We start from the raw sequence: 56,964 nt of genomic DNA, 5'->3' as shown, positions 1-56,964 counted from the left end.
CGCTTCTTGTTCGTAGCTGAAGCTATCAACAAATCACAAGCAGAAACCGGTGAAATTAAAGGTCACTACCTAAACGTTACTGCTCCTACCTGTGAAGAAATGCTAAAGCGGGCTGAGTACGCAAAAGAACTCAAAATGCCCATCATCATGCATGACTACCTAACCGCAGGTTTCACCGCCAACACCACATTGGCTCGTTGGTGCCGTGATAACGGTATCCTGCTACACATTCACCGTGCTATGCACGCTGTAATTGACCGTCAAAAGAACCACGGTATCCACTTCCGTGTATTGGCTAAAGCCCTACGTTTGTCTGGTGGTGACCACATCCACACTGGCACCGTAGTTGGTAAGTTGGAAGGTGAGCGTGGCATCACAATGGGCTTCGTTGACCTGTTGCGTGAAAACTACATCGAGCAAGACAAGTCTCGTGGTATTTACTTTACCCAAGACTGGGCTTCTCTACCTGGTGTAATGGCAGTTGCTTCTGGTGGTATCCACGTATGGCACATGCCCGCGCTGGTAGAAATCTTTGGTGATGACTCCGTACTACAATTCGGTGGTGGTACTCTGGGACATCCTTGGGGTAACGCTCCTGGTGCAACCGCTAACCGCGTCGCCTTGGAAGCCGTTGTTCAAGCTCGTAACGAAGGCCGTAACTTGGCTCGTGAAGGTAACGATATCATCCGCGAAGCTGCCAAGTGGTCTCCTGAACTAGCTGTTGCTTGCGAACTGTGGAAAGAAATCAAGTTCGAGTTTGAAGCAATGGATACCGTCTGATCGAAAGTTAGGAGTTAGAAGTTAAGAGTTAAGAGTTACATTAATTCATAATTCATAACTCATAACTTATAACTCATAACTGTTAAAGGCTGGGGTCAAGCATGAATCTTAAGCAAATTGCGAAGGACACAGCCAAGACTCTCCAAAGTTACCTGACTTATCAGGCTTTAAGGACAGTACTGGCACAGCTAGGCGAAACAAATCCTCCACTAGCACTTTGGTTGCATAACTTTTCCACTGACAAAATTCAGGATGGTGAAGCATACATTGAGCAATTGTTCCGAGAAAAGCCAGATTTGGCATTGCGGATCATGACTGTCAGAGAACATATTGCGGAGGAAGTTGCTGATTTTTTACCAGAAATGGTTCGCACTGGCATTCAACAAGGCAACATGGAAAAGCGTCGCCAGCATCTAGAACGCATCACACGAATAGACACATCTAACCCCAGTCTGCAACCAGAACAGCAAGCAACTTCAGATCCGAATTTAGATAACTTATCTAATTAGTTCGATCAACCTAGTAGTCAAAAATCGCAACCCATTATCAAAATCTATGCAAACTTTACCAAAAGAGCGTCGTTACGAAACCCTTTCTTATCTACCACCTCTGTCTGACGCTCAAATTGCCAAGCAGATTCAGTACATTTTGAATCAAGGTTACATTCCAGCGATCGAATTTAACGAAACTTCTGAGCCAACAGAATTATATTGGACAATGTGGAAGTTGCCTTTGTTCGGTGCTAAATCTACTCAAGAAGTATTGAGCGAAGTTCAAGGATGCCGTTCTCAATTCAACACCAGCTATATCCGTGTTGTGGGTTTTGACAACATCAAGCAGTGCCAAGTTCTCAGCTTTCTTGTTCACAAACCTAACAAAGCTAATAGATACTAAAGCAAGCGTTGCTTTAAGTAATTAGTTTATCTTCATAGGAGAGGTAGAATTATCTGCCTCTCCTATTTATTAACTAAATAATTATAAAAATTCTGGCAAACCTCACTATTCAGTCCCAGGAATTTTATGGAACATGAGTGAATCAAAAGTAATTTTAAATACACCATCACCTCGTACTTGTCAAAGTTTGGCTAAGGACTTGTTGGACGCAGGTTTAACTCCAGGTATGAATGTGATAGTACACTCTTCTCTTAGTTCGCTGGGATGGGTTTGTGGTGGTTCAGTCGCAGTAGTTCAAGCACTGATGGATGTGATTACGCCAGCAGGAACTCTCGTAATGCCTACCTATTCTGGTGATTTGTCTGACCCTAATACGTGGCAAGCACCAGCTGTTCCCACTGACTGGTGGTCAATTATATATGAAACAATGCCAGCTTTTGATCCAAAAGTAACTCCTACGCGACGTATGGGCAAGATTGTTGAAACTTTCCGAACTTGGCAAGGCGTAGTGCGGAGTTCTCATCCGACGGTTTCCTTTGCTGCTTGGGGAAAGCACGCCGAAAAGATTATCTTTGATCATGCCTTAGAAAACTCTCTTGGAGAAAGTTCACCATTAGCTCGTCTTTATGAGTTGAACGGTTCGGTGCTATTATTAGGAGTTGGATACGATCGCTGCACGAGTTTTCATTTAGCAGAATACCGGGTTGATCGAACACTGCGAGTTAGCAGGGGTGCGCCAATTCTGGAAACGGGACAGCGAATCTGGAAAGTTTACACAGATATTGAATTTGACGATGACTGTTTTGTTGAGATCGGTGCAGCTTTTGAACAAACTGGTCATGTCAAAGTTTCAACAGTTGGTTCTGCACAAACCAAGCTATTGTCTATCAGAAACGGTGTTGATTTTGCCGTTAATTGGTTGACAACTCATCCCAGATAAACCTCTCAATTCACAGGCTATTTTATCAGATTAAAATCTGGATTTGAAAGCAAAAATTTAAGAATTAGACAGCACAGAAGTAATGAGTTCAGTACATATAGCAGAAGTAAGGATTTGTTTTGTTGGTGACTCTTTTGTTAATGGTACTGGCGATCAAGAATGTCTTGGTTGGACAGGGAGAGTATGTACAAATGCTAATAAAAGAGGTTATGACATTACTTACTATAATTTAGGAATTAGGCGTGATACGAGTACTGATATAGCAAGGCGTTGGTTACAAGAAGTATCACTGCGATTACCCAAAGAATATGATGGTAGAGTTGTGTTTTCTTTTGGATTGAATGACACAACATTAGAAAATGGTAAAACTCGCGTGGATTTGGTAGATTCTATCAAAAATGCCCGTGAAATTTTAAGTAAAGCTCAAAAGCTATATCCTGTTTTGATGGTTGGCCCTGCACCCTACGCAGAACAAAAAGATGGTCAAAGAACGAACAGAAATACTGATTTATCTAAACAGTTTGCTTTAATTTGCAATGAATTGAATATACCTTATTTAGACCTTTTTCCGATATTAGAAAAATCAAATATCTGGATTAATGAAGCAAGAGCTAATGATGGTGTTCATCCAAGAGCAGGCGGTTATGCAGAATTTGCCCAAATCGTGGAAAATTGGGATAGTTGGTTAAATTGGTTTCCTCTGAACTTAATTGAGCATTCAAAGTTAGGATAGTGGTAGCACCTGATTTTTATATCCAAAAGTGGTAATTATGCAACAAATTACTCTAGCTGAAGCATCTCAAAACTTACCTGACTTAATTGAAGCAGCACTCGGAGGTGAGGAAATTATTATTATCAAAGATAATCAACCTTTGGTGAAGTTAACTCCTATGTCGCCACTTAAACACCGCCGTCAACCTGGAAGTGCTAAGGGTTTAATTACAATATCTGATGACTTTGATGAACCACTGGAAGATTTTAAGGAATATATGGAATGATATTACTGTTGGATACACATACTTTTATTTGGTATGTGACTGACAATTCAAGGCTTAGTAATCAAGTACTAGAGTTCATCAATGATGAGAATAATGAGATTTTGCTAAGTATCGCTAGTCTATGGGAAATAGCTATTAATCAGAATTTAGGAAAACTTAGTTTCAATCAGCCATTTGAAATATTTATCACACAGCAACTCAACCTCAACGATTTTAGGTTACTCGATATCAAAATTAACCATATTGCTGTTGTTGCCACACTACCTTTACATCATCGCGATCCATTTGACCGAATTTTAATTGCACAAGCACTCGTAGAAAATATACCTATCCTGAGTGCTGATAAAATTTTCGATGCATATCCAACAAGACGTTTATGGTAGGTAAGGTTGCTTTTCTACCAAAAGATAAATAAACAGTCATCGCCAAAAAAACTTAACATTACTTTAGGCAGTGCTAGGCAAAGATAATTTTATGGGTTACTACATCGCTCCCCGCTTTCTAGACAAACTGGCTGTCCACATCACTAAAAACTTTCTAAAGCTTCCTGGCGTGAGAGTTCCCGTGATTTTAGGTATTCACGGACGCAAAGGAGAAGGCAAAACATTTCAATGTCAATTAGTCTTCGAGAAAATGGGTATCGAAGTAACTCACATATCTGGCGGCGAGTTGGAAAGTCCAGATGCAGGAGATCCAGCGCGGTTGATTCGGCTGCGCTATCGAGAAACAGCAGAACTAATCAAAGTACGCGGCAAAATGTGTGTACTGATGATTAACGATTTAGATGCGGGGGCTGGACGCTTTGATGAAGGGACTCAATATACTGTAAATACGCAGTTAGTGAATGCCACACTGATGAATATTGCTGATAATCCCACAGATGTGCAGTTGCCTGGAAGCTATGATTCCACGCCTTTACATCGTGTACCGATTATTGTCACAGGTAATGATTTTTCTACTCTCTATGCACCGTTAATTCGGGATGGACGGATGGAGAAATTTTACTGGGAACCAAACCGAGATGACAAGGTAGGAATTGTCAAGGGAATTTTTGAACCGGATGGATTGTCACAGAAGGAAGTTGAACAGCTAGTTGATACTTTTGTCAATCAGTCAATTGACTTTTTTAGCGCTTTGCGATCGCGCATTTATGATGAACAAATCCGCAACTACATCCATCAAGTAGGTTTTGAGCGGGTATCCTTGAATGTGGTTAATAGTACTGAAGGGCCACCAGAATTTAGAAAACCAGATTTCAGGCTGTCTCACTTAATCGAGTCTGGTAACTTCCTCGTTGGTGAACAAAAACGGGTGGAAAATTCCCATTTGGTTGATGATTACAACCGACTCAATCGAGGTAGAAATTCTCAATCTGCACCACCTGCTGCTGTAACACCAATTAATCAGCCATCAAGCAATGGTGCAACTCAAGAAGCAAAAACTAATGGATTCCAGAAGCAGGAAGCATCCAGTACCCATTTAACCCTAGATACACAAGCTCAAATTAGGCAATTATTATCTCAAGGTTACAAAATTAGTATTGAACACGTCGATGAGCGCCGTTTCCGCACAGGTGCTTGGCAAACTTGTGTTCATAGCCACATTGATGCAGAGTCTGATGCAATTTCAAATTTGGAATCAACTCTGACAGAATATAGCGGTGAGTACGTGCGCTTGGTTGGTATTGATCCAAAAGCCAAGCGCCGGGTGGTGGAGACAATTATTCAACGTCCGAATGGAAAGAATTAGTCATTAGTCATTAGACCTGCCTTGAAAATAGGGACTGGGGATTGGGGAATGGGGACTGCCTTGAAAATAGGGACTGGGGATTGGGGAATGGGGACTGGGGAAGAAATATTTTCATTCCTTCATTGTGAAACGTGTTTATCGCTAACGTAATTCGTAATTCCCGATAAAAGGCAGGCATTTACTGTAGACTATAGGACTAATGTTTGATTTCTGAAAAAGCTCGGTAGAACTTGAAAAACCTAATTCCCTACTCCCCACTCCCCGCCCACGTAGATAATTTCAAAAATCAAATACCATTCCTATATTAATTACGAATTATTTGGTTACAGCAATTTTTTGGCATTAGTCTATTTTTTTGGGAATGAGACTGGCGCTTTTTGTTACACTATCCCAGACAATCCAGCTAATAGAATTATCTAAATCATCGGGGCTATTTGAAACTTTAAAATATAACTTTTCTGTACCTTTTGTTTCAATAGCAAAGTCGGCATTTTGAGCATAAACGACTATAAAACCTTTGTCTCGTAAACAATACATTGCCCAGGCTTTCAATGATTGCTTGTATGGTTCGTGTGGAATTGGCGGTTTTGTGATTGTGTCTTCAATTAGTTTAAATATTTGCGTGATTTTCGCGGTCATAGTAGATACTTTTGTTATTACCCTTAAGTTAACTAGCTTCTGGATCGCAACGAATTTCAATCATAAAACCATCTGGATCGTAAAAATACACTCCTCTACCAGTAGGACGTGTGACTGGGCCATGTGCGATCGCTATTTTATTTTCTCTGATCACTGTCACCGCATGATCAAATAACTGCGGATCGATGTCAAAAGCTAGATGGTACGCTCTGGTGAAAGTCTTCTCTGGGTCTGGATTTGGTGGTGTTAAATCGGGTTCTCCAAATAAATCCAGAATTGTACCATCCGGGGTGATGAAGTTGGCTACTTTCCCAGATGCTACAAGTTCCACTAGGGTTGCGGGTACTTCGTCACCTGTAAGTTCATGCAAACCCAGGATTGTGCCATAAAAATAGCGCGAGGCTTGCATATCCTGGACGTTTAGGGCAATGTGATGCACTTTACGCAGATTTCCTGGCGCAAGGACACTATTCACGGATTGGGTGCTAGAGAGCATAGTAGAACAAAATCTCAATACTTAGATAGAAGTTGAACTTTCTTTGAAAGTTTATTATTCCTAATAAAAATCTATCATGGCTTTTGATTATTCTTTAGACTTTAAAAATATTGATTTTCGCCAACATCCTGAACTCTATCGTGTTGGTAAGGGTGAGCAGGGTGTACTTTTGGTTGAACCATACAAATCAGAAATTCTTCCTTACTGGCGGTTCAAAACCCCTGATATTGCTAGAGAGTCAAGTGAAAAAATATACGAGATGTTTCTTGATTATTTAGAGAAAGATGATTTTATTGGCGCGGATATGGCACGAAAGTTTATCCAAATGGGCTATACTCGCTCTCGCCGTTATGCTAATCATAAAAGTGGTAGGAAGTATAAACAAAATTCGGAAGATTCAGGTTCCAAAAAAGAGATTCTTCCCTATGAAGTAGACCCAGTTAAAGCGGAATCAGCAGCAATATTTAAAGCCAAGTGGGTAGAAGCAAAGACAAATGAGAAATATCAAAAGCTTTTAGCCAAACATAAGCAGATGTATGAGCTAGAGTAAAACACTATTAACTTTCAATTGAGCGGCTTTCGGAGAGTGTGTTACGTGAATGAACCTCTGAGCTTCGTCAATGAACCTTTGAGCTTTGCGAATGAACCTCTGAGCTTCGTCAATGAACCTTTGAGCTTTGCGAATGAACCTCTGAGCTTCGTCGATGAACCTCTGAGCTTTGCGAATGAACCTCTAAGCTTCGTCGATGAACCTCTGAGCTTTGCGAATGAACCTCTGAGCTTTGCGAATGAACCTCTAAGCTTCGTCGATGAACCTCTGAGCTTTGTCGATGAACCTTTGAGCTTTGTCGATGAACCTCTGAGCTTTGCGAATGAACCTTGGAGAGTAATTGCAGAATCTTGTCAATCACATTGCAATACTTGTCGGGTTTTGGGGAAAAGGGGAAAGGGAAAAGGGAAAGAAAAAACCTTTAACCCAAACCCAGTAACCTTTTCCCCAAACCTGATTCTGAGTTAAAAATCCTTTACCCGAGCAGTATTGACTCACATTGTGGCTTACGAAAACGCTTGTTCAGCTAGAATTTTATCGTGATTTACTGATGTATCTTTAAATCCACTTCCCTTGGATGCAGGAGTTAGGCGTAAACCTTGCTTTTGTGGAGGTAAATAACCACGTTAGCTGAGGAATTCTTCGAGGGCATTTTCTACAATAGCGTTAGCAGGTAAAGAAACAATTATCGGCGATATTCGTCGCCGCAATCGCCGATTAGCTGGTATAAATCGCGTGATTGGCGAGATACTGCATTGATGCGATCGCGATCGTCTTCATCTAAACTAAAACTAAATACTTTGGCATTATCTTCTATATGTTCAGATACACCAAGTCTTGCACCAACTATCACACCTCCCACAGTTGGTTGATCTAAAATGTAACGCACTGCTACGTTAGAAATGCTCACTCCATGCTTATTAGCAATTTCCTTCAGGATAGCCAGCAACTCTTGAAATAATCGCCAACCACCCCAAGCATCGATCATATTTTTATATTTTTTCAAACTAGCAGTGGATAAATCAAATCCTCGCGGTTCCGGTTTTCCCAAATAGTTTTCTGATAACAAACCGCCGCACAGTGTACCGTAAGTAAAAAGCTTTATGTCATGCTGTTGACAAAACTGCACCATATTAACTTCGGGACGGCGGTCAACAAGGGAAAATTGCACTTGGTTAGAAACAATTTTGATCCCTGCTTCGGTAATCAGCTTCAAGTTTTCTGTGTCAAAATTAGTTAAACCTAAATGCTTAATTTTACCCTCAGTCTGAAATTCTGCCATATATTTGAGGGCATCCAGGTAATTTTTATCCTGATATTCCCACCAATGGAATTGCATCAAATCTAACGATTCCACATTCATCCTTCTTAGGGAAATATCAATATTTTCCTCAACGAGTTTTTTCGTCATTTTGCCAGGACGAGGCACCCATTTTGTAAAAGCTTGCACCTGAGATAAAGCATCTTTACCACGAGTGTCAATTAGTTGACAGCGAAACTCACCAATAAAGTCTTCTGCGGGGCCATAGTGGTCTGCTAAATCCCAAGTAGTAAAGCCTGCATCTACATATTTGAACATAGTCTCAATAGCGACTTGGGGATTGATCCGTCCGTGTGCGCCGGAGACTTGCCACATCCCATTTAAGATCCGGCAAATGTTCAAATCAGGAGTGAATTGGAGACGGCTAGCTGCGGGTAAGTTCATTTTCAAGTTTAGGAGTGAGAAGAGACGCGATTAATCGCGTCTGTACAATAGTTAGCAGTGAGAAGAATGAAGAATTTGTGAGTTCGGAAGCATCTTATTACAACATTCTTAGACTTTATGCCTTCTTAAGAACCATTTATAACAGCGATAATCAATAACTCTTAAATCTTAACTCTTAACTCCTAACTTTGAACTCCTAACTTTTGTACAGACGCGATTAATCACGTCTCTCCTAAGGCCAGCCTTTTTCAGCTTGTTGGAGAACGTAAGCAGCAACGTCTTGAATTTGCTGTTCAGTAAGACGCTCTTTGTAGGCTGACATATTATTTTTACCATTGGTAACTATAGATGTAACTGCCTCTATTGAATCCATACCATACTTTTTCAGCGCTTGCTTTTTGAGATTTTTACCTCGCCTGATGATGTTGCTGCCGTTGATATGACAACCAGCACATTGAACACTAAATATTTGTTCACCGTTAACTGTGTCTGCTGCACTAGCAGGTAAAGTAAAAGTGCTTATCAACAACAAAAATGTTACTAATACTAATGTAAGTAGTCTTTTCAATTAACTTCTCCTGATTTGGACATATTGGTTGCAAAGATTAATGTCAGAGCCAATACTACAAGGATTCAAAGTCAGTTGTAAATCCAGCAAAATTTGCACAATCTTCTTGAAAGGCTTCGGCATCGCTAACATCCTCAATTTTATAAGACATGATGCGCGTCCCATCTGGCATTTTTTTAGAACCAATCAATTCACCTTGATATTTTTCTGCGATCGCTTTAAATTCAATACCATAGAGCTTCCAAGCATCGGCTGAACAAGTAATATTTACTCGCCACATATTTGCATCTCAATTACTACTAACAATTAATCATCTCACGAATGGGCAACATGCTACACATCACCTCTTTCGGGTTATTATTTTCTATCTAAAGGAAGTGCCTAGCCTTTTTAGGCTACGCCATAATGTGGGTATGGGAACATGTCTAGAAAATATTATCCAAAATAGTTAAACCCTAAGAGTTGAAAATGCCTAACAATATCAAACAACAAATTCAAGCAGACCTGCAACAAGCTAAAGAAACTGGACAATTAAGAACTGAGCGGATTCGGGAAATTGTGAAATCCGCAGTTTCTCAAGTAGGTTCTGAGTTTAAGCAAGGTTCTAGTGAACTTCGTAGTCTTGTTAAAGATGCCGTTTCTGCTGTAATTGAAAACTTCCAAGAAAAAGGTGGCGAACTTAAAGATGAAGTGACAGCTTCTATTGAAGGAGCGCTGGAAGGGATTAACAGCAAAAGACACGAAAGCATTGCTAAAACTCAGACAGATATAAAACGGCTACAGGCTCAACTAGATGGTGAAGAAGAAAAACTCCAGCAAGAGGTTGATGTAATTTTGGCAGAAATTGAAGAGACAGGTAAGGAAAAACCTGCTAGTACTAAAACTGCAATTGATTCAGCTATCAATGCTCTTAAAGATAGTGAAGAAGCCGGATTGTTAAAGAAACGTTACGCCCAACTGCAAGCGCAGCTAGCCATTGTCCGAGCTAACTTAGCTGCACGCTATGGCGGACGTAATATGGAAGTTCAGGATTATCTAGACGAAGCTAAACACTGGTACGATAAAGCTCGTCCTCAAGCAGAATCTATGGCTGTGCAGGTAGAACAGAAGCGATCGCAGCTTGAAGATAAACTGGGTGAAGCTGGTACATCTCTAGCAAGAAAAGAACATCAAATTAAACAGACGTTGAGAGAGTTACTCTTAACGGCAGCTGACTTATTCAAAGATAAGGAACCTGCGAATAAAGAGCGGGATACTATTCACAAATAGACTAGACTGCTTTTGACAAAACTCTGATACATATAGAATTTTTGTAGGGACATGGCATTGCCGTGCCCCTACAAAAGTATCTGTATAATTATTAAAGATTCACTTTTCGTAGGGTGCGTTAGCCAAACGCTAACGCATCGCTTGATAAGCTGAAAAATATCTAAATTACCATAATCGTAGGACTAGTGAGGTACTCTCCTAAAAGGAGAGAGGCTTTGAATTTTTTCTCCTTCCCGCTTCGGGAAGGGGGTTAGATTTTATAATCTCTAATTCTACTAGAAACTAAAATGGTGCGTTACAGCTTTAGCCATAACGCACCCTACTTAAGATTCCCTAAAATTCATCTTACGTATTAGTAAATATTTCCTTCCCTATTTAGTTGTTCATCACGCTTGGCAATGACCCAAATTGCATGAATACTACCGGGTAGCCAACCTAGAACTGTGAGCAAGATGTTAATAAATAGAGTTGGCCCAACTCCAACAGTCAGGAAAACGCCTAAAGGAGGCACTAACAAACCTAGAAGAAAACGAACTAATTTCATGATTTTTCCGTATTTTTGTGATTTTCTTTAATTACATTCTGCTGAAGATACCGAATTAGGAAATTCACCTTCGGATATTTTATTTGGAGTAGAAACGTAATAAAATGCGTATTTCTACTCCAAATAATACTTATCTAGAAGGTAATTCACCTTGACTTTTTACATCTCCACTGCCGGTTAACAGGTTTCTTTCAACAAAGTAGTTGTTAATGAAGGTGTTAGCAAAAGTTAGGATCACCGGCCCAAGAAGGAAACCAAGAATTCCGCGAACTGCAAACCCAGGAACTAGCACTGCTGCTAACCAGAAACATAAACCGTTGACGACGAGTGAAAATGCTCCAAATGATAGAAAGTTAAGTGGTAGAGAAAGAGTAGACAAAACTGGTTTAACTGAACCGTTAATTAGACCAATTACTAAAGCAGCAATTATAGCTGCGGGAAAGTTAGCAATATTAACGCCTGGAACAACTAAATCAACAATCAACAGGCTCAAAGCTGTAGCTAGGGCGGTTAATAATGGTGTTAACATTTTTCTTACCTAATCACTAAAGATTTTTTGTAACTTCTTATCTCATATTCAGCTATCTATTAGGTTTTAACCTCTCTTGCAAGATAGAATTTGGTTCTACCGTTAGGCCGATCATTGAGAAAAATATAGCGATTTCAATACTACCTAGATTTTGCTTAAAAAAGCACTCCGGGGTAGGTTGGGTTGAGGAAGGAAACCCAACATTTTCACCGCTTTGTCGGATTTCACTACCTTTAACCCAACCTAAAAATCTTCTCAACTGATTAATATGTCAATCACTTGGATTTTCCCGACTCAGGCTGATAGTAAAGCGCTGATTTATACAAGATTTGTTCTTGATGGGTTTCTAAAGTGCAATTAGATAAGGGGTAAGTTACACAAGTAACAACATAACCAGCCTGTACTTCACTTGGGCGCAGAAATTTTTGCTCACTTTGATCGACTTCACCGCTAATGAGTTTGGCGACACAAGCAGAACATTCGCCTTGTTTGCACCCAGATGGTAGGCGGATACCTGATTCTTCTGCGATATCCAGAATATATTGATCGTCTGGTACTGGAATGGTACGATCTAATCCAAGTGTAGGGTTGATGAATTGAACTTGATAAACTGCCATCTGCTGTTTGTAATTATTGTTTAACTGCTTTCATCGACAAACTAATCCGCTTAAGTTTCTCGTTGATTTCTAAGACCTGTACTTTGACTACTTGTCCGACTTTGACAACTTTTTTGGGATCGTCTACAAATCTATCAGCAAGTTGGGATATATGCACCAAGCCATCTTGATGTACGCCGATATCAACGAAAGCGCCGAAGTTGGCGACATTTGTGATCATTCCCTCTAGTTCCATTCCCACCTTTAAGTCCCTGATTTCCTTAATTCCTTCTTTGAAGGTGGCATACTTAAATTCTGCACGGGGATCTCTACCTGGTTTTTCTAGTTCGCTGAGGATGTCGCGCAGTGTGGGTTCGCCAACGCTATCGGTAACATATTTTTTCAGGTTGGTCTTTTTAAGTTTTTCAGCAATTTGTGTCACCTGATTTAATGGCACATTTAGATCAGATGCGATCGCTTCTACTACAGAATAACTTTCTGGATGCACTGCTGTATTATCCAATGGGTTATCACCGCCGCGAATCCGCAGAAAACCCGCCGCTTGTTCAAAGGCCTTTGGCCCCAGCTTTGGAATTTTCAAAAGTTGTCGGCGATTTTTAAAGGCTCCATTCTGGTTACGATAGGCGACAATGTTATTGGCAACTGTTGCCGTAATTCCAGAGACGGAAGTCAGAAGTTCTTTGGAGGCCATGTTCAAGTCTACGCCGACATAGTTAACGCAGCTTTCTACAGTCTCATCCAATTTCTTTTTCAGCAACTTCTGATCGACATCGTGCTGATATTGTCCCACACCAATAGATTTGGGATCGATTTTCACAAGTTCCGCTAGAGGATCTTGCAAACGGCGGCCGATACTAATTGCACCGCGCACGGTAATATCTAAATCGGGAAACTCTTCTAACGCCACAATACTAGCAGAATATATAGATGCACCAGATTCATTTACCATCACCTTAACTGGTTTGCGTTCTATGGTTTGCAATACTTGTGTGACAAACTCCTCTGTCTCGCGGGAGGCTGTACCGTTACCGATGGCGATTAACTCAATCTTGTACTTTTCAATCAGATTTTTGACAGTTTGTGCAGCTTTAGCGCGTTGTTCAGCCGCTTGGTGAGGAAAAACCGCTTGGTATTCCATAAATTTCCCCGTTTGGTCGAGCACAGCAACTTTACACCCAGTTCTAAATCCAGGGTCTATCGCCAAGGTGGGTTTCATTCCGGCTGGTGGAGACAGCAGCAACTCTCGCAGATTAGTTTCAAATGTCTTGATTGATTCCATGTCTGCATAGACTTTCTTCTCAGAAATTACCTCTCCCATTAGAGAGACTTTCATCAAACGATTGAATGCATCCTTCAACATCGCTTGATAAAAATCCCGAATTGTCCGAACTTTGGTTTTAATTTCTTTCGACTCAAGATAGTAAAGTACCGTATCCTCATCAAAAGCAATTTCAAAGCTTAATACTTTCTCCGTTTCACCCCGACACAACGCCAGCATATTGTGTGGTGCAATATTTTTTACCTTAATTTGATAATTACGGTACATCTCAAATTTGGTTGTACCTTCGGGATAATCATCTTTGATGCGGGAGACAAATACCCCTTCTTCGAGAAGATAATCGCGGATATATGCCCGTAATTCAGCCTTTTCAGCCACTTCTTCCGCTAAAATATCAGCAGCGCCTTTGAGCGCTTCTTCTGCTGTTTTTACTCCCTTGGCTTCAGAAATATACTTAGCGGCTTCTTCTTCTAGTGAAGCCGTTGCAGCATTTTTTACATTTAGCAACTTGATGAATTCCGCTAGTGGTTCGAGTCCTTTTTCTCTGGCGATAGTGGCGCGGGTGCGTCGTTTTGGGCGATAGGGTAGATATAAATCCTCAAGTTCGGTTTTTTGTAAGCAGGATGAGATTTTGGCTTTGAGTTCATCTGTGAGTTTACCAAGTTCTGCGATCGCACTTAAAATCACAGATTTTCGTTCTTCCAGTTCTGTTAAATAAGTATATCGATCAGCCAGTTCACGGAGTTGCACTTCATTCATCTCATCGGTGCGCTCTTTACGATAACGTGCAATAAAAGGAATTGTTGCACCCTCCGCCAAAAGTTCCAGCGCGTTTTGCACCTGATGAGGTTTGAGGTTTATTTCAGTTGCCAGTAATTGAGGAATGTTCAGCATTGAGTGTCTAAAATGAAAAAATGAAAATGCTACTTCTAAAGTTAATATGCTAGATCCTTATCCTGGCGCAAGGCCAAAGTTTTAAGCTAACTTACTAGATGATTGCTCACAAAAGTGCAATTGGCTAAATAGACAAAACCCGCCTTTGCAAGTTTAAAAGCTTTCCAATCTGCGTGGTTAAACAAGAGTTTGTATAGCATAGCGCAGCTATACTGAATCGGGAGTGTGTCACCAGAAAGTATTTTGCACTCCTCACCAAGCTACGCCTAGCGTCTGGTAAACTACTGTTTGGCTTACCATCGACCACAGAAGAAGTATTAGCCAAGGTTTTGGGCGCTACTTGTGTCGCAAGAATTATTCCAATTTGTGTAAGATAGGACGTTGCGTAATCTTGATTTTCTATAATATTTATTTCAATGGGCTGTTGTGGCTAAAACCTGATTGGATGTAAAATTAACCACAATTCCAAAAAACAATTTCGGTTTGTTTTATAAGCACAACACAACAACTTATAGTTCAGAAGTTAGTAAAATGGCTTTGTTCTTTTTGATACCACTGTGTACGGCTTTAGCTACTGGCTACTTCTTTAACAAGAGTAGTGATGAACTTGCATATATTGCAGGTGTATTTGCAGCTATTAGCTTAATTTTCAGTTTAGTATTAGCACCCTGGCAGATTCAGTTTGGATTATTAATCATTGTCTTAATTATTACCAACAGACTTTTGCAGGAAAATGAGTCCAAACAAACTCAAAACAAAGGAGAACAATTTAGGGCAACTAAATAATACCAACTACCACTAAGTATCAAATATAAAGTTTGATAGGAATGTGAATTAAATAACATCTAAATGTGGTTTTTAACCTTACCCGCCTTTGACGAGATCAAAGTCTCCTCTCTCATTAGAAACTTCCAACAAATAAATTACTATTTGTGGAATGCTCGTGTCGCCCACGCCACAATAAATAGTTGGATATTTTTTTATTTGTCAGTTTCTTAGTAAGGAGCTACGGTGTGTACACAAGTCCTACTTTTCTCTCCATTTGATTCCTGATTCGACTTGGGTATAAACGATAGTAGTAAGGAGAGGGGTTGGGGGCGAGATTTTGTACTTTATTAAATTCGCCTTTTTGAGAGAGTTCAGAAATACAGACTTACGCCTTATTTGGCGTCTAAGTTAACCTTAAAATAAGTTTTGTTTAAGATATCTGAATTTAAAGATTTTCATAAATAAAAAACGATTCAAACTATTGGTTAGAATCTATACTCTGAGAGTTAAGTATATTTTTATACCAAAAAACTACTTGCACTAGTGTTCAAGTTTCAATTCTCCTTACTCAAACTCTTAGCTTTACACTTTTAGAGTCTGATACTAAATCGCTATTTCTGCAACTTTATTAGGCAGAAAGTGATACCTAAATGTACAAATTATTAAAAATAAAGATTCATCAACAGGAAAATGTAGATTTTATAAAGTTTTTGTTTAAGTATATTTTCCTAAAATGAATTTTTGATGAAGTGTGGCGATAAATTTGCAACATTGTTTTCTCATGGTATTCTAGTAAGTAATTATATGTAAAAATAAACTTTGAGATAAAGCTCTAGTTAAAATTACATATAGTTAAAAACAATTAGACAACACTGAGTACTAAGATAATGTAAAAACATCTCAAATCCATTTAACTCAACATAAGTAAGCTGCGAATTGCTCGGCAAACGCTAGTTTACATTACGCCTTAGTATCGTCAAAAGCTCCACTTATTTTGACAGGCAATAAAATTCCCCAAAAACCTGTAAGGCGTATTACTCTATAGTTATCTATAGATATTTCTCGCTCTCACGCAGATTTTTCTTAACTGTTGTGTTCCTATGTCCAAAAAGAGTACCTATACACACTATTTTTGAGTACAAATTTTTATGGATCGCCTTAGTTTCCAGTATAGGTTGCAGATATGCCTGTAAGCCTGGATAAATTTTATGGCATGTCAGAGAACTAATAAACACTTCCTGGAGAAAATTAAGAACATTTATCAATCCAGCTTAGTTTTGATGCATAAGTTAATGGCTTTAGAAGTTGAGTAGTGTCTTCAACAAGGTTTCTATAGCAGGATACAACTGATGAAAGTTAATGAATGGATTAATAAAAAATTCCAAGAATCCATTTTTATTCGCTTAACTCCATCTGTTGAACATGCGGGCCGAATCCGAGTTCAGCATAAGCGATGTCTCACTGCTAAACTTTGTCCACACAATTTTGGCAGAGTACTCAATGTTCTTTATATATGCATTCACTATGACATAAATATTGCGATCGCCTATGGCGGGCGGATACGCCATCGCACTCAAACTAGTCTGGAAACATTACTGGCTGATACGGAAGACATCTGCAATTCACAATTTGGCAAAGCCTAAATTGATTGCGCCAATTTCCAAGCAATTAAACTGTTATGTCTGCGAGTGTAACTCAGTAAGCCAATTTAGCATACTCTACTACGATAATATCGGGTCTTGCCAAAATACAGCAACCTTGCTCCAATCGGCATAGTATCTAGTTGCTAACTCTTGGATATGAGCTTCTATGATGATTTTGATATCAATCCCTTCAACATAAGCTTCCTAATTTTGTTGTCTATTTACTGAAGTGGAAATTGAATTACACAGAAGGTATGACCAAAATCTAAAACTGTTTAAAACGATAGATTGTTTACTGTCCGGTTCATACCTAATATCTCGATTGAGGCAAATGTACTATGAAATCTATCTCGCAAAGTTCAAACGTTAAAATAGTTCCTTATATTATATTGTTTGTCAGTATTTTATTTAGTATTTCTGGTCAATTGCTGATGAAGTATACCATGAGCCATACAAATGAGGGACTATTTAATTGGGTATTTATTCAAAAATTAGTATTAGCTATTAGTATTTATTGCTTGGGGGTAGTAAATTGGATATTAGCTCTGCGCTCTGTCAAATTAAGTATTGCTTATCCACTAACTAGTTTAAATTATGTCGGTATATTTTTCGGTTCATACTACTTTTTTAATGAACAGATTACACTAACTAGAATAGCAGGAGTAATCACTATTTTTATAGGTGTTCTTTTAGTAGTTATTCCCTGGAAAAAATCTACATCATCAATGTATAGCAAATATCATCAAAAAGATTAAAAAATGAACATCATTACTTGGCTTGTCTTAATGCTTGTGGTTTTATTCGGAACAACAGCTAACCTATCACTAAAGTATGGACTTCACATTTCTAGCCATACTAAGGGAGCAAGCGCATCTATCCAAAATCTGTTATTGTCTCGTTATTTTTGGATTTGGTTTGTTTGCTATACATTTATGACTATATTGTGGCTTTATGTATTGCGGACAATTCCTCTAAGCCAAGCATTTCCAGTTTTAGGATTAATGTATGCATTTGTGCCAATTGCTTCTCACTATCTTTTAAAAGAGCAGGTTGTATTTAGCCAGTGGTTAGGAATTTCCATTATTATAACTGGTGTAATTCTGGTTGTAAATTAATAGCCAAAGGTGTAGACAGCAAGACTATTAATATTAAAATTTTTTGAAGATAAATCTCAAAATCATCCTTACCAACACTTAAACTAAATTTATGAATATAGGCATCATTGGCGGAGGTATAACTGGACTAGTATTAGCCCAACGTCTTTCAAATCAAGGACATAAAGTAACTGTATTCGATAGTAATAAGCAGCTTGGTGGACTTACCACTTATCATGATTATGGGTTGTTTACCTGGGATCGGTTTTATCACGTTATCCTCCCTTCTGATACTCATTTAATAAATTTTCTCAGAGATATTGATCTTGGAGATAAGCTGCGTTGGCATCGAAGTTTAACAGGCTTCTACGACAATAAAAAATTTTATTCTATCAGTAACTCTATAGAATTTCTCCGCTTTCCTTTGTTCGGACTTATAGGTAAAATCAGATTAGCTTTCACTCTACTGTATGGTTCACGCCTGAATAACTGGCGGCGCTTAGAGAAGATATTAGTTGAAGATTGGCTATTGAAACTTGGTGGCAAAAGTACATACGAAAAACTATGGAAACCTTTGCTTCTATCCAAATTAGGAGAGAACTATAAGCGAATATCAGCAGTTTTTATTTGGGCTTATATCAAAAGGTTATTTTCAGCGCGGGATTCTTCATTAAACAAAGAACAACTTGGTTATGTCTCAGGCGGTTACAAAACTGTTTTTGACCATATAGAAAAATTAATTTACGCGGCTGGGGGTCATATTCACACAGGTGTTGCGGTGGAATATATTGCACCTCATCCAGAGGGTGGAATGTGGGTAGAATATCAGAGCAAAAAGGAACATTTTGATAAAGTCATCTTTACTGGCCCAGTTAATATTCTGCAACAGGTTGCTGCTAAAGAATTAGTCAAAGTTTCAGACACAGGTGAAACAGTAGAATATCTGGGCGTAATCTGCATGGTACTTATTACTCGCAAGGCTTTAATTCCTTATTACGTAGTAAATATTGCCGATAGAAATGTACCCTTTACTGGAGTTATTGGGATGAGTAACCTAGTTTCTTTGCAAGAGACAGCAGGATACCATATCACATTCCTACCAAAATATATCCTTTCCACTGACCCGTTATTAAAAAAGCCAGATGATGAATTGCGCCAAGTATTTTTCCAGGGTATACGTTTGATGTTCCCAGAACTTAAAGCAGATGATATTGTCGCGGCACATATTAATCGAGCTATTAAAGTACAGCCACTACAAGTTTTAAATTATTCAAGCCTTGTTCCAAAAGTGAGTACTGAAAACGATGATTTTTTCGTTGTCAATACCTCACAGTTGGTCAATGATAGCGTCAATAACAACGCAGTCGTCCGACAGGTTGATGAATTTCTCAAGAAATCAACATTACTAAATTCTTGAGCTTAGAGAATAATATTTTGAAAATCACACGAGGTACTTATGAGTCTTTTTGTTCTTTTACCCGCATACAATGAGCAAGAATCAATTCGCCCCTTGTTCAAAAAGTTTCAAGTATTGCAGCAAATATCTAATATGGATATCCGGCTGATTCTTGTTGATGATGGTAGCAAGGATGCAACTGCTCAGACTGCAATAGAAGAATCTCAATCGCTGGGGATATCGCTGAAATTAGTCCAACATCCTAAAAATGCTGGTTTAGGTCAAGCAATTAAAACAGGTTTCACAACTTTCTTAGAAATTTCTAAAGAAGGTGATTTTTTAGCCGCAATGGATTGCGATAACACTCAACCACCAGAACTATTAATCAAGATGTATGAGACGATGATAGCTGGTAGCTATGATATTGCGATCGCATCTAGATATCGAAAAGGCTCCAAAGTCATAGGCTTATCAAAATTTAGAGAGATAATGAGCTACGGAGCAAGCTGGCTTTTTAGAATTGCCGCCCGTGTACCAGGTGTAAGAGACTACACCTGCGGCTACAGGCTGTATAACCGTACTTTCGTCAGTAAACTAGATATGTATTATGGCGAGAGTTTATTCACTGAAAGTGGATTTGCTTGCATGATAGATTTACTGCTGAAAGCCAAACCGCTCAAACCAAGAATTGTAGAAATTCCAATGGTTTTGAGATATGACGAAAAGCCAAGTGCTAGCAAAATGAAAATTATTAAAACTATTACTCGAACCCTAAAGCTCTTGTTTAAGAATCTAACATCGGCAGCGCCAACTGCTGCTAATTTAGGTCAGACTTTCAATCAGCAAGAAACATTAAGAATTCCCTTGAAAATGACAAATCGTAAATAAACCTGAGAAAGAATAGGCTCTTACCAAGAATTAACGAGATGGAAAATGGTAATTTATCAACGGTATCATTCTAGGGATGAGAAAGGCAGAAATCAAAAATAAGTTTGATTAAGTTGTTGTTTTTACCAATATATGTGGATATTCTTTCCTAAGAGTTTAAATAATTGGAAGACAGTCTAAGACTGTCTTCCAATTATTTATGTATAAATATTTTCACTTTTTGGTTTGCTCATTCTTTGTGAAAGTGTATTATATCTCAACTTTACATGATCGCTCTCCAAAGAGCGTTACTTACAATTCACTCACGCTTAACCAGAGGGAAATAAATTTCCCAGGTGAGGAAACCCCTACTACTTAATTGCCGACTCTGACTTTCACTGATTTGTTAGACTAAACACACCAGGATTTTTCAGTCAAATCTCTGAACTACGCCAGCAGACGAGGCTACCCATGCTTACAAGTACGCTACTTCTCTCGAATCAACTTCCCACCCTGCAATATTCCTCCACACCAGAGCGTTTCGATGAAACCTGGGAAGCCCCCCTGGCTACCCTCCTGGGATTAGGACGCGCCGCAGGCGCTGACTTCATCGAATTATTTTTAGAACGTCGCAACTATATTAGTTGTCTTGCAGAAGACGACTCCATCACTAGTATTTCACCCAGTCTGTCTACAGGCGCGGGAGTCAGAGTATTTCGCGGCAAAGCTGATTGCTACGTTAGCACCAATGACCTTTCGTTTTCCGGTTTGAAAGCAGCTTTAGAAAAAGGTCTTTCTATCCTGGGATTGCAACTACCCACTGCTAAAGCTTTTATCCCAGAAATCAACCTAGAATTATTGAGAGATTACGCCACCAAAAGAGGCAAAGATGCCTGGCTACCAGTGTGTAGCTCCATCCGAGAAATGGGAGAAGTCCTCCTTGATGGTACTGCCCACCTGAAGCAAAAAGCTAGCCACGTCCAATCGCGCCGTGCTACCTATTTCCGGGATTGGCAAGAAGTTTTAATCGCCGCTAGTGACGGCACTTTTGCCCGTGACATTCGCCTCACTCAGTCAGTAGGATTTAACCTGTTGTGTGCTGATGGTGCTAATCGTGCTTCCATCGGTGAACGCGCTGGTAATACTAGCGATGCTAACTTCTTGAGGACTTGGGATTCTCAACAAGCTGCCGAAAAAATAGCAGAATCTGCTGGCAAAATGCTCTACGCCGATTACGTAGAATCAGGTACTTACCCGATTATTATGGCGAATCACTTTGGCGGCGTAATCTTCCACGAAGCTTGCGGACACCTGTTAGAAACCACCCAAATTGAACGTAATACTACACCCTTTGCTGATAAGAAAGGCGAAAAAATTGCCCACGAAAGTTTGACAGCCTGGGATGAAGGGCGTTCTGAAAATGCCTTCGGGACAATCGACATGGATGACGAAGGTATGCCTGCTCAAAGAACCCTATTAATTGAAAAAGGCGTTCTCAAAAACTTCTTAGCAGATAGAACAGGTTCTGCACGTACTGGACACCCCAGAACTGGAAGTGGACGCCGCCAAAATTATACCTTTGCTGCTGCTAGCCGGATGCGTAATACTTATATTGATTCTGGCGAATATAGCATTGATGATTTATTTACCTCTGTCGATAAAGGTATTTACTGTAAAAAGATGGGTGGCGGAAGCGTTGGTGCTACAGGCCAATTTAACTTTAGCGTTGATGAAGCTTATTTGATTGAAAATGGCAAAATCACCAAACCGCTAAAGGGAGCAATTCTAATTGGTGAAGCTAAGGAAATTATGAATAAAATTTCTATGTGTTCCCAAGATTTGGAAATTGCACCAGGTTTTTGTGGCTCTGTCAGTGGCAGTATTTACACCACAGTAGGACAACCCCACATCAAGGTTGATTCTATTACTGTCGGTGGAAGATAATAATTTTGGATTTGAAATTTTGGATTTTGGATTGTGAATGATCAGGATATTGTGTCAATAAAAGGCTACGAGACAAATATAAGTCATAAGCTAAACCACATTTAGCATAATACTCAGTTGTAGGGTGGGCGTCTCGCCCGCCCAAGAAATACAAGCAAATTTTCTGTGGAAAAGCTTAACATCCAAAATCCAAAATCTAATATCCAATAGGACTTACGCAAAAAGCGCTAAAAAGCTTAATTTCTCGAACCGCCAAGACGCCAAGAACGCCAAGAATCGTAGAGTTTGCGTAAGTCCTATCCAAAATAAAATTGCTTCTAATCCAAAATCTAAAATTCAAAATTCAAAATTGACTATGCCAAATATCAATGAGATTGCAAATTCTGCCAAGGACAATGCTGGTAAGCTTGGCATTAAGAAATTCGACATTTATGGCTCAACAGTAGATGATACTAGCGTGCAAGTAGACCAAGGTGAACCAAAACAAGTCAAAGCCTCAAATCGCTCTGGTGTTACTGTTCGTGTCTGGAATGAAGATAATACAATGGGTGTCACCAGCACCACAGATGTAGACCCAAAAGGACTGGAATTAGCTTTGAAAACTGCCTACGAAGCCAGTTTCTTTGGTGTTAAAGAAAATGTTCCTGATTTTAGTCCAGAAGCTACTGTTCCGATTGCAAACAAACCTCAAGATAAGACACCCCAAGCACCTGTTGCTGAACTCATAGAAAGATTGTTGGTAGCTGAAAAAGAATTACTAGCAGCTCATCCAGCAATTAAAGGTGTGCCTTATAATGGTTTATCGCAAAGAGATATTGATAGATTTTATCTCAATAGCGACGGTGCAGTGAGAACTGAATCTCACTCCTTAGCATCAGTTTATCTTTACAGCAAAACTGAGGAAGAAGGAAAAAAACCTCGTAGTGCAGGTGCTTTTAGAATCAACCATAGTTTAGATAATCTAGATATCAATGGTTGCATCAAAGAAACCGCAGATAAAACTATCAGTCATTTGAATTATGAAAAAATCAAAACTGGTAAATATCGGGTTGTTTTTTCACCAGAAGCTTTCTTAAGTCTGTTGGGTGGTTTTTCTAACTTATTCAACGCTCAAAGTATTTTAGACAATCAAAGCTTATCTACTGCTGATGATTTAGGTAAGCAAATTGCTTCTCCTCTGCTTTCAGTTTTTGATGATGCACTTCACCCAGCTAACGTAGGTGCAGAAAGTTTTGATGGTGAAGGAACTCCTACTCGTCAGGTTTCGCTGATTGAAAATGGTGTTTTAAAAAGCTTTCTCCACAGTGCAGGTACTGCTAAAAGGTTCAATACCCAGCCAACAGGTAATGCCAGTATTGGTGCAAAAGTTAGCGTTAGTCCCAATTTTTATCACGTTTTTTCTACAGTAACTCCTGAAGAAGAGTTAAGTTTAGAAACTGCTGAAAATGTGATTTTTATCGATGATTTACAAGCTCTCCATGCTGGAGTTAAAGCCTTGCAAGGCTCGTTTTCTTTGCCGTTTGATGGTTGGCTAGTTAATAAAGGTGTTAGGACGAGTATTGAGTCAGCAACTGTTGCTGGTGATTTCTTGGAAGTCCTGAAATCAATTATTTATGTAGAAAAAGAGCCAGAGTTAACGCCAGGGGGAGTTTGTCCGAAAATCTGGGTTAATGAACTGTCGATTACTGGTGAGTAAAAATTAAAAAGTAGAGAGAGAGTTAGGAGTTGAATATAACTCTTAACTCATCACTTTGAAATTATTACTCACCATTAGTATTCACCACCAATGCTAATGGCAGTATTAAATACATCAGCACCGCTTAAATCAATATTAGCCATAATAGCGCCATCTACGTCTGTATTATATAAATGAGCATTACTCAAATCAACATTGGTGAGATTAGCATTATTTAGGCTAGTACCATTGACAAAAGCATCTGTGAGATTAGCAGACTTCAAATTTGCACCAGTTAAATCAGCACCTTCTAGGTTAGCACTTTCAAGATTAGCTCCTTTTAAATTTGCATTTCTGAGGTCAACACCTATCAGGTGAGCGCCTTTGAGGTTCGCTCCTGCTAAATTACATCCAAAACATTCCCTAGTTTCCAGCAAGCGCCGGACAGAAGCGGAGTTTTCTGCTTTGACAGGAAGGGGAGCAGCTAGAGATAGCGTGCTGAGTAAGGCTGCTGCCGTCAAAAAAATTCGTTTCATATTTACCTCCGACACTTCTAGAAGTCATTAAATTCTTTACTTCTACGATACTAGTGTGCCAAGATTACAGACTTATGTACTCATGCGATCGGAGTAATAGATAATTTCTATAAGAATAGGTATTCTTTTGTAAGCTAGTCCGATCGGACTAATAGTAATATTATTGGACTCAACTGCAAACCGCTATATATAGCAAAATTCAGAAGCAAAACACGCTTTATACCTGGGTAACAGACTTAGCTTGTGTACCTCATCAACTTGAAATCTGCTGTATTTTTAGTCGTTAATTGTTCCATCAGGCATGACTGCACCACGCAAATCAGCACCCTGTAAAGTTGCACCATGTAAATTAGCATCATGCAAGTTGGCATCGATTAAACTTGCCTGATTTAGGTTCGCACCATTTAGCTTTGTACAAACTAGATTGGCCTTATTTAGGATTCCCCGATTTAGATAGCTAAAAATTAGGATTGCATTAGATAAATCTGCCTTATTCAAAGTTATATCAATCAAGTCTGCACCAAACAAATTTACGCCGTTTAAGTTTGCCTCCAAAAACTTTGTTTCTCCATTTTCATATCGTTTAAGAAGTTCATTGGCATCCATATTTCTTTTCTCCTATCAATTACTACACTCGTTTTAAATTTACCAGTATCAACAATAGTCAAAAGTTACCATTATTCTTTGGTAGGGGGTGCTAGAAATTGAGAGGTATTATTGTCATCCTTGAATGCCATTTTATGATAAGGATTAACTAGTGTTTTCGTTTCTAGAGATGAATCGCTGTTAAACGGTTGATATCCGTTGGCACTGGATAATATATTGCCATATAGACCTCGCATAGATTGGATAATTGCACTAGCTGCTTGAATATTTTCATCTGGTTTGCCTTATTTATTTACCGCCGAGACACAGTAGAAAGTTTGAAGGCAGCAAACCTCCGTTGGCGCAGTCCGCCGTAGACATCAGGCTTTCTAAGACAGAGAATACGGAGAATAGAAATTTATATTATGTCCGCTTGATTACTTATTAAACTCGAAAAACCCCACCCTGCCAAAACTACGCTTTATCTCTCCTACCCGCAAGTGGGGAGGGAATTAAAGACTGAGGTGCAAAGGCTCTCGGAATCACAACTAATTATGCGGCCATGATATTAGAGAGGAATTCACTTGCAAGAATTTCTACTTACTTTAAAAGGGCTGGTCTTATGTTATACCTTTTTTATCTAGCTTGTGTAGTCATGTCTTTGCCTACAGTTGCCTCAACAGCTGAATACTGATGGTCATTGCCTGTGAGAGTTAAATTACTTAGACCTTACTGCTTCCTATCAAATACAACAGCGCCATACGAACGGCGACACCACTGGTAACTTGTGATTGTATGAGACTAAATTCTGGGTCATCCATCAATTCAGAACTGATTTCGACACCACGGTTAACTGGGCCTGGATGCAAAACTTTGACGTTAGGTTTACAAAGTTGCAGTTTTGTGCTTGTAATACCAAATAGCTGATGATATTCTCGCAAACTTGGCAGTAAATGAGCGGTCATGCGTTCCTTTTGCAGGCGCAAAGTCATGACAAAATCGGCATTTTGTAAAGCTGGTTCTAGTTGCCAATGTAGAAATAGTTGGGGAGTGGGGAGTGGGGAGTGGGGAGTGGGGGATGAGGAGATAATAAAGTTCTGATTTTTGACTCCTGCCTCTTCCAAAATATACTCAGCAAATAATTTGGGTAAGAGGGTGGGTGGGGCTGCTAGATGCACTTCGGCACCACTAGCGATTAAACTCCAGATATTCGATCGCGCTACACGAGAATGGAGAATATCCCCAACAATGGCAATCTTTTTACCTTTTAAAAGTTCTAGTCGGGGACTAGCTGGGTCAATTAGAGTACAAATGGTAAATAAATCTAGCAGTGCTTGGGAAGGATGCTCATGTTGACCATCACCAGCATTGAGGACGCTAACTTTTACACCTAAACGATCCATTTCAGCCGCGATCGCATTCGGTACTCCTGCCTCTCGATGGCGGACTACCATAATATCAGTTCCCATCGCCAAATAGGTTTTCGCCGTGTCGAGAATTGTTTCTCCCTTAGTCATAGAAGATGTGGCTGCGGCGAAATTCAGCGTATCTGCACTTAAGCGTTTCGCCGCGAGTTCAAAACTGCTGCGAGTGCGAGTAGACGATTCAAAAAATAAATTCGCCACCACCTGTCCCTGCAAGGTTGGTACTTTCTTCGTCCGCCGTGATAGCACCTCTTGAAAACTGGCAGCAGTTTGCAAAACAGTATTATATTCAGCCGCCGTAAAGTCAGCTAGGGAAAGAACGTGATGACGATTCCAGGTGGTAGTAGGCATATTTGGGGAGTGGAAAGTAGGGAGTGGGGAGATGAGGGAGATGAGGGAGATGAGGGAGATGAAGGGACAATTGATGCCCCATGCCCCATGCCCTATGCCCAATCCTTTTAGGTTGGTAAATGGAAAACGTTTAAAGCTAGAGAAATTAAGCTGAGGAACGTTAAAAACCCAATTGTATCTAGCATTGTAGTGACTAACGGGCCACTAACTAAAGCAGGGTCAAGCTTCAGCCGTGTCAAACCCATTGGCAGTAGAGTGCCAAGTGTAACAGCCACAATTGTATTAGTTGCCATTACCATTCCGGCAATTAAAGCCACCCATCGTTCTTGGGGTCGCGCCCAAATTAAGGAAAGCAGGAACATCGTTGTGGCTAAAGCTACGGCTGTACCTAAACCAGCTAAAAGTTCCTTGCGGAGAATTTTTAAGGTATCTTTGGATGTTACTTCGCCCACTCCCAAGCCACGAATTGTCACCGTTAATGATTGAATCCCAACAGTACCACCTGTGTTAGAAAAAATCGGCATGATTACTGCTAAGACTGGTACTGCGGCAATTACAGATTGAAAAGGCGCGATCGCACTGGCAGCACCAATATACAGTGCCATAATCCCCAACAGCCAAGGTAAGCGGTTGCGGATGGTGAGTAAGGGAGAGGATAAAGCTGCTTCATCACCACTGACACCCGCCAGTTTTTGGATATCTTCTGTGGCTTCCTCTTCCAAAATATCCATAACATCATCAATGGTGACGATGCCAACCAATCGGTCTTCTCGGTCAACTACGGGTATCGCGATTAAGTCGTAGCGCTGCATGATTCGCGCCACTTCTTCTTGGGGAGTTTCAGTTCTAACTTTGATGACGCGATCGCTAGCAATATCTTTGATGAAAACATCGGGAAAGGTAAACAACAACTGGCGCAGTGAAACTACTCTCACCAATGTCCGGTTGTCATCTGTGACGTAGGCGTAGTAAATAGACTCCTTGTCTTCGTCCTGACGGCGGATTTTGCTCAGGGCTTCACCTACAGTCAATCCTTGGCGCAACCGGACATATTCAGTTGTCATTACCCGCCCGGCAGTACCTTCTGGATAGCCGAGAATCGTTGCTGTTGCTTGCCTTTGTTCTGGACTCAGTTCTTGTAATAGCCGTTTGATTACCCCAGCAGGTAGTTCATCAAACAATTCTGCCCGTTCATCGGGACTCATCGCTTCTACAAGTTGCACTACCTGGACATCATGCAGAGAATTAATTAGTTCTTCCTGCACCTCTGTGGGCAGATATTCAAATACATCAATTGCCTGAGCTTTATTGAGTAAACGGAATGCGATCGCGCGTTGTTGTTCAGGCAATTGTGTAATGTAGTCTCCCACATCCACAGGTTGCAAGCGATTTAAATCCCATTTTAACTGGTTTAAATCGGTAGTATCAGTCAGCAAATCACGAATATCTTGTGTGAGCATGTAGATATATCTCCTAAGTCTCCCCCGCGCTGGGAGACTTCCTCGCCAGCTCAGAGGAGGTTGATACTGCCATCTGGTGGACTATGGCCCATAAAATTTCAACAATTCAATATCGATATCTAAATTAAGGCATCGCTAGTCATCATCCTAACCCGGAATAGCGCTCTCCGGTAAATACTGAATATCAGCATTCAGTATTTGTCATATTTACCACTAATAGCTGAGTTAATTACCCCGAATTTTAGGTAATTTTCGTCTAGCTTAAAGTAGATTTTACTATTGCTATAAGCTATGTGTCTTCCCAATGAACGAATTTTTTCGCAAACTTTATACAGTTAAAATATTCACAACATCAATCAGCAATACTTGGTATCAAGCAACTTCATGCATAGTCAGATGGATGACGGAGAATCAGAAATGGGTTACCAGGTTTCACTTCAACGTATAATTGCTAATGTTATGAATGCTGCGACCTTCTCCCTGTCCAAGTCAATTTTGTAATATTTAATACATTAAATCATCAACCATCAGCCATCCTATACCTACCCATCAGCACAATTAATCACGGGATCGCTTGCTGTATTCTTCACAGTTTGTTACAAAAGTACAAAGAACTTCTAGACACCCAAAACCACATGTTCGGCGGACTTACTGGTTTAAAAGATCCTAAAGGCACAGATTGGGGAGAGCGGATGCTCAACACGGTTGCCAGCCAAACGATTCGCCACCTGTTTAGCATGAGCGAGTCAGTAGAAGTCTTTGTGCGCTGCTACCCCTCCAGCAAACTGTTGCAAGGCAGCATTGATAGCTTTAAGATGAGTGGTCGTGGCTTGGTGATTCGGAAAGATTTTGCGGTAGAGGAGATGTCTTTTGAAACCGATGCCGTTGCCATTGACTTTGGCTCGGTTTTAAGTGGCAAACTCAGTCTTAAGCAGCCTACTCAAGCGATCGCCCAAGTGATTTTATCAGAAGCAGGCATAAACCAAGCCTTTAATGCGGAACTGGTGAAAAAGCGCCTGCTTAACCTCACCGTACCATCATTGACAGAATTATCTGGCGGTGAACCAGTTTCCTTTACGGAAGTACAGGTACAGCTATTGCCAGGAAATCGCTTACAGCTTGTAGCAAAAGCAGATTTAAATAATGGCGAACTCGTTCCCCTGAACATGAGCCTAACTTTAGGCATTGAAAGGCGGCGGCGAGTTTCCTTCAAAGATCCAAAAATCGAACTTGACCAAGTACCAGAAGCACAACGGGAAATCTCGCAAACCTTGAGTGTGGCGCTGGTAGAAATTTTAGATAATATGGTTGACCTTGATCGTTTTGACCTCGATGGAGTAAAAATGCGGCTCAACCGATTAGACACTGAAGGTGAAAAACTTATTTTCAGTGGTTATGCTGAAATTGAACGTATTCCACATAGCGCTTGATATGGTACTTTCACGCAAGCAAGGTAAGTAAAATTTTTAGCGTGAGTTCGATGAACCTCTCTCTGCCTTGAACTTTAGTTCAAGTTTTCCCCGCCCTTCGGAGAGAGAGGGTTTTACGTAGTAAAATCTCTTAGCGGTTTTTTGATTGGTCTAATTAAACGTACAGTGTATGAACAGTCAAACTCATGTTTTTTAGGGTCTTTGCATGAAGCTCTGAAAAAAAATTAAATACCGCCTAAAGCAATTTAGGCGGTATTATAAATCTTTAGGTTTTTAAGAGGTTAGGAGTTATGGATTATAAGTTGTAAGCAATTCTTATCCATCATTAATCACTTCTAACTCTTAAAGCTCTATCGCCCCACACCTACATATTGGAATCCAGCCCGGATCATTACTTCAGGGTCGAGGAAGTTACGACCGTCAATGATAACGGGGTGGGTCATCAATTTTGCCATCTTCACATAGTCAAGAGTGCTGAACTGCTGCCATTCGGTGACAAGTACCAATGCATCGCAGCCGTCAGCTAGTCTTTCGGCATCGGTTTCTACTAGTACACCAGAAAGCCCATGACGTAAACCTGTTTGGGAAACAATCGGGTCAAAGGCTTTAACTTTGGCCCCCAATCGGTTGAGCTGTTCAATTAGGTTGAGGGCTGGGGCGTCGCGCAAGTCGTCGGTATCGGGCTTGAAGGTCAATCCGAGTAGTCCAACTGTTTTGCCTTTGAGAATTTTCAGAACTTTTTGGAGTTTTTCTAAAGCAATCAATCGCTGGCGTTCGTTGACACTGACAGCAGCTTTGAGTAATTGGGCTTCATAGCCATAATCATCAGCAGTGTGAATCAGAGCGGAAACATCTTTGGGAAAACAAGAACCACCCCAACCAATACCAGCTTGTAAAAATTTGTTACCAATGCGGGAGTCTAGACCGATACCTCTAGCTACTTGGCTGACATCAGCACCGACGCGATCGCAAATATTAGCAACTTCGTTAATAAAACTAATCTTAGTGGCTAAAAAGGCATTAGCGGCGTATTTAATCATCTCCGCCGAACTCAAGTCTGTTGCCAGAATTGGCACAGGGGGTAAAGATTGATCCTCAGCGTACTTACGTTCCACAATTGGGGCATAGAGTTTTCGCATTAAGGCTACTGCTCTTTGACTATTGCCTCCTAGTACAATGCGATCAGGGTTGAAGGTGTCGTAAACTGCCGAACCTTCGCGCAAAAACTCTGGATTGCTGATTACATCAAACTCGGCTGCAAACTCAGGTAATTTTTCATTACTTGGAACCCCACCTGCGGGTACTAATGTTTTCTGCCGTTCAGCCACACCATCTAGAACAAGCATCCGTACCCAGTCACCTGAGCCAATGGGTACTGTAGATTTATTGACTATGACTTTATAACCACCGTTGAGATTTTCCCCAATTCCCCGGGCTACAGCTTCAACATAACGAGTATCACTTTCACCAGTGGGTAAAGGTGGCGTTCCCACAGCAATAAACAGAACTTCTCCGTGGGCAACTCCAGCAGCGAGATCGCTAGTAAAATGAATTTTCTCTGCTTGAATGGCAGACTGCATTATTTCTGAGAGTCCTGGCTCAAAAATTGGGGATTGCCCAGACTTCATTAACTTAACTTTTTCTTCGTTGTTGTCTACGCAAATGACATCATGCCCAATATGAGCCAAGCAAGCACCTGTAACTAAACCAACGTAACCAGTACCAATCACGCAAACACGCATTTTTTAACTCCTCACTTTTTTTTGGGGTTAGTCTTCTAAAAGAAGTATCAATATGACACTTAAACACAGGCAGTCAACTCAGCCACTAAACATACTAGCTACCGATAGGGTAGAGCCTGCATGAAATTTAGAGCAACGCTCTAGCTATTCAGGTGGTTGAATTATTTACATCGCTTTGAATGCGAGCGCGAAAATCTTCTATTGTTAGTTTTAACCCCTCTTGCAGAGGAATAGTCGGTTCCCAATTTAACCAAGTTTTTGCCTTTGTGATATCAGGTTGGCGACGCCGGGGATCGTCCGAAGGTAGTGGCTCGAATTTAATCTGCGCGTCTGGATTAATCATATTTTGCACAGCTTGTGCCAATTGCAAAATCGTATATTCACCAGGATTACCCAGGTTTACTGGGCCTATGTAGTCGCTATTCATTAGGCGGATGAATCCTTCGACTAAATCGGAAACATAGCAGAAACTACGAGTTTGCGAACCATCACCGTAAACGGTTAAAGGATTACCCCGCAAGGCTTGAACTATAAAGTTGCTCACCACCCGGCCATCATTTTCTAACATTCTCGGCCCATAAGTGTTAAATATCCGAACAACTCGAATATCAACTTTATTTTGCCTATAGTAATCAAATGCTAGAGTTTCAGCAATTCTTTTACCTTCGTCGTAGCATGAACGTATGCCAATGGGATTGACGCTACCCCGATACTCTTCAGGTTGGGGATGAACTTCTGGATCGCCGTATACTTCACTGGTTGAAGCTAAGAAAAATCTAGCTTTCACACGTTTAGCCAGCCCTAACATATTGAGTGTTCCCATCACGTTAGTTTTAACGGTTTTAACTGGGTTGTACTGGTAATGTACTGGTGAAGCAGGACAAGCTAAATGATAAATTTGATCCACTTCTAAGCGAATTGGTTCGGTAATATCGTGGCGGATCAGTTCAAAGTACGGGTTATCTAACCATTTAAGGATGTTCCGTTTGTGACCAGTGTAAAAATTATCTAAGCATATTACTTCATGCCCATCGGTCATTAGTCGGTCGATGAGATGGGAACCAATAAACCCAGCACCACCCGTCACCAAAATTCTCATAGTTTCCCAGTTATTTACAAATATTTTCAGTAGCTATTGCACTCAGTTTTAGATTACCCAGATTAGGGACAAAAATACAAAACGAAAAAAAGAACAAAGTTCAATCAAAAAGTCCTGTTGAATTTACGTATTTTTCTCCGGTTATATTTCTGTTATTTTTTACTTCCTTCCTTAATAATTTAACTAGTAAAATAACAAAAATTGCCAGTCTTCCATCTAAAGTTCATCAAATCTTTAACAATACAAAGTGTTTTTATGAATACTACTGTTTTAAGTTGGATGCAGGAATTGGTTGACACTTTCCACAGTTCAAGGTCTTACAATTACCTATATTTGTGCAATAGTCAAGTTATCGTATTTACCAATATTCTGCCCTGTATTTAAGTGCAGAGACTTATATCATTTCAGGATATTCTTGCTATAAATACATACATTTGTAGGTGTATACAGATGTACCCCCTAGAAATGATTCATTTGTTGTAAAGTTTGTTGTCAATGCGATGCCTCCGGCGGACTACACCAACGCAGCCTAAGTCCACGTGAGTAGACTGAACTCTGCCTCATATCATACAGCAGAGGTAATGCTAGTAACCGTCTTAGACATAACTAAATTTGTGGTTTGAGTACGTTGCGGCTCTCCAAGCATGATAATGGAGCAGGTGAGTTGTCTGGCTAACTGAGTTGTGACATCGCTAATGGCTAATCCTCCAGGGCTGGTACGATTACGTATAAAAGGTAAAACTACTAAATCATATAATCGCGCTGCCTGCAAAATTGCTTGAGCAACATTCTCATGAGCGATAATTTGAATTTCTGGGGCATTGGTTAAAGCTAATTGAGATACCAATAGGGAGAGATGCGATCGCCTCCAAGCAATTTTACTAGAACTAGTGCGGCGATCGCACACATTCAGTACAGTAATGTGGCTCTGATTTGCCTCTGCCAGCATCTGGGCAAATTGTACAGGCTGTAATGTCGGCGCTGTTAAGTTTTCTACTGGTACTAAGATGCGCTGAATTTTTTTCGGTGATTCTACTAAACGTGTTACCGCTACTGGACAATGGGATGCCCAAAGTACACCATCAATCACATTCCCAAATAAACGCGCTCGTAATCCAGTCCGTTTACCCCAACCCATAACGATTAAATTAGCCTTTTGTTCACGAGCTGCTCTGCTAATTCCTTGAGCAAAAGCATCATCAATCCGCAGCATTGGTTCTGCGGCTACACCCAATCCTCGACTGTGTACCGTGGCTTTGGTTAATAATTGCTCACTGCGTTGTAGAGATGCTTCTAACTGCGGTGCATCCATTTGACCAGTGGCATTAGCGATCGCAAGTGGTATAATTTTGCCTTTACACTGACGCGCTAATAACGCCGCCATTTCAATCAAATACTGCTCAGTATGAGGATTGTAGACAGGTACAACTATAGTAAAAGCACTGTCTGTTTTTGGTGCATTTTGGTCAGGTTGGGGTGATGCTGGATCTTCGGCGGGTGAAGAATTCAAACCAACAGCTATTTTATTAGTGATCAACGGCCCCAAAGTTGATGTGACAACCATTAAGACAATCACGCTGTGTAATACTTCTAGTGGCAGCAACCCAGCCCGGTATCCCACTAACGTTGCTGCTAACGTTGTCGCCACCTGGGGAAGTGATAGCGACCAGATGGTTAGCATTTCTTGCCAGTTGTAGCGGTAAATCAGTTTTGTGAAAAAAGCTGCTATCAATTTACTGACAATCAAACCAACTATCATCAACAGCGTTAACTTGAGCGTGTCTAGGTTATTCACAAAGGCGGGTAGATTGATCGTTAAGCCAAGGTCAACAAAGAAAATGGGAATAAATAGCACACTGCCAATAAATACCATTTTTTGTTTGACTGGGCCTTCCCCTACAGCTTCATTTACTGCCAAACCCGCTAAAAACGCACCAACAATTTTCTCTATCCCAATCAATTGAGCGCCCACAGCCGCCAGAAACACAGAAAGCAATACAAACAAAAACTTGTTTCCTTCGTCGTCTCCAGACCGTTTGAAAAATTCTTTGCCTGCCCAATCAAAGCCTGTCACAACGGCAACAGAGTAAATAATTAACCAACCAGACAAGCTGAGTAGTTTTGCAAAGCTGAATGCTCCAGCATGAGCGACGCTTACACAAACGGCTAAGATTAGTACTGCGCCAATATCTGTAAAAATCTTAGCTCCAATAGTGACCGTAACAGCTTCGTTATTGCTGACTCCCAAACGGCTGATTATGGGATATGCCAAAAGAGTATAGGAAGCGAATAAAGAGCCAATTAATATTGAAGTATTCCAGCCATAGCTTAAAATCAGCCCTACTAAGGTTCCCATCACCAGGGGTACACTGAAAGTTAAACTAGCAAATCCGAAGGCACGACTTTTTTGCCGACGAAACTGTTCTAGATCAACTTCTAGCCCTGCGACAAACAGCAAGTAAATTAACCCAATGTCTGATAGCAGGTTAATCATCGACGAGTCCGACTGAAATAGATTCCAGCCTGAGGGGCCCAGTATTAGCCCTGAGAAAACCAAACCCACTAATCCTGGTAATCTTAGCCGCTCAAACATGATCGGTATAACTAAGATGACCACTAGCAAAATAGCAAAGGGAACAATTGGTTCCTTGCCAAGAACTTGGGAAGTTGGCTCCAGAGCAAGAACTTGTAATATGAGTTCCATCATGTAGGAATGAAGGCGCTATGGTAAAACTGCGATTCCTTTGGGGCGATCGCTTAATCGATATAAATAAATAGAGAAGCCACCTGAGGAAAAATCAAATATATTAATTTACACTAACTAGGCAATTGTCTCAGAACTAACTACCTATGGATGGATTTGACTCAAAATGAACCGTAAGCGATCGTAGTCGTCTTTAAGTAGGACACTTAAGCTACGTCCAGCTTTAATTAGCCATTCTCGATCAGCTTTGCGTAACTGGTATATATCTCGAATGGCAGCTGCGGCCAAAGACTCTACTGGCGCACCGTTAATACAAAGGAGTGTCCGCAAAAAATCTAGTTCTTCAGTAAATTTAATAATTGCTTCTGGTTCGCATCGATAAACAGCTTGATGAATTTGCGGGGGACGCGGTGGTAGATATTGATATATTCTTTGGTTATAACCTCGATTCTGGGAAGATTGCTCAAATCCTACGATCGCAGCCCTAAATTCTGTTCTAAGCATGGCAAATATCTGGGGTTGTTCTTCACGTAAGTCTTGCAATGACAACCCCAAAGCTCTAGCCCGGTGTACGGAATCTATGGGCATAGTTGTGGCATAATATACTACCGCATAAACTTGATTGCCCGATTCTTCATCTACAGAGCAGACCCAACTACCAAAGGGTGGCATGGAGGGAAAGCTCAAATCGTCTGGTTCCAAACACTGAGCTAAAAATTCAGTACTAGTAGTTTCAATCACCTCCGCAATGTGGTTGGGATGGCGATCGCCAGTAGCAAACTGTGGTAAAGGGAGGCGCATAGTAATTTAGTCATTAGTCATTGGTCATTAGTCATTTGGTAAAAACAAATGGCTAATGACTAATCTTATTTGGCTTTTTTACGTCCGGCTGTGGTTTCTACGAGTTCCAATTCGCTCAGGCGAAAGGTAATTAATTTATCCCAGTTACCACCTTCAAATAATACGGCTACTTTGCCATCGGTCAGTCGTTGCACGAGTCCTTCGTAGCGATAATAGGTATCTGCGGGATTTTTGACGCGAACAGTTGCTCCAGGCAGAATCATGTTTTTAGCCTCGCTTGTTTCCTTTTAATAGCTTAATACTTCTTATTAGTCATTTGTCATTTGTCATTGGTCATTAGCAAAGGACAAAGGACTAATGACTAATGACGAATCAATAATACTTCTGCCTTTGGCGAAAATTTGCTACTGATTCTACTATTCCCAAGGAAATGAAGTTGGTCAGCATAGCAGAACGCCCATAACTCATCCAAGGTAGGGGAATGCCTGCCACAGGCGCTAAACCAACTGTCATGCCAACGTTGACAATTAGCTGAAACACAATCATAGACAAAACGCCAATAGCCAACAAGGAACCAAAGTTATCTTTGGCGGTTTGGGCAACATGCAGTAGACGAAAGCAAATTAAGCAGAAGGCAAATAGCACTACCAAACAACCAACAAAACCGAATTCTTCCCCTACTGCGGAGAAAATAAAGTCTGTATGCTGTTCAGGTACGAAATTCAGTTGCGTCATTGGCCCCTTGAACAGACCCCATCCCCAAATTTCACCAGCACCAATAGCAATGCGAGATTGGATTAAGTGATATCCAGCACCGAGTGGATCGTGATCGGGGTTCATGAATACAGTTAGTCGATCTTTTTGATACTCTTTCAAAACATGGTTCCAAGCGAAGACTCCTAATTCGCCACCCAGTATATTGAGAGTCCACGCACCAATAGCACCTAAACCAAATCGACGCCAGGGAAGAGTTTGCCAGCCCACAATAGCCATCGCAAATGACCAAACTATTCCTAATGGGCCAAAAGATAGTTCTTTGAATAAAACTATCGGCTCTGATAAAGGCCAAGATATACTAAACAAAATTGCGGCAACCACAGGAGAAATCATCAGAATTAACCAGCCTGGGTTAGCATTTGCCCAGTAAAGCATTCCTAAAACGATCGCACCAAATACCAGTGATGTTGCTAAATCTGGCTGCAAAAATATTAATCCCCAAGGTATAGCGGTGATTGCCAGAACGCGAAAAACACTTTCGAGGGTAGAAGCAGTACGCCTATGTAGTAAAGCTGCTAAGGTGATGATCATGCCGATTTTGGCAAATTCAGAGGGTTGGACATTGAAACCAGCAATAGGAATCCACCTCTGTGCCCCTTTAGCACTTGTACCAGCAATCATCACAGCGATTAAGCTGAAGTTCGTTAGTGCATAAGTTACCCAGTGCAACTGCATCAAGATTTCATAACGGGTGCGAGCTAAAAACAGCGCTATAAGCACACCGATACCCGCTACGATCCAGTGCCACCACCAGTCAGTTACTGGCTGCTTCAGTTCCGTACTGAGAATCATGACACCACCAAAGATACTGACAGCAATCGGCAAACAAAATAGTAGCCAATCTACATTCTGCCAAGGCTTAACCCAAGACTTCCAGCGAATTTTGGGGAGCGATCGTTTTAATAACATTGTGTAAGTTTAGACTTTAGCTTTAATTGTTGGGAATTGGGCATTGGGCATGGGGCATGGGGGCATTGGTTATTTCCCCTCTACTCCCCCTGCTCCCTCATCTCCCCACTCCCCACTCCCCATTCCCCAGTATTCCCAAGACATAGCCCAGGAAGCAGATAGAAATTAAAATTAATTATGTCAAAGCAGCAACTGATACTTTACCAGCAATGGTAAGAGCGATCGCTGTTAATGCTTTTGCTGAGGCTGAATCTGGATCACCAACAACTATTGGCACACCACTATCACCGCCAACTCGTGTAGAAATTTCTAGCGGTACGCACCCCAAAAGTGGCACTCCCAATTCGGCGGCTGTTTTAGAGCCACCACCGGAACCAAAGATGTCATACTGCTTATCCGGTTGATCGGGGGGGATAAAATAGCTCATATTTTCCACGATCCCCAATACCGGGACATTCATCTGCTGGAACATTCGCAATCCCTTGCGAGAATCTAACAGGGCTACATTTTGCGGCGTGGTGACAATTACTGCCCCTGCCATCGGCACTGCTTGGGTCAAAGTTAACTGAGCATCTCCGGTTCCCGGTGGCATATCTACAATCAAATAGTCCAGTTCTCCCCATTGCACTTGATAGAGAAACTGGCGAATTACACCATTGAGCATAGGCCCCCGCCAAATTACTGGCTGATCCCGGTCAATCAAAAAGCCCATTGAAACTAATTTGACGCCGTGATTAAAAGCAGGTTCTAGGATGTCACCTGTTTCACTAGAACGCACAGTGATTTGGGCATCAGCTAGCCCCAGCATGGTGGGGTCATTAGGCCCGTAAATATCAGCATCTAGCAAACCGACTTTTGCGCCAGTTTGAGCTAGAGCCACTGCTACATTCACCGCCACCGTACTTTTACCAACGCCACCTTTGCCACTGGAAACAGCAATGATATTTTTCACCCCAGAAATGCCAGTGCGTTGGCGCAGCTCGCCGGAGGCATCGGGTAAACTTTTTTGTTGCGGTGTTTCTGCCGTTACTTCTATACTGACATCTGTAACACCTGGGAGTTTTTTGACAGCTTTCTTACAGTCTTCAACGATAAATTCACGTAAAGGACAGGCAGGAGTGGTTAACACCAAAGTGAAACTAACTTTGCCACCGTCAATTTTCACGTTGCGAATCATATTCAGTTCTACCAGACTTTTGCGGAGTTCTGGGTCTTCTACTGGTCGCAACACTTCTAAGACAGAACGAGAATCGAGGACATCGTACATAAAAATTTAAAATTCAAAATGAATAAATACACTTGTGGCGAACATCTTAGCTATTAACTGGATGCTTTCTTAAGTAAGGTCAGCTTAGTATTTTCACTGTCAATGCCGTAATAAAACTTAGCAAATTGCATTATCACCTAATAGAATCTTAACTTTCTTTAGTCATTAGTCATTAGTCATTGGTCATTAGTCATTTTCTAATGCCCCATGCCCCATGCCCCATGCCCAATGCCCCATGCCCAATCCCCAGTCCCCTATCCCCAATACTTAAAAATCCAAACAACTGTCATTAAGGGATTTTTTCTTACCAGATACCGTTGGCAATGCCGTCTTTTCTACTGCTTCTACTAAAGACCGGGCTACGCGGTCTGCATAAGGACGGGATAAAGACCAAATTAGGGGCGATAACCAACCCCGTAGTGTTACAGAATAAGACAAACAAGTACCACAAACTGTTGACTCTACTTGATAAGTCACCCGTTCCTCTATCCCAGGAATCGCTAGCACTCGGATACTCAGCATCTCCCTATGATTGACACGTTCCACAAAAATTCGGATGGGAATTGGCCAAAAGCGTGTTACAGCATGAAAAATTAATCCTGGCTTGGGTACTAATCCGTAGGGCACGTTAGTACTCTTAAGTAGTGGATGCCAGGAAACATCAGTTAAATCAGCAACTTTTTGCCATAGTTCATCTACAGAAGCAGAACTTATCTCTCGATACGTCCGCACCAGAGAAGCGCAAAACCGACGACGTTTGCGGTGGATGAATTTGGATAACCAACCTTGCATTTTCCTAATCCTCCTCGCTAGACACTTTCTGGTAACTCTGGTATTGTGGGCAATTACCCTTAAACCCTAATAAAACTGTATGTACTCAGGGGCAACTCATGTAGACGCAAAGCGGTGAAGCAGCGCGGTCTTGGGGGTTTCCCCCATGAGCGACTGCTGAACCCGGAGGGCTTCTTGCAGGGTATTGCCCTAAGAAAAACATTCTTTTCAATTATTGTTTGCGTAACTCCTGCCTAAATTAAAACTTTCTCAGAAATGCCCTAAACATAGCAAGCCTGTATTCGGTACAGACGCTAACAGATAATATAGGCAATATGGCAAAGAAGTTTTGATCAGGCTACTTAAACCTTTGATAATTTAAGGTTACGACTAAAGTCTAGTGTTTATACCAGAATGTTCCAATTAAGAATTTCAAAAAAAACTCAGTCAATATACAAGCCTATACGCATTTGAGGGAAAATAAACTCTAGTGATGCCCATCAATCGTATAAATGCTTAACCAGTAAGAAAAAGCGGGTTGGGCAAATAGAGCTTGATTGTTGGCGCGTGTTTCCCCCAAATTTTAAGATAAGAAATTTGTGGCTTTCTGGAAATTGTAATTTTTTAGGTTCGGGAATCTATGTTGACCAACTCGCAAACACCAACTGTATCAGCAGAATCATCCAAGTCTTTGCCAGCACCTGACGCTCAGACTAGAGTCAGTCAGTTTATGAAACAACTGCAAGACGAAATTACCGAATCATTGGCAAAACTAGATGGTGTGGCTAATTTTCATGAAGATAGTTGGGAACGCCCAGAAGGGGGCGGAGGGCGATCGCGCGTGCTGCGAGAAGGTGCAATATTTGAACAAGCTGGTGTAAATTTTTCTGAAGTTTGGGGTTCCCATTTGCCAGCCTCGATTTTAGCCCAACGCCCTGAAGCCGCAGGGCATGGCTTTTATGCCACGGGCACTTCAATGGTATTACATCCTCACAATCCTTACGTGCCGACAGTTCATCTCAATTATCGCTACTTTGAAGCGGGGCCAGTGTGGTGGTTTGGTGGTGGTCTTGACTTGACACCTTATTACCCCTTTGCTGAAGATGCGGCACATTTACATAAAACGTTAAAACAGGCTTGTGACAAACACCACCCAGATTATTACCCTGTGTTTAAGCGGTGGTGCGATGAATATTTCTACCTCAAGCATCGTGATGAGACACGGGGCGTAGGTGGTTTGTTTTTTGATTACCAAGATGGCGAGGGTGCTTTATATCGCGGGCCAAATCCCAATGGAGAAGCAGCTATTTATAGCAACCAGGTGGGAACACCAGCAACCCGTAATTGGGAAGATTTGTTTGCTTTTGTGCAAGACTGTGGTAGAGCATTTTTACCAGCTTACGTACCAATTGTAGAACGGCGCAATGGGATGGAGTATGGCGATCGCCAACGGAATTTTCAACTCTACCGTCGAGGACGGTATGTAGAATTTAACTTGGTTTATGACCGAGGCACCATTTTTGGTTTACAAACCAACGGACGCACCGAATCAATTCTCATGTCCCTACCGCCCTTAGTGCGCTGGGAATACGGCTATCAACCGGAACCCAATTCCCCAGAAGCCGAGTTGTATGAAACTTTCCTTAAGCCTCAAGATTGGATCAACTGGACATCACCAACATCATCTCATTAGTGACTTGAAAATCGGGCATGGGGCATGGGGCATGGGGCATTGGTTATTAATATTCTCCTCTGCTCCCCCTGCCTCCCCTGCTCCCTCTTCCCTCCCCACAATTTTGCTGAGTTCAATTACAAAAGTTAAGCACTTAGCAAAAAAAGGTGACAATTTTAGCTATAGCTTGTTAATCTCAAGTGGCAGTATTAGAAAATTCTGTAACTAGTTAATCTTCAGAGAAATGTCACGGGGAGGGCTTTAGTGATTCATATAGACCAAAAAACTTATACAACCCAAGACGGAAACACCGTTATTGTCCTGACACCAGCAGGTCGCCTAGACATTACTACTGCTTGGCAATTCCGGCTGAAGTTACAGGAGTGTATTTCCAAACTCAGCCGCCATGTAGTTGTAAATCTGGCTCAGGTAAATTTTATTGATAGTTCTGGTCTTACATCTTTGGTTGCTGGGATGCGTGATGCTGATAAAGTCAAGGGCAGTTTCCGTATCTGTAATGTACATCCAGAAGCCAAACTCGTGTTTGAAGTGACGATGATGGATACTGTCTTTGAAATATTTGAAACAGAAGAGGAAGCTTTAGAAGGTGTACCTCGTAGCATCGCTAGCTAATAAAGAGTTAGGAGACGCGATTAATCGCGTCTGTACAAGAGCGATTAATCGCGTCTGTACAGGAGTTAATTCAAAATTCATAACTCATAACTCATGACTTATAACTTTATCTTATTGAATACTGGTTTCGCTTGGTGTAGCGATAAGACCCCATAATCGCTCCCCAAGTTGCTTTTCCAGTTGCTGGCTCGATTCCTTTGTCGTAGCTGTGAAATTCTGTCGCCGTAGCTTCAAAACCCAAGGAAACATTGATGCTATTGCCAAGATAAGTAAAACTGCAACGAGTTTCTGGTGGTGCGGTAGCGGTAAACTTATAGCGATCGCCAGCTAGGGTTTCTTGAGTAACTGTTAGGATACAACCTGGTAGTAAATCTAATTTTTCGGATGTCAGTGTGTTAAGTAGAGCAGGGTTATTGCCTGCGCCTATTAATGCACCTGGATCTTGAGGCATGTAGTATTGTACTTCCAAAGATGTGTTATTACTGCCCTGGCGCAATCGCATAATTCGCTGGCGGTAAGGTTTATCTAGGTTAACAACGTTAGCTTGTTCGGCAAACAGGGTAATGCTATCTTCTGTGAACAGATTAATTGGTCTTTGCCACAGCCGGAGATGGACATACCAAATTGGTTCTCCTATGGCTTGTTCCTGATTATCAAATTCCCCAGCTAGATACTCACCCAAAGCAATTAACTGTGGCGAGAAGTTCATAAATGCGATAAAAAAATCATTAAGGATAAATATTTTTGGCTAGTTTTTTAGCGGAAAGAGTCTTAATCCCCTATGGCTACTAGCTTATAAAATACTTTTGATTTCTCTACATTGTAAATGAAACCGTCACCAGTCAAAAGCTAAACTTGGCAAAGTAGCCTTTAAGCGAGAAAATAAAGATACGTCGCCCTTAACATTTTCTTTGTGAACAACGTCCGTACTGTCTCTGATACAAAACGAACTTTTTACAATCTTCATACCCGTCCGATCAACACTATTTATCGTCGGGTAGTAGAAGAATTGATGGTAGAAATGCATCTGCTGTCTGTAAATATCGATTTTAGCTACAATTCAATTTATGCCTTGGGCGTCGTCACTACTTTTGACCGCTTCATGCAAGGCTATGAACCAGAACGGGATCAAGAATCAATTTTTAACGCCCTATGTCGGGCTATGGAACAAGATCCGCAACGTTATCGACAGGATGCTGAAAGATTACAAGCTGTAGCTAAAGGTTTGCCTGTTAAAGATTTAATTGGGTGGCTAGGCCAAACTACTTTTTTAGATCGAGATGGTGACTTGCAAGCACAACTACAAGCGATCGCCAACAATCCTAACTTTAAATACAACCGTTTGTTCGCAATTGGTGTATTTTCGTTATTAGAACAGTCAGATCCTGAATTAGTTAAAGATGAAAAGCAACTCACGGAGGCGCTAAAAGCGATCGCTGCTGGCTTGCACCTTTCTGATGACAAACTCAACAAGGATTTGGAGCTATATCGTTCTAACCTAGAGAAGATGGCGCAAGCGCTAATAGTGATGGCAGATATGCTCTCAGCCGATCGCAAAAAACGCGAACAACGTAAACAACAATCAACTACCCCCGTTGCTCCCCCAAGTTCCAACGAATAGTTAGGAGATGGAAGTAAGGAGTAATGAGTTATGAGTTAAGGGTTGTTAATAACTCCTGTACAGACGCGATTAATCGCGTCTGTACTCCTAACTCTTAATTTTAGACGCCCAATAATTTGTAGATTAAGCTGTTAATTATAGTCAGCGCAAATGCTCCAATAACGGCGCTCCAAATACCGTAACGTAAGCGAAAGCCCTCAACTAACCAAGCAGCAATACTAAAACAAACCACGGCAATCATAAATGTGAAAATGCTGGATAGCAAGTCCAATGTGAGTAAATTTGGTACTGCAAAAATGAGGCTTAAAATCGGTCTGACTATTGCCGTCACGATACCAAGCACTGCGGCAGAAAGGAAGGCTTTACCAGGAGTCTCAATTTCAACTCCTAAAGGTAATTTACTAATTATTAACAGGCTAATAGCTGTTACTAACCAAACAATTAAAAGCGTCACAATATTCATGCCACAACCCCTGAAACGTGAATGGCAATTGGTGATAAATTACTTCACTTTATCAGTGGAAAAATCTTTAAAGCTCAACCAATTATTTATAAATTAGCAGTAAATTTTTCTCTAACGGAATTTTATTTCAGATATCTTTAGGATTGGGGAGTGGGGAGTGGGGAGTAGGGAGTAGGGGGAGCAGGGGAAGAAGAACTATTGATTATTGACCAATGCCCCATGCCCAATGCCCAATGCCCCATGCCCCATGCCCCTATCTCATCTTTTAAGACTAGGTTGAGTTTGTTTAGGTGCTACAGGCGCTTGGGATGCTGGTGGGTTGGAAATACCAGGATTGATAGGGCTGATGCCTTGTCCAGTTGGAGGCTGAGTTATGCCAGGAAGAGGTACAGGATTGGGTGCTAAGGGAAATTTTGGAGTAAGATTCCCTTCGGGATTGATTGGTGCGGTTGTGGGTATTGGTGTTGCACCAGGATCGATTGGGAAAGAAGGGATATTAGGCTGGTTGAGTAAGTTTGTGGGTGATTGAGATGGGCCAGGAATAATTCCTAAAGAAACGCGATCGCCTCCTACTTGCCGTAGCAAATCTAATGTTTCAATCACATCATTATAAGTTGCTGTCCGCGAAGCATTCAGTACCACAACGGCACTAGGGTTTGCTTGGAGATACTGTTTTAACCTCGCTCCCAAATCATCCCGTTGTACAGGCTGTTTTTCTATGTAAGTATTGCCAACGGCATCGATAGTTACAATCAGACTTCCACTCTGTGATGTTATTCCAGATACTGAACTGGCGCTGGCTTTGGGCAAATCAACATTTATTGCCTGTTGGCGCGTAAATTGTAATGCCGCTAATAAAAAAAACGTCAGAATACAAAAAACAACATCTATTAAAGGGATGATTTGAATTTGGACTTCTTCAATTGGGGTATGTAGATTAACTTTCATTTTCTCAATTTAAACGCCTATTTCGGGGATTGAATTTTTAACTAATTAGGTGCATTCGGGGGTTCAGGAGGTTCAGGTAACCTAGTCTTTCCTGGCTTGCGGGGTGGAGTGAAATTTTCCCGGACAATTGCTGATGTACTATTACTAAAATCAGGGGGGGACTGACGGTAGAGCAATTCCATCTCATTCCCAGCCTTCCGAAAAACTTTGACTTGGTTGACTACAAAACTTTGAAATAGGCGATAGAATACCAAACTAATAATGGCAACTATTAGCCCGCTTGCGGTACTAATTAACGATTCACCAATACCAGTAGTTACTCCGGCGGTAGATTCAGTTCCCAAATCACCAATCCGAATTGAGCGTAGAGACTGGATTAGACCTAAAACCGTACCTAACAATCCCAGTAGGGGCGCAAGGGCAATTACGGCTTCTAGAAGTTTTTCGCCCCGCCGCATTCCAGCTAACTCATCTTCGGCTGTAGCCTCAAGTGCTAGTCGAAAGGTTTCCGCATCAGTTTTTGGAAAACGTAAGGGAGCATAGAGAAAACGCCCGACAGGCTGATGGCTTGCTCGTTTTGCAATATCAGCAGCTTCTTGCCAATTATTCTGGGCAGCATCCAGGATGCGATCAACTATTTGCTTTTCCTGAGTCAAAATTCGTAACCAAAACCACAAGCGCTCAAAAATCACACTCAAGGACAGAATCGAGAGAACAAGCAAAGGCCACATCGCTGGCCCACCCTTATAAAATAAATCTAAAATATCCACTGTTTTAGTTTCCTCCCTCCATGACTAAAGCAAATGTGCTAAGGCATTTTAATTCTAGAGATTAATGCAAAATGAGGGACTTCCAAAATATAAATTTACCGAAAACCTAAAAAGATAGTGTATGCATGGAGTATTGGACTTAGACTGGTGGACAAACTTGCTGCTGGGTTGTCATAATCCCGAATTAATACAATCACTGTCTAATTTGTCAAACCCTTGTAGTATTAAACTCTTATGAAGAATTACAAAATAGATTTTTGATAAGAGATTACGAGTAGCGTCTTCCAGACTAATTAGGGCGGTTATTCGCACCGGAAGTTTTTAGGATAATTTGTCAAAATTAAAGATAACTGGAGGTACAAAATATGAAATTTTCAATCGAATCACTTTACACCTGGTATCGCAATGTGCTTCGTAACCCGAAGTACCGTTGGTGGGTAATTTTAGGAACGCTAGCCTATTTGGTTAGCCCATTTGATATTCTTCCAGATTTTATACCCGTTGCGGGACAGATTGATGATGTTTTCCTTTTGACTCTGCTAGTTTCGGAGGTGTCTGGGCTAGTAATTGAGGGCTGGAAGGCTCGTAAGGGTGAAGTGGGTACTGAAGCATCTAATACTACTGAGGGTTCTACCTCTACTGCAAGCTCTAACGCAAGCACTATTGATGTTGATGCTGTTTCTGTTAAGTAGTTTTAATAAAACCCCTGCTTTTGGAATCTGAGGTGGGGGATATTTTTTTTTAACGCAAAGGGGCGCAAAGGGAAGCGCAGAGGTTCGCAGAGGGGGAGTTAGAGGTTGTTGGCTACGCGTTTGATGCCTTCTTTGAGGTGGAGGACGTTGAAGTTGAGGAGAAGACCTAGTTTGCAGTTTGCTAGTTTGAGATAGGTTAGGAGTTGGACGGAGTGAATCGGGTGGAAGGATTCTACAGATTTAATCTCTACAATTATTTGGTTTTCGACAATCAAATCTAATCGATAAACGCATTCCAATTTCACTTCTTGGGGTAAAAGTAGCGAAGAGAGAATTTGCCGCCACGCAATGGCTGAAAAGCATATCTAGAAGGCATTTCAGAAAAAAAAGCTAATTTACTTACCAAAACTGTTATTGGAGATATCAGTAAATTATTTGAATTCTTGTAACCTTTGATTAACTTCATTAATGTCGAAGGTATCTGGACTAAAGCCTTCACCTACCCACTCCATCCTCTCTTCGTATTCTGGATGTGACGGTGAAGTAATTATTGAGAGTAACTCTGCATAGCCCCAAGAACCACCACAATCTTCAGGAGGACAAGCACGCTTCCCAGTGATACATATGGGGTAGTTTGTATCAGGAGTTGAGTTCAATTTTAGTGTATCAAATAACTTATACTTTAGCTGATACGATAATTAGATAAACTTTTGTATCCTATGGCTAGGGTGAGGAACGGTAAGGAGTGAAACGTCAATGGGATGCAGAAGAACTGGTAGAAAATTTTACGCTCCTGCCAACAGAAATGGCACTGCTGTCAAATAAAAATGAGGAAAATCGCTTGGGCTTTGCTGTGCTACTGAAATTCTTCCAGATGGAAGCAAAATTTCCCCGCACCAAACAGGAAGTTCCCAAACAGATTGTTTCTTACATTGCGAGACTTCTCTCCGTCTCGCCAAAACAATATGGTGAATACTCGTTTAATGGACGCACTATTGAACGTCATCGCGCTGAAATCCGTGAATTCTTTGGTTTTCGAGAATTCAATCCACAAGACAAAACAGAACTGATTGCTTGGTTGTGCGAATTTGTTTTGGCATACGACCGTCAAGCCTCCTCATTAGAAGCAGCAGTGTATCAACGTTTACGGCAGTTAAAGTTAGAACCACCAATACCTGAAGCGGTAGAACGGCTGATTCGGTCTGCGGTCGTCACTACTGAAAAACAATTCTGTGCTGGCATCTTCAAGCAAATTGAATCGGGAACGCTGACCAAAATGGATGCCCTTCTCAATACTCAAGATGCTCTAGATGATGACCAGAGCCAATTTAAACAGTCAGTCTTCAATTTTCTCAAAACAGACCCCGGTCGTACCAGTCTCAAGAGTATCTTCAAAGAAGTCTCCAAACTTGAATGTATCCGGGATTTGGGACTACCGACCAAACTGTTTGCTAACGTTCCCCCCAAAATTATTACTCACTACCGTCGGCGGGCAAGTGCAGAAACACCCCGCGAACTGCGTCGTCATCCTGCGAAAATTCGTTACACATTGGTTGCCGCTTTCTGTTGGCAACGCAACCAGGAGATTACCGACAGTTTGGTGGAGTTGCTCATTCAAATTATCCACCGCATTTATGTTAATGCCGAACGACGGGTGGATAAACAACTGTGGGATCAAAATTTGATGACAGAATGGCACATCCGTTATGGAGGTCGGGGAGTGATGATCTATTGGCACGTTGAGAAAAAATCTGCCTGCATCTACTCTCAACTTAAGACCTGTTCTTCTTCGGAGGTGGCAGCAATGATTGAGGGTCTCTTACGTCATTGCACTGATATGAAGGTAAAGAAAAACTATGTAGACACCCACGGTCAAAATGAAATTGCCTTTGGCTTCTGCCGTTTACTGGGCTTTGAGTTGATGCCTCGGATCAAGCGCATCGGCTCCCAAAAGTTATATCTACCCAGTGCTGGACAAAAACAAGATTTTCCTAATTTACAACTTGTACTGACTAAAGCGATTGATTGGGAACTGATTCGCCAACAGTATGACCAGATGATTAAATATACTACTGCTTTACGTTTAGGAACGGCGGAAGCAGACACGATTTTGAAACGTTTTAGCCGTTCTTCTCCTCAACATCCGACACAAAAAGCACTTTCTGAGCTAGGTAGAGCGGTTAAAACTATCTTTCTCTGTCACTACCTCAACTCTGAAGCATTACGGCGTGAGATTAATGAAGGGCTGAATGTGGTGGAAAACTGGAATAGTGCTAATGGTTTTATTTTTTACGGCAAAAACAGTGAAATTGCTACTAACCGCCTGGATGAACAAGAATTATCGGTTTTGTGCCTGCACCTGCTGCAAATCAGCCTTGTTTACATCAATACCCTAATGATTCAAAGGGTTTTGGCAGAAGCCACTTGGATGAAGCAGATGAGAAAAGAAGATTTCCGCGCATTATCACCGTTGATTTGGTTACATGTTAACCCTTACGGCACTTTTCGACTGGATATGAACGAGCGATTACAAATTGATGCTGCTAATGCTTGATTTTTTCTGAAACCTAATCTGGGTAAGATTTTCAGCCGTCATGTGGCGGCAAATTAGCTCTTCGCTACTTTTACCCCGATTTAAAAAAAGATGCGGCAGCATGTGTTGATAACTCAGTTTGGTATTGTTCTCTTGATTATCAAACCTTAGACAGTTGGAGCCGTAGTCGTCGTGTTGTCGTCAAGGTAGATTATAGCCATGAAGAAGTCGATACTCGTTTTGTAGTGACTTCGCTCCCTGTTAATAAAATTCCTCCAGGGCAACTTTATACTCAAAAATATTGCCCGCGAGGCAATATGGAAAATCGTCTCAAAGAACAAAAATTAGATTTACAAAGTGATAGAACAAGTACTCATACATTTGAGGGTAACCAATTACGCTTGTGGTTCGCAGCTATTGCTTACATTTTAATGAATACCATGCGAGAGAAATGTTTAGTCCATACGGAATTCCAAAATGTAACGATTGGTACTATACGCACAAAATTATTAAAGCTAGGGGCTGTTATTACTATTCTTCAGCGACGAATTCTAATTGCAATAAGTAGCGCTTGCCCTTACAAGGACATTTTTGCAACAATTTATGAGTGTTTATCTCGACTGCCTTACCCCGGTTAATGACATGTTGAATTCATAAGTAATAGCTAATTCTGATTTTAAATGACTACTATTTGGGTTATTTACCTAATTTAGCCCAACAAATTGGCATATCAATTTTTCTTACTAATTCTTTCGTGTTTCAGTATTTTTGAATTTTAAATGTATTTTATCTATCTTTAATAGGCTCGGTTTTTACTTTGAACTTCTCATAATCTGTGGAAGTTTGATAATGTATTAATTAAGTTATCCTAAATCTGGCTAACCCAAGTGTTTTTTTCTTGCTCGTGAGAAATCCGGGGTAAGTAGTCTATTAACATTGAAACTATTGAATCTATCTCTGGCACTGTTGCCACTTCTACTAAAGGTTCTTTGGCTAGCTTTATCGCTTGCTTATGAGCTAGATACATTTGGGCAAACTTCCAGCTATCAAGACTAATACGGCGATACTTCCACTTCTGTCCGTCTGCTTTTTTGGTTTCTAGCTCCAGCCCGATTTGATGTACAAGTTCACCAAAAATCTGACCATTGGTAATGTTCTCAACCTTTAAACCTAACGTGTCCCGTACACGGTGATTATACTTTTTGGCTGTATTACCCATCTGTTCAAAGTCTTTAGGTTCCCACCATTTATCAGGGTTTAAAAACTCTGGTAGTCCTAAGAATTCCCATGCTTTACGCTTGCTGGCATTCCATCGAATATCACCAGCGAATCTTTCACCAGATACTTTTAATTGCCTTGCTTCGGCTGCATAGTCACGGGCGATCGCTTCTCCAATATCTTGATTTAGCAAGTAAAAATTCTCTAGGTGGCGACCATAGCGACCACCTTTATTTTTAAGTGCCATTGCTGCAAAACCTGATAGCTCAGTACCCGAATTGTGTGTAAATGTCGTAGCGTCGATTAACTCTTGTCCAAAGATTTGGAGCATTCGAGTTTTTAGATATGCTGGCTTTAATTCTGGGGGCATATCTTCACCGCTATGCTGTATCGCCTCCATCTCAGCATCACTCAAAATTCTAGCGGCTGCTATAGCTTCTGCCTCTTTTAAATCGATACTTCCCCAGATATTTTTTAATTTATCTGCTATTTCTTTTGTGCCTTTAGATGGGGTAAACTGCTGTTCAATAATTCCATAGCCTATTTCTTTTAAATGCTCGACAGTGAAGTGGCGTAAATACTTCATCGTCATGAGTTTGTAAGAAAGATTTTTCACGAACAGTTCAAAGTGTGGTGATGTCCACTCGTGTGTCATTGGGTCATAATCATGTTTGAATGAGAGAATATGTTTGCTGTTAGCTCCATAATTTCGCTGATAATAATCATGAATTTCTTGCGGCGTAACCAAGTCTGGGTTAACTCCTCTTGGTGGGTATCCTTCCTCAGCAATCCACATATAAATGTCTTCCGCGCCTCTAACTCTATTGAGAAACTGCTTAATCTCTCTATCGCCTAGAATGCCGTTACAGAAGGCAAAAACACCATTTACAAAACGCTGATTTTTCAGGCTAAGACCTGAAATAATCGAAGGACTGGTAACAACAAATCGATATTGCTCAGATTTTTTATCAGCCGATTGTACGAACTCCTGTACATTAGGATCGTCCATTGAGTCAGAGTGAATCTCAAGGGTTAAGTCAGGAATATCTTTTAATTCTTGACGCACATATTCAGCGATAGACTTACAACCTTTAACCCCATCTTTCATGTCATCCAGAACAAAACAGTTAATACCTGCTTTCAATTTTTCAACCAGTAAATCTAATAACCCTTCTGGGGAAGGAGAAGTATCTAGATTAATATCCGGTCTTTTTGGCTGATATTTGTTGATGATTAATCTTACTGGTGTACCTTCTGGGGTAACTGCTTTGATGTAATCAATTTCTTTTTGGGTAGTGTCAGCACTCATGCAAAGCACAATACCATTGCCAGCGATCGCCGATTGAAAATGTGCTTCAAGTATTGCCAGGATTAACGGGCGGATACCATCTTTATTACAGAGTGAACCAAAAATAAAATCAAAAACTTGGTCACATTCATCAAACAGGAGAGTACCACCATTTGACAAATTCTTAGGTTCAAACTGGTAAGCACTAGGGGCACAAAAAGCAGCTTTTTTCTTTTGCCCATTACCGCTAATATCGTCTTTGTAATTCAGTCCTAGCTCACTGCTCATCTTGCGGCCAAGTGAACGCCGATTATGCCAGCTATAGAATGCTTCACTCTTTTCAGCGAACGGTTTTACACTTTCAGTTTTACCCGTGCCTGTGTCAGAGATAATTATGTTAACTGTCCCCGGTTCAATCAAATCTTTTAGAACTTCTCCCATGTGTGGCACGTTCACCACACGGTAAGGTATCTCTGTAATATGAGTTAGTTGCCGGCGGATACTTGCAAGCTGTTCTATTTCATCGCGCTTCTCTTTAGCTTTATCTGCTGTCTGTTTTTGCTGCTCAATTATTTTTAGTTCTTTGTCAGCGATCGCAAAGAATTCTTTGGCAGAAATGTACTGTATTTTTGAGTATTCAGTGGGGGCAAGCTCATCGATATCGCTATCATTTTTTGTGAATTGACCCCACCATCCAAACTGAAAATCCCATCCAAAATTACTCAATAATTCAGTAACAGCTTTCCATCGGCTGACTACTTGCCGATTTTGTACGTCTCCAGCATCGGCAAATATATCAAGTTTTTTCTCTCCTCCAGTTTCAGCTAATGCCCTATCAAGGCAATCTTTCAAAAGATTGGGGCTGACAGCAAACTGACCACCAGCCGCGCCGATGGTCAATAGATTAAATCGGCTGCTAGTTAAGAATGGTTTCGCGCCTGTACCCTCTACAAGGGCAATTCCTTCTGGCTTGGCAGGATGAAATACAGCCAAAGGATTCTCTAAGCTGTCTCCGATTAAAAGAGGTAGTGTTTGCTCTGGACTGCTTACCCATCTGTAGCGCCCACCATCGCCAGGATTGTACAGCCGCAGCTGTAACGCTACGATACGCCCTTCAAAATCTCTAATTGGGCACAAGTAACCATCACCGCTAACAATTAGCTTGTTGCCGGACTCTGTAACCCCTGGTAGACGTTTATCAAACTGCCTTGGTAGCTCTTGATATTTGGTGACGGATTTAAATCCACAATTGGCAATTTCTTCTGGGGTGAAACCTCTTTGCTGTAACTCAGCAATTAATTTTTCATCCTGTGGCAGACCGTCTAAAATTTCCGAGTAAAGCTTATGTCGATCGCAATTGCTTAATGCTCTTTCTCGCTTCTGCTGATGTTGCTCTTGGGCCTGCTGGTGTAGATAAGCTTTGCGCTGCTCCCACTCGCGCCGCCGTTCTTCTGTCCATTCCTGAGAATTATCAGGTTTGAATGTGGCTGTATGTCCATTGCTAGGTTTTACACATACATAGCCATTAGCTTTTTCGCCTTTTCGGGTATCTGCTAGCCCATGACAGAAAACTGTATTATCTGCAAAAACTCGACAAGCTCCTGTTATGTTTTCGCAAATGGGACAAGAATTATTTTTGTTGGTGGGGATTGGGCGACTACTAAGCATTTGCCACCCCCATCGATGCCTTAACCTTGGCTTCGATTCGCAAAAGAACAGTGGCAACTCGACCGCTAAACCAATCAAGCTTGGCTATTCGCTGTAAGTAATCGCGCTCATCTTGAGTGAGCTTGGCCGATCGCAATAACTCAGCCGGTTCAGGGCAAGGACGCAACGCGCCATCACAGCAACCAGCCCTTAGATATTTGGTTCTCGTTCGCCGACAAGCGACAACGTTTAATCGAAATTCGCCGTTGCAAAATTGACAATTTTCTCTCACGCTTCCACCTCCAAACTTTGGAGATTAGCCAAGACGAAAATCGCTAAATCGCCTGTGTAACCTGAGTTTTCGAGAATGCTTAGAGAGTCTGTGAGACTATTGCATCGGCTTTGCTTTACTAATTGTGTTGTAGTAGAACTTTGCTGTAGAATGAGTCTTACGAACCTCTGTTTTCTTTCAAAATTGTTGAGGGGTTTTTTCATGGGTTTTTATCGTTTCTGAAAAACCCACCACCGAAGAAAATTTTTAATCGACTTCCTGAAAAATTTTTCAGGAACCCCAGATATCCCAGATATCATGGAATTAAGTTTTTTTCGTTCTGCTGCTTCGGCGGTGGAACTTTTTTTTGACTTTTTTATACAAAAAGCTGCCTTGATTGTAATCTAAACCGATCGCAAAGTCTTACGGTGTAGGGTTTTTTGTCTATGCGATGTGTTTGTGTAAGATTTTTACATATACGATTTTTTACCTAATAGGCGCTATGCGGTCATTTAGTGTCTGGAAGAATCTACCAAGAAAATTCTGTTAATTTTTGCGATCGCCTTCACTTGACCCCATGAAAAATTTTTCATAAGCTACTCCCCCCATTGCGATCGCGCAGTATCCGCAAAATTTCACCGACATCTGATTTAAGTTGGGAGAGATCAGCAGTGTGGTTATTGAGTATTTGAGTGTGGCTATTGAGTATTTCTGTATGTTGAGACTGGACAGTAAGAAGTTGAGCGATCGCCAATATCACGAAATCTTTTTTACCGATTTAATACCCTGGCTACATCTTTGGACTAGCAACCATGTTTTAGCTTCAGGTTCCAGCGCAGGCATGATGCGGAAGTTTAAAACATCCGCCCAAGTTTCCACGCCATGATTATCAGCGAACTCTCTTTCAAGTACCTTGAATTGTGCCCAGTTACGATCGCTGATGGCTCCAAAGACTGGGATAAATGCATTTAGTGGTATTAGTGTTGCTGTCTCACTCATCTTTGTAATCCTCAAAAATACAAACTATTGGCAAAATGTCGTCTTCTATATCGATGATTTCGATTAGTCGTTTACCTGTATTTCTAGCAATTCGCTTGCAATGATCCTCAGTTGCAGCCATAGACCAATCTCTAGTTTCTGTAACTGGGTCAAATTTACCTTTAGAGCGTTTTATATTGTCATTCTCGGTCATGCAGCCCCTTTGTCTCTATCTGATTTGCTTTCAGATTCCTTGATCCAGTTTTCTACCAATTCAACCAAAACCTCATTCATACTGAGCTGCTTGAGAGCGCAGAGAGATTTAAATTTCGCTCTCAAAGATTCAGACATAAACATTCTGTAAGCAACTTGCTTTTGTTCTGACACATTAAAAAACCCGCTCAATAACCTAATTATGTCACTGAGCTTAAACATAGTCATTATGCTTAATATTATGAATATGCTATTTATGTGGACTATGCTATAGTAACACCATAGCTAATCGATCAACAACAAGCCAATAATTAGCGTCCTACGAGTACCCCAGTGACTTACACAGCAAGGGGTTTAGCGATTAGACGTTACATTTTGCTGCTTACTCTATCGATTGATAGCCAATTAACCATTGATTCACATTGATTACTGTAGTCAACCCATGAAACCTAGACGGAGCAAACATTCTACAGACTTAGACTCATTTCTTGATTTTCCATCTACCAAGACATATTTAGCTGAGGTCTTGGGTGTTAGCCGTTCGACCTTGGTCACTTGGGAAAATTTAGCCTTCTGGAGAATTCCCAGTTTCAGAGATGCTTACCCCAAAAACCACGATGGCAGTTACGACCGGGAATCACCCTTATCACCCTATCAAGCATGGGTTTTGAGCCGTGTAGGTCGTCTCATGGCACAGCTACGACGGTCAGAACGAGTCAAAGGCTATATCGCCAAAAACCCGAATGATTTTTCTAGATATCGCTATCAGCAAGCATTCGGGCAAATCCAAAAAATCCAAAAGGGAGCGTAAATCATGGCAACACGAAAAAAGGTTACTGCAACGGCAGACACAATCAGCATTCATGATGCTTGCCTAAAATACATGACCACAGAGCAAGGACTGAGACTAGCTTTAAGCCATGTTCGCCCTGAAGATTTCGATACTTTAAAGGCAGTTTCAGAAGCGGATTTAGAAGCGATCGCTTCACACTTCCAGCCAAAAAACACCCTAGAGTTACCCGAAATTTCTCCACAGCAAGAGATTGAACCAGCAACAGAACAGCCACAAAGCACTCTCTCTGTGCCCCAACAGCAGCAACATCTAACATCTGCTACCCAATCCCCAATACCCAATGCTCAACTCACCCTAATTGACCAATTAGCGAAACAGGCAGGGCAAGAGATTGAATTGGTGGACGCGATCGCCCAAGTCAAAAACCAACTGATTCTAAATAACTTGGCTGTGAGAGATGCCGAATTAGCAGAGGGAATTAATCAGCACTGGCAAAACCAAAAGCAGGGATATTTGGGAGCGATTCGCGGCTTGGCTGTCCTTGCACAGCAAAAGCCAGAAGTTACGCCAGACGATACCGACTTGACCCAAGAGATTGATTCTATTTTGGGCGAACTGGGAAAAAAGCTAATCGTGTAAGAGCGATCAACATTCTGCTATCTCCCCTCGACTTCACGAACTGGCTACTAGAAAAAATATTTAGTGAGCTTGCACCATGACCCAACAACTGCAACAACTACTCCAACTACTCAATCAGTCTCACGCACTTTTAGACCAAGCATTACCCGGATTTCTCACGAAGTTTGAAGAAATAGGGGTCAAAAACTGCCAAAATGTATATTGCAAAACAATTCCAGCAGTTTAAAGCATGACCCCAAATAAAAATCATTGTATACCGGAACAGTTCGTATTTGGACAAGTAGAGTCACGTCCAGTTGTAGTTAATTTCAAGGGTGAGCCTGTAACATCTGATGCAGGATTAATACTAATTGCGGAACTAGACAGAAAAAGAGAAATAACATCACGGCTGGCAGCATGTTTCAAAGATTACCGAGAGCCAAATAAAGTTTTACATCCAGTTCACAGCTTAATTGCACAAAGGATATATGGCTTAATCATGGGTTATGAAGATATAAATGACCATGAAACTCTACGTCACGACCCAATATTTGCGCTGACAGTTGGAAAAGTGATTAATTCAAAGCGAGAATCATTTAATTTGGCAGGAAAAAGTACCTTAAATCGTCTCGAACATTGTCCAGAAGAGGTAACTTCAAAAGAAAATAGTCGGTATCACCGTATTGAATATGATTCATCAGCGATAGAAACACTATTAGTTGAGCTATTTTTAGAATCCTATCAAAAGCCACCACGGCAGATAATCGTGGATTTAGATGTTACGGATAATTTAGTACATGGTTTGCAAGAAGAAACATTTTTTAATCCTTATTATAAAGGATATTGTTATGCTCCACTTTATATTTTCTGCGGTAAACAAATACTAGCCGCAAAACTTCGTGCATCTAACTT

The 56,964-nt window shown here is 41.0% G+C and carries 61 protein-coding genes and 4 pseudogenes (2 of these 65 only partly in view); 32 read left to right on the top strand and 33 right to left on the bottom strand.

All coding sequences use genetic code 11. The annotated features are described in order from the left end of the window. The 8 genes from CDC33_RS02285 to CDC33_RS02250 form a co-directional block, all read left to right on the top strand. Positions 1-780: the 3' portion of a form I ribulose bisphosphate carboxylase large subunit gene (locus CDC33_RS02285; RefSeq protein WP_100900845.1), read on the top strand. It extends 651 nt beyond the left edge of the window; the window shows 780 of its 1,431 coding nt (coding positions 652-1,431); its start codon lies beyond the left edge, outside the window; the stop codon is at positions 778-780. Positions 781-881: 101 nt separating this feature from the next. Further along, entirely contained in the window at positions 882-1,289 is a 408-nt protein-coding gene (gene rcbX / locus CDC33_RS02280) for a RuBisCO chaperone RbcX (RefSeq protein ID WP_109007118.1), read from the top strand. A 46-nt stretch (positions 1,290-1,335) separates the two neighbouring features. Continuing rightward, entirely contained in the window at positions 1,336-1,674 is a 339-nt protein-coding gene (locus CDC33_RS02275; RefSeq protein WP_109007117.1) for a ribulose bisphosphate carboxylase small subunit, read from the top strand. 133 nt (positions 1,675-1,807) lie between these two features. Continuing rightward, on the top strand, positions 1,808-2,614 hold the full coding sequence (locus tag CDC33_RS02270; protein ID WP_109007116.1) for an AAC(3) family N-acetyltransferase: 807 nt from the start codon (positions 1,808-1,810) through the stop codon (positions 2,612-2,614). Between the two features lie 82 nt (positions 2,615-2,696). Beyond that, complete coding sequence (locus CDC33_RS02265; RefSeq protein ID WP_109007115.1) at positions 2,697-3,347, top strand: GDSL-type esterase/lipase family protein; 651 nt, start codon at positions 2,697-2,699, stop codon at positions 3,345-3,347. Positions 3,348-3,384: 37 nt separating this feature from the next. Beyond that, positions 3,385-3,612, top strand: a complete 228-nt coding sequence (locus CDC33_RS02260) for a type II toxin-antitoxin system Phd/YefM family antitoxin (protein WP_109007114.1) — start codon at positions 3,385-3,387, stop codon at positions 3,610-3,612. After that, on the top strand, positions 3,609-3,995 hold the full coding sequence (locus tag CDC33_RS02255; RefSeq protein WP_109007113.1) for a type II toxin-antitoxin system VapC family toxin: 387 nt from the start codon (positions 3,609-3,611) through the stop codon (positions 3,993-3,995). Before CDC33_RS02260 ends, CDC33_RS02255 begins: the two co-directional genes overlap by 4 nt. Before the next feature lie 91 nt (positions 3,996-4,086). Beyond that, positions 4,087-5,361, top strand: coding sequence for a RuBisCO small subunit-like domain-containing protein (locus CDC33_RS02250; protein ID WP_109007112.1), 1,275 nt, complete (start codon positions 4,087-4,089; stop codon positions 5,359-5,361). A 342-nt stretch (positions 5,362-5,703) separates the two neighbouring features. Here the strand turns inward: CDC33_RS02250 and CDC33_RS02245 are convergent, their stop codons facing one another. Both CDC33_RS02245 and CDC33_RS02240 read right to left on the bottom strand, forming a co-directional pair. Then, complete coding sequence (locus tag CDC33_RS02245) at positions 5,704-6,000, bottom strand: hypothetical protein (protein ID WP_109007111.1); 297 nt, start codon at positions 5,998-6,000, stop codon at positions 5,704-5,706. A gap of 28 nt (positions 6,001-6,028) precedes the next feature. Beyond that, the gene (locus CDC33_RS02240; protein WP_109007110.1) at positions 6,029-6,496 is read right to left on the bottom strand and encodes a VOC family protein; all 468 of its coding nucleotides are present in this window, start codon (positions 6,494-6,496) and stop codon (positions 6,029-6,031) included. 76 nt (positions 6,497-6,572) lie between these two features. On the opposite strand from CDC33_RS02240, the gene CDC33_RS02235 reads away from it, so the two are divergent. Further along, positions 6,573-7,046: a DUF4385 domain-containing protein gene (locus tag CDC33_RS02235; protein WP_109007109.1), complete on the top strand. Its 474-nt coding sequence runs from the start codon at positions 6,573-6,575 to the stop codon at positions 7,044-7,046. Between the two features lie 45 nt (positions 7,047-7,091). Next, positions 7,092-7,514, top strand: coding sequence for a hypothetical protein (locus tag CDC33_RS02230; RefSeq protein ID WP_109007108.1), 423 nt, complete (start codon positions 7,092-7,094; stop codon positions 7,512-7,514). Positions 7,515-7,731: 217 nt separating this feature from the next. Here the strand turns inward: CDC33_RS02230 and CDC33_RS02225 are convergent, their stop codons facing one another. The 3 genes from CDC33_RS02225 to CDC33_RS02215 form a co-directional block, all read right to left on the bottom strand. Beyond that, complete coding sequence (locus CDC33_RS02225; protein ID WP_109007107.1) at positions 7,732-8,751, bottom strand: aldo/keto reductase; 1,020 nt, start codon at positions 8,749-8,751, stop codon at positions 7,732-7,734. A 232-nt stretch (positions 8,752-8,983) separates the two neighbouring features. Further along, the gene (gene petJ, locus CDC33_RS02220) at positions 8,984-9,319 is read right to left on the bottom strand and encodes a cytochrome c6 PetJ (protein ID WP_109007106.1); all 336 of its coding nucleotides are present in this window, start codon (positions 9,317-9,319) and stop codon (positions 8,984-8,986) included. A 55-nt stretch (positions 9,320-9,374) separates the two neighbouring features. Next, positions 9,375-9,599 (bottom strand): hypothetical protein, encoded by a 225-nt coding sequence (locus tag CDC33_RS02215; RefSeq protein WP_109007105.1) that lies wholly within the window; start codon positions 9,597-9,599, stop codon positions 9,375-9,377. Between the two features lie 188 nt (positions 9,600-9,787). Between CDC33_RS02215 and CDC33_RS02210 the strand changes: the two genes are divergently transcribed. Beyond that, positions 9,788-10,588, top strand: coding sequence for a histidine kinase (locus CDC33_RS02210; RefSeq protein ID WP_109007104.1), 801 nt, complete (start codon positions 9,788-9,790; stop codon positions 10,586-10,588). Positions 10,589-10,940: 352 nt separating this feature from the next. Here CDC33_RS02210 and CDC33_RS02205 read toward each other — a convergent pair whose 3' ends face one another. From CDC33_RS02205 to CDC33_RS02190, 4 genes are all read right to left on the bottom strand, one after another. Next, on the bottom strand, positions 10,941-11,132 hold the full coding sequence (locus tag CDC33_RS02205) for a YqaE/Pmp3 family membrane protein (protein WP_109007103.1): 192 nt from the start codon (positions 11,130-11,132) through the stop codon (positions 10,941-10,943). Positions 11,133-11,262: 130 nt separating this feature from the next. Continuing rightward, on the bottom strand, positions 11,263-11,661 hold the full coding sequence (locus tag CDC33_RS02200; RefSeq protein ID WP_109007102.1) for a phage holin family protein: 399 nt from the start codon (positions 11,659-11,661) through the stop codon (positions 11,263-11,265). Positions 11,662-11,936: 275 nt separating this feature from the next. Further along, positions 11,937-12,278, bottom strand: coding sequence for a 2Fe-2S iron-sulfur cluster-binding protein (locus tag CDC33_RS02195; RefSeq protein ID WP_109007101.1), 342 nt, complete (start codon positions 12,276-12,278; stop codon positions 11,937-11,939). Positions 12,279-12,291: 13 nt separating this feature from the next. Beyond that, positions 12,292-14,451: a Tex family protein gene (locus tag CDC33_RS02190; RefSeq protein ID WP_109007100.1), complete on the bottom strand. Its 2,160-nt coding sequence runs from the start codon at positions 14,449-14,451 to the stop codon at positions 12,292-12,294. Positions 14,452-14,892: 441 nt separating this feature from the next. Here CDC33_RS02190 and CDC33_RS02185 point away from each other — a divergent pair, with 441 nt between their 5' ends. The 8 genes from CDC33_RS02185 (at position 14,893) to CDC33_RS02150 (ending at position 23,859) form a co-directional block, all read left to right on the top strand. Continuing rightward, complete coding sequence (locus CDC33_RS02185; protein ID WP_369694278.1) at positions 14,893-15,237, top strand: hypothetical protein; 345 nt, start codon at positions 14,893-14,895, stop codon at positions 15,235-15,237. 1,331 nt (positions 15,238-16,568) lie between these two features. Next, positions 16,569-16,862, top strand: coding sequence for a hypothetical protein (locus CDC33_RS02180; RefSeq protein ID WP_109007099.1), 294 nt, complete (start codon positions 16,569-16,571; stop codon positions 16,860-16,862). Positions 16,863-17,200: 338 nt separating this feature from the next. Then, the gene (locus tag CDC33_RS02175) at positions 17,201-17,617 is read left to right on the top strand and encodes an EamA family transporter (protein ID WP_109007098.1); all 417 of its coding nucleotides are present in this window, start codon (positions 17,201-17,203) and stop codon (positions 17,615-17,617) included. A gap of 3 nt (positions 17,618-17,620) precedes the next feature. Further along, complete coding sequence (locus tag CDC33_RS02170; protein ID WP_109007097.1) at positions 17,621-17,977, top strand: EamA family transporter; 357 nt, start codon at positions 17,621-17,623, stop codon at positions 17,975-17,977. Positions 17,978-18,068: 91 nt separating this feature from the next. Further along, positions 18,069-19,373, top strand: coding sequence for an NAD(P)/FAD-dependent oxidoreductase (locus tag CDC33_RS02165; RefSeq protein WP_109007096.1), 1,305 nt, complete (start codon positions 18,069-18,071; stop codon positions 19,371-19,373). A gap of 39 nt (positions 19,374-19,412) precedes the next feature. After that, positions 19,413-20,240 carry a glycosyltransferase gene (locus CDC33_RS02160; RefSeq protein WP_109007095.1) on the top strand — a complete coding sequence of 276 codons (828 nt, stop codon included), beginning with the start codon at positions 19,413-19,415 and terminating at the stop codon, positions 20,238-20,240. 450 nt (positions 20,241-20,690) lie between these two features. Next, the gene (locus CDC33_RS02155) at positions 20,691-22,163 is read left to right on the top strand and encodes a TldD/PmbA family protein (RefSeq protein WP_109007094.1); all 1,473 of its coding nucleotides are present in this window, start codon (positions 20,691-20,693) and stop codon (positions 22,161-22,163) included. 355 nt (positions 22,164-22,518) lie between these two features. Continuing rightward, positions 22,519-23,859: a TldD/PmbA family protein gene (locus CDC33_RS02150; protein ID WP_109012405.1), complete on the top strand. Its 1,341-nt coding sequence runs from the start codon at positions 22,519-22,521 to the stop codon at positions 23,857-23,859. Positions 23,860-23,933: 74 nt separating this feature from the next. Here the strand turns inward: CDC33_RS02150 and CDC33_RS02145 are convergent, their stop codons facing one another. The 3 genes from CDC33_RS02145 to CDC33_RS02135 all read right to left on the bottom strand — a co-directional run bounded on the left by CDC33_RS02145 (position 23,934) and on the right by CDC33_RS02135 (position 26,734). Then, positions 23,934-24,374, bottom strand: coding sequence for a pentapeptide repeat-containing protein (locus tag CDC33_RS02145; RefSeq protein ID WP_109007093.1), 441 nt, complete (start codon positions 24,372-24,374; stop codon positions 23,934-23,936). A gap of 276 nt (positions 24,375-24,650) precedes the next feature. Beyond that, on the bottom strand, positions 24,651-24,980 hold the full coding sequence (locus tag CDC33_RS02140; RefSeq protein ID WP_219929995.1) for a pentapeptide repeat-containing protein: 330 nt from the start codon (positions 24,978-24,980) through the stop codon (positions 24,651-24,653). A gap of 701 nt (positions 24,981-25,681) precedes the next feature. Beyond that, on the bottom strand, positions 25,682-26,734 hold the full coding sequence (locus CDC33_RS02135) for an aspartate carbamoyltransferase catalytic subunit (protein ID WP_109007092.1): 1,053 nt from the start codon (positions 26,732-26,734) through the stop codon (positions 25,682-25,684). On the opposite strand from CDC33_RS02135, the gene CDC33_RS38220 reads away from it, so the two are divergent. After that, positions 26,705-26,845: a hypothetical protein gene (locus CDC33_RS38220; RefSeq protein ID WP_181373868.1), complete on the top strand. Its 141-nt coding sequence runs from the start codon at positions 26,705-26,707 to the stop codon at positions 26,843-26,845. The genes CDC33_RS02135 and CDC33_RS38220 overlap by 30 nt on opposite strands. Here CDC33_RS38220 and mgtE read toward each other — a convergent pair. Beyond that, positions 26,842-28,194 (bottom strand): magnesium transporter, encoded by a 1,353-nt coding sequence (mgtE, locus tag CDC33_RS02130; protein WP_109007091.1) that lies wholly within the window; start codon positions 28,192-28,194, stop codon positions 26,842-26,844. The genes CDC33_RS38220 and mgtE overlap by 4 nt on opposite strands. A 635-nt stretch (positions 28,195-28,829) precedes the next feature. Between mgtE and CDC33_RS02125 the strand changes: the two genes are divergently transcribed. Continuing rightward, a complete protein-coding gene (locus CDC33_RS02125) occupies positions 28,830-29,624 on the top strand; it encodes an LmeA family phospholipid-binding protein (RefSeq protein ID WP_181374204.1) in 795 nt (264 codons plus the stop codon). 350 nt (positions 29,625-29,974) lie between these two features. Here CDC33_RS02125 and CDC33_RS02120 read toward each other — a convergent pair whose 3' ends face one another. From CDC33_RS02120 to CDC33_RS02085, 8 genes are all read right to left on the bottom strand, one after another. After that, complete coding sequence (locus CDC33_RS02120; protein ID WP_109007089.1) at positions 29,975-31,366, bottom strand: UDP-glucose dehydrogenase family protein; 1,392 nt, start codon at positions 31,364-31,366, stop codon at positions 29,975-29,977. A gap of 148 nt (positions 31,367-31,514) precedes the next feature. Continuing rightward, a complete protein-coding gene (locus CDC33_RS02115; RefSeq protein ID WP_109007088.1) occupies positions 31,515-32,465 on the bottom strand; it encodes a UDP-glucuronic acid decarboxylase family protein in 951 nt (316 codons plus the stop codon). Between the two features lie 565 nt (positions 32,466-33,030). Then, positions 33,031-35,169: a cation:proton antiporter domain-containing protein gene (locus CDC33_RS02110; protein WP_109007087.1), complete on the bottom strand. Its 2,139-nt coding sequence runs from the start codon at positions 35,167-35,169 to the stop codon at positions 33,031-33,033. Positions 35,170-35,313: 144 nt separating this feature from the next. Then, a complete protein-coding gene (locus CDC33_RS02105) occupies positions 35,314-35,970 on the bottom strand; it encodes an HAS-barrel domain-containing protein (protein ID WP_109007086.1) in 657 nt (218 codons plus the stop codon). A 65-nt stretch (positions 35,971-36,035) separates the two neighbouring features. After that, positions 36,036-36,233, bottom strand: a complete 198-nt coding sequence (locus tag CDC33_RS02100; RefSeq protein ID WP_109007085.1) for an NAD(P)H dehydrogenase subunit NdhS — start codon at positions 36,231-36,233, stop codon at positions 36,036-36,038. Between the two features lie 109 nt (positions 36,234-36,342). Next, positions 36,343-37,656 carry a rod shape-determining protein RodA gene (gene rodA, locus CDC33_RS02095; RefSeq protein WP_109007084.1) on the bottom strand — a complete coding sequence of 438 codons (1,314 nt, stop codon included), beginning with the start codon at positions 37,654-37,656 and terminating at the stop codon, positions 36,343-36,345. A gap of 175 nt (positions 37,657-37,831) precedes the next feature. Next, positions 37,832-38,923 (bottom strand): Mrp/NBP35 family ATP-binding protein, encoded by a 1,092-nt coding sequence (locus CDC33_RS02090; RefSeq protein ID WP_109007083.1) that lies wholly within the window; start codon positions 38,921-38,923, stop codon positions 37,832-37,834. Between the two features lie 267 nt (positions 38,924-39,190). After that, a complete protein-coding gene (locus CDC33_RS02085) occupies positions 39,191-39,715 on the bottom strand; it encodes a polyketide cyclase / dehydrase and lipid transport (protein ID WP_109007082.1) in 525 nt (174 codons plus the stop codon). Positions 39,716-40,334: 619 nt separating this feature from the next. Between CDC33_RS02085 and hemF the strand changes: the two genes are divergently transcribed. Next, positions 40,335-41,387, top strand: a complete 1,053-nt coding sequence (gene hemF / locus CDC33_RS02080) for an oxygen-dependent coproporphyrinogen oxidase (protein WP_109007081.1) — start codon at positions 40,335-40,337, stop codon at positions 41,385-41,387. Between the two features lie 243 nt (positions 41,388-41,630). Continuing rightward, a complete protein-coding gene (locus CDC33_RS02075; protein ID WP_012411454.1) occupies positions 41,631-41,999 on the top strand; it encodes an STAS domain-containing protein in 369 nt (122 codons plus the stop codon). Positions 42,000-42,105: 106 nt separating this feature from the next. On the opposite strand, the gene CDC33_RS02070 is transcribed toward CDC33_RS02075, so the two are convergent. Next, entirely contained in the window at positions 42,106-42,708 is a 603-nt protein-coding gene (locus tag CDC33_RS02070) for a chromophore lyase CpcT/CpeT (protein WP_109007080.1), read from the bottom strand. A gap of 204 nt (positions 42,709-42,912) precedes the next feature. On the opposite strand from CDC33_RS02070, the gene psb29 reads away from it, so the two are divergent. Then, entirely contained in the window at positions 42,913-43,620 is a 708-nt protein-coding gene (gene psb29, locus CDC33_RS02065) for a photosystem II biogenesis protein Psp29 (RefSeq protein WP_100898608.1), read from the top strand. A gap of 100 nt (positions 43,621-43,720) precedes the next feature. Here psb29 and CDC33_RS02060 read toward each other — a convergent pair whose 3' ends face one another. The 3 genes from CDC33_RS02060 to CDC33_RS02050 form a co-directional block, all read right to left on the bottom strand. Then, positions 43,721-44,083 (bottom strand): phage holin family protein, encoded by a 363-nt coding sequence (locus CDC33_RS02060; RefSeq protein WP_109007079.1) that lies wholly within the window; start codon positions 44,081-44,083, stop codon positions 43,721-43,723. 258 nt (positions 44,084-44,341) lie between these two features. Beyond that, on the bottom strand, positions 44,342-45,031 hold the full coding sequence (locus CDC33_RS02055) for an ExbD/TolR family protein (RefSeq protein WP_109007078.1): 690 nt from the start codon (positions 45,029-45,031) through the stop codon (positions 44,342-44,344). 41 nt (positions 45,032-45,072) lie between these two features. Next, positions 45,073-45,801 carry a MotA/TolQ/ExbB proton channel family protein gene (locus CDC33_RS02050; RefSeq protein ID WP_109007077.1) on the bottom strand — a complete coding sequence of 243 codons (729 nt, stop codon included), beginning with the start codon at positions 45,799-45,801 and terminating at the stop codon, positions 45,073-45,075. A gap of 365 nt (positions 45,802-46,166) precedes the next feature. On the opposite strand from CDC33_RS02050, the gene CDC33_RS02045 reads away from it, so the two are divergent. After that, on the top strand, positions 46,167-46,493 hold the full coding sequence (locus tag CDC33_RS02045) for a YkvA family protein (RefSeq protein WP_109007076.1): 327 nt from the start codon (positions 46,167-46,169) through the stop codon (positions 46,491-46,493). 98 nt (positions 46,494-46,591) lie between these two features. On the opposite strand, the pseudogene CDC33_RS02040 reads toward CDC33_RS02045, so the two are convergent. Together CDC33_RS02040 and CDC33_RS02035 are read right to left on the bottom strand one after the other, a co-directional pair. Further along, positions 46,592-46,798 (bottom strand): annotated as a pseudogene (locus tag CDC33_RS02040) (GxxExxY protein); the annotation flags it as partial. 126 nt (positions 46,799-46,924) lie between these two features. After that, positions 46,925-47,149 (bottom strand): plasmid pRiA4b ORF-3 family protein, encoded by a 225-nt coding sequence (locus CDC33_RS02035; RefSeq protein ID WP_109007066.1) that lies wholly within the window; start codon positions 47,147-47,149, stop codon positions 46,925-46,927. An 89-nt stretch (positions 47,150-47,238) separates the two neighbouring features. Between CDC33_RS02035 and CDC33_RS41860 the strand changes: the two are divergent. The 3 pseudogenes from CDC33_RS41860 to CDC33_RS02025 all read left to right on the top strand — a co-directional run. Beyond that, positions 47,239-47,688 (top strand): annotated as a pseudogene (locus CDC33_RS41860) (DUF4158 domain-containing protein); the annotation flags it as partial. 474 nt (positions 47,689-48,162) lie between these two features. Further along, positions 48,163-49,047, top strand: a pseudogene (locus CDC33_RS41855) (Tn3 family transposase); the annotation flags it as partial. Positions 49,048-49,124: 77 nt separating this feature from the next. Then, positions 49,125-49,664 (top strand): annotated as a pseudogene (locus CDC33_RS02025) (transposase); the annotation flags it as partial. Between the two features lie 230 nt (positions 49,665-49,894). On the opposite strand, the gene CDC33_RS02020 reads toward CDC33_RS02025, so the two are convergent. The 6 genes from CDC33_RS02020 to CDC33_RS41550 all read right to left on the bottom strand — a co-directional run bounded on the left by CDC33_RS02020 (position 49,895) and on the right by CDC33_RS41550 (position 54,863). After that, positions 49,895-53,200, bottom strand: coding sequence for a plasmid replication protein, CyRepA1 family (locus tag CDC33_RS02020; RefSeq protein WP_109007073.1), 3,306 nt, complete (start codon positions 53,198-53,200; stop codon positions 49,895-49,897). Then, positions 53,193-53,471, bottom strand: coding sequence for a hypothetical protein (locus CDC33_RS02015; RefSeq protein WP_109007072.1), 279 nt, complete (start codon positions 53,469-53,471; stop codon positions 53,193-53,195). Before CDC33_RS02015 ends, CDC33_RS02020 begins: the two co-directional genes overlap by 8 nt. A 568-nt stretch (positions 53,472-54,039) precedes the next feature. Beyond that, complete coding sequence (locus CDC33_RS38215) at positions 54,040-54,210, bottom strand: hypothetical protein (protein WP_181373867.1); 171 nt, start codon at positions 54,208-54,210, stop codon at positions 54,040-54,042. Then, positions 54,207-54,449 carry a hypothetical protein gene (locus tag CDC33_RS02005; protein ID WP_109007070.1) on the bottom strand — a complete coding sequence of 81 codons (243 nt, stop codon included), beginning with the start codon at positions 54,447-54,449 and terminating at the stop codon, positions 54,207-54,209. Before CDC33_RS02005 ends, CDC33_RS38215 begins: the two co-directional genes overlap by 4 nt. Further along, a complete protein-coding gene (locus tag CDC33_RS02000; RefSeq protein ID WP_109007069.1) occupies positions 54,442-54,642 on the bottom strand; it encodes a hypothetical protein in 201 nt (66 codons plus the stop codon). The genes CDC33_RS02005 and CDC33_RS02000 overlap by 8 nt, the downstream gene beginning before the upstream one ends. Next, positions 54,639-54,863 carry a plasmid partition protein ParG gene (locus tag CDC33_RS41550; RefSeq protein ID WP_109012404.1) on the bottom strand — a complete coding sequence of 75 codons (225 nt, stop codon included), beginning with the start codon at positions 54,861-54,863 and terminating at the stop codon, positions 54,639-54,641. The genes CDC33_RS02000 and CDC33_RS41550 overlap by 4 nt, the downstream gene beginning before the upstream one ends. A gap of 220 nt (positions 54,864-55,083) precedes the next feature. Between CDC33_RS41550 and CDC33_RS01990 the strand changes: the two genes are divergently transcribed. The 4 genes from CDC33_RS01990 to CDC33_RS01980 form a co-directional block, all read left to right on the top strand. After that, positions 55,084-55,452 (top strand): hypothetical protein, encoded by a 369-nt coding sequence (locus CDC33_RS01990; protein WP_109007068.1) that lies wholly within the window; start codon positions 55,084-55,086, stop codon positions 55,450-55,452. A gap of 3 nt (positions 55,453-55,455) precedes the next feature. After that, positions 55,456-56,073 (top strand): hypothetical protein, encoded by a 618-nt coding sequence (locus CDC33_RS01985; RefSeq protein ID WP_109007067.1) that lies wholly within the window; start codon positions 55,456-55,458, stop codon positions 56,071-56,073. Between the two features lie 76 nt (positions 56,074-56,149). Further along, positions 56,150-56,299 (top strand): hypothetical protein, encoded by a 150-nt coding sequence (locus tag CDC33_RS38210; RefSeq protein WP_181373866.1) that lies wholly within the window; start codon positions 56,150-56,152, stop codon positions 56,297-56,299. Between the two features lie 3 nt (positions 56,300-56,302). Further along, positions 56,303-56,964: the 5' portion of an IS1380 family transposase gene (locus CDC33_RS01980; RefSeq protein ID WP_244919108.1), read on the top strand. Its footprint extends 349 nt past the window's final position; only the first 662 of its 1,011 coding nucleotides appear in the window; its start codon is at positions 56,303-56,305; the stop codon falls past the right edge of the window.

This window comes from Nostoc commune NIES-4072 (assembly GCF_003113895.1).
In the GTDB taxonomy this organism is placed as follows: domain Bacteria; phylum Cyanobacteriota; class Cyanobacteriia; order Cyanobacteriales; family Nostocaceae; genus Nostoc; species Nostoc commune.
The sequence above is the reverse complement of the archived record's forward strand: the minus strand, read 5'-3'. Positions and strand labels throughout refer to the sequence as shown.

What these genes read in the sequence shown, in the direction of transcription:
- rcbX (WP_109007118.1), top strand. Translation starts at nt 882, where the DNA reads ATGAATCTTAAGCAAATTGCGAAGGACACAGCCAAGACTCTCCAAAGT.
- CDC33_RS02275 (WP_109007117.1), top strand. Translation starts at nt 1,336, where the DNA reads ATGCAAACTTTACCAAAAGAGCGTCGTTACGAAACCCTTTCTTATCTA.
- CDC33_RS02270 (WP_109007116.1), top strand. Translation starts at nt 1,808, where the DNA reads ATGAGTGAATCAAAAGTAATTTTAAATACACCATCACCTCGTACTTGT.
- CDC33_RS02265 (WP_109007115.1), top strand. Translation starts at nt 2,697, where the DNA reads ATGAGTTCAGTACATATAGCAGAAGTAAGGATTTGTTTTGTTGGTGAC.
- CDC33_RS02260 (WP_109007114.1), top strand. Translation starts at nt 3,385, where the DNA reads ATGCAACAAATTACTCTAGCTGAAGCATCTCAAAACTTACCTGACTTA.
- CDC33_RS02255 (WP_109007113.1), top strand. Translation starts at nt 3,609, where the DNA reads ATGATATTACTGTTGGATACACATACTTTTATTTGGTATGTGACTGAC.
- CDC33_RS02250 (WP_109007112.1), top strand. Translation starts at nt 4,087, where the DNA reads ATGGGTTACTACATCGCTCCCCGCTTTCTAGACAAACTGGCTGTCCAC.
- CDC33_RS02245 (WP_109007111.1), bottom strand. Translation starts at nt 6,000, where the DNA reads ATGACCGCGAAAATCACGCAAATATTTAAACTAATTGAAGACACAATC.
- CDC33_RS02240 (WP_109007110.1), bottom strand. Translation starts at nt 6,496, where the DNA reads ATGCTCTCTAGCACCCAATCCGTGAATAGTGTCCTTGCGCCAGGAAAT.
- CDC33_RS02235 (WP_109007109.1), top strand. Translation starts at nt 6,573, where the DNA reads ATGGCTTTTGATTATTCTTTAGACTTTAAAAATATTGATTTTCGCCAA.
- CDC33_RS02225 (WP_109007107.1), bottom strand. Translation starts at nt 8,751, where the DNA reads ATGAACTTACCCGCAGCTAGCCGTCTCCAATTCACTCCTGATTTGAAC.
- CDC33_RS02215 (WP_109007105.1), bottom strand. Translation starts at nt 9,599, where the DNA reads ATGTGGCGAGTAAATATTACTTGTTCAGCCGATGCTTGGAAGCTCTAT.
- CDC33_RS02210 (WP_109007104.1), top strand. Translation starts at nt 9,788, where the DNA reads ATGCCTAACAATATCAAACAACAAATTCAAGCAGACCTGCAACAAGCT.
- CDC33_RS02205 (WP_109007103.1), bottom strand. Translation starts at nt 11,132, where the DNA reads ATGAAATTAGTTCGTTTTCTTCTAGGTTTGTTAGTGCCTCCTTTAGGC.
- CDC33_RS02200 (WP_109007102.1), bottom strand. Translation starts at nt 11,661, where the DNA reads ATGTTAACACCATTATTAACCGCCCTAGCTACAGCTTTGAGCCTGTTG.
- CDC33_RS02195 (WP_109007101.1), bottom strand. Translation starts at nt 12,278, where the DNA reads ATGGCAGTTTATCAAGTTCAATTCATCAACCCTACACTTGGATTAGAT.
- CDC33_RS02190 (WP_109007100.1), bottom strand. Translation starts at nt 14,451, where the DNA reads ATGCTGAACATTCCTCAATTACTGGCAACTGAAATAAACCTCAAACCT.
- CDC33_RS02180 (WP_109007099.1), top strand. Translation starts at nt 16,569, where the DNA reads ATGAAAGTTAATGAATGGATTAATAAAAAATTCCAAGAATCCATTTTT.
- CDC33_RS02175 (WP_109007098.1), top strand. Translation starts at nt 17,201, where the DNA reads ATGAAATCTATCTCGCAAAGTTCAAACGTTAAAATAGTTCCTTATATT.
- CDC33_RS02170 (WP_109007097.1), top strand. Translation starts at nt 17,621, where the DNA reads ATGAACATCATTACTTGGCTTGTCTTAATGCTTGTGGTTTTATTCGGA.
- CDC33_RS02165 (WP_109007096.1), top strand. Translation starts at nt 18,069, where the DNA reads ATGAATATAGGCATCATTGGCGGAGGTATAACTGGACTAGTATTAGCC.
- CDC33_RS02160 (WP_109007095.1), top strand. Translation starts at nt 19,413, where the DNA reads ATGAGTCTTTTTGTTCTTTTACCCGCATACAATGAGCAAGAATCAATT.
- CDC33_RS02155 (WP_109007094.1), top strand. Translation starts at nt 20,691, where the DNA reads ATGCTTACAAGTACGCTACTTCTCTCGAATCAACTTCCCACCCTGCAA.
- CDC33_RS02150 (WP_109012405.1), top strand. Translation starts at nt 22,519, where the DNA reads ATGCCAAATATCAATGAGATTGCAAATTCTGCCAAGGACAATGCTGGT.
- CDC33_RS02145 (WP_109007093.1), bottom strand. Translation starts at nt 24,374, where the DNA reads ATGAAACGAATTTTTTTGACGGCAGCAGCCTTACTCAGCACGCTATCT.
- CDC33_RS02140 (WP_219929995.1), bottom strand. Translation starts at nt 24,980, where the DNA reads ATGGATGCCAATGAACTTCTTAAACGATATGAAAATGGAGAAACAAAG.
- CDC33_RS02135 (WP_109007092.1), bottom strand. Translation starts at nt 26,734, where the DNA reads ATGCCTACTACCACCTGGAATCGTCATCACGTTCTTTCCCTAGCTGAC.
- mgtE (WP_109007091.1), bottom strand. Translation starts at nt 28,194, where the DNA reads ATGCTCACACAAGATATTCGTGATTTGCTGACTGATACTACCGATTTA.
- CDC33_RS02125 (WP_181374204.1), top strand. Translation starts at nt 28,830, where the DNA reads ATGTTCGGCGGACTTACTGGTTTAAAAGATCCTAAAGGCACAGATTGG.
- CDC33_RS02120 (WP_109007089.1), bottom strand. Translation starts at nt 31,366, where the DNA reads ATGCGTGTTTGCGTGATTGGTACTGGTTACGTTGGTTTAGTTACAGGT.
- CDC33_RS02115 (WP_109007088.1), bottom strand. Translation starts at nt 32,465, where the DNA reads ATGAGAATTTTGGTGACGGGTGGTGCTGGGTTTATTGGTTCCCATCTC.
- CDC33_RS02110 (WP_109007087.1), bottom strand. Translation starts at nt 35,169, where the DNA reads ATGGAACTCATATTACAAGTTCTTGCTCTGGAGCCAACTTCCCAAGTT.
- CDC33_RS02105 (WP_109007086.1), bottom strand. Translation starts at nt 35,970, where the DNA reads ATGCGCCTCCCTTTACCACAGTTTGCTACTGGCGATCGCCATCCCAAC.
- CDC33_RS02100 (WP_109007085.1), bottom strand. Translation starts at nt 36,233, where the DNA reads ATGATTCTGCCTGGAGCAACTGTTCGCGTCAAAAATCCCGCAGATACC.
- rodA (WP_109007084.1), bottom strand. Translation starts at nt 37,656, where the DNA reads ATGTTATTAAAACGATCGCTCCCCAAAATTCGCTGGAAGTCTTGGGTT.
- CDC33_RS02090 (WP_109007083.1), bottom strand. Translation starts at nt 38,923, where the DNA reads ATGTACGATGTCCTCGATTCTCGTTCTGTCTTAGAAGTGTTGCGACCA.
- CDC33_RS02085 (WP_109007082.1), bottom strand. Translation starts at nt 39,715, where the DNA reads ATGCAAGGTTGGTTATCCAAATTCATCCACCGCAAACGTCGTCGGTTT.
- hemF (WP_109007081.1), top strand. Translation starts at nt 40,335, where the DNA reads ATGTTGACCAACTCGCAAACACCAACTGTATCAGCAGAATCATCCAAG.
- CDC33_RS02070 (WP_109007080.1), bottom strand. Translation starts at nt 42,708, where the DNA reads ATGAACTTCTCGCCACAGTTAATTGCTTTGGGTGAGTATCTAGCTGGG.
- CDC33_RS02060 (WP_109007079.1), bottom strand. Translation starts at nt 44,083, where the DNA reads ATGAATATTGTGACGCTTTTAATTGTTTGGTTAGTAACAGCTATTAGC.
- CDC33_RS02055 (WP_109007078.1), bottom strand. Translation starts at nt 45,031, where the DNA reads ATGAAAGTTAATCTACATACCCCAATTGAAGAAGTCCAAATTCAAATC.
- CDC33_RS02045 (WP_109007076.1), top strand. Translation starts at nt 46,167, where the DNA reads ATGAAATTTTCAATCGAATCACTTTACACCTGGTATCGCAATGTGCTT.
- CDC33_RS02020 (WP_109007073.1), bottom strand. Translation starts at nt 53,200, where the DNA reads ATGCTTAGTAGTCGCCCAATCCCCACCAACAAAAATAATTCTTGTCCC.
- CDC33_RS02005 (WP_109007070.1), bottom strand. Translation starts at nt 54,449, where the DNA reads ATGAGTGAGACAGCAACACTAATACCACTAAATGCATTTATCCCAGTC.
- CDC33_RS02000 (WP_109007069.1), bottom strand. Translation starts at nt 54,642, where the DNA reads ATGACCGAGAATGACAATATAAAACGCTCTAAAGGTAAATTTGACCCA.
- CDC33_RS41550 (WP_109012404.1), bottom strand. Translation starts at nt 54,863, where the DNA reads ATGTTTAAGCTCAGTGACATAATTAGGTTATTGAGCGGGTTTTTTAAT.
- CDC33_RS01990 (WP_109007068.1), top strand. Translation starts at nt 55,084, where the DNA reads ATGAAACCTAGACGGAGCAAACATTCTACAGACTTAGACTCATTTCTT.
- CDC33_RS01985 (WP_109007067.1), top strand. Translation starts at nt 55,456, where the DNA reads ATGGCAACACGAAAAAAGGTTACTGCAACGGCAGACACAATCAGCATT.
- CDC33_RS38210 (WP_181373866.1), top strand. Translation starts at nt 56,150, where the DNA reads ATGACCCAACAACTGCAACAACTACTCCAACTACTCAATCAGTCTCAC.